Here is a 56,689-nt window from a genome sequence, read left to right on the forward strand (position 1 = left end):
GGGCGAGGAACGCGCCGTAGCTGACGCCGAACAGGGCCGGTGGCTCCAGGCCGAGGGCGGCGCGCTGGCCCGCGATGCCGTCCAGCAGGTACAGGACATCGTCGAGGTCCGGCCCGCCCCAGGCGCCGCGGATGGCCAGCGCGTGCGCCACCCCGTAGCCGGTGGAGCCGCGCTGGTTCGGCGCGATCACGGCCAGGCCGCCGGCCGCCATCCGCTGCAGGGCGGGGTCGAACTCCAGCCGCCAGGCGTCGGCCGGGCCGCCGTGCAGGGCGAGGACCAGGTGCGGGCTGCTCAGCCAGGCGTCCCCGCCGTACACCACGGCCTCCAGCGGACCGGCCGGTCCGGCCAGTTCGATGCTCTGCGCGGAGTGCCAGCGCCCGCCGTCGCCCGGCGGGGTGCTGCCGTCCAGCTGCCAGCCGGCGGGTGAGCCGCGGGAGGCCCGCGATCCGCCGGCCTGCCACGGCAGGGCGGCGTCCCGCCAGGGGCCGGGCAGACCGGAGCCGAGTGGCGCCAACTGCAGGGGCAGCGGCACCGGTCCGGGCGCCGCCGCGATCGGACCGTGCGCCAGCAGTGTGTCCACGTCCAGGGTGGCCAGGGCGGCCGGGTGTTCGGGCGAGGAGTACGGCATGCGCAGCCCCGCGTCCGACCAGTGCCCGACCGCGCCGAGCCGCCCGGGCGGCACCGGCAGCGGGTCCAGCCGCCCGGCGGCCGGCCGCCACACGGCCAGCGCGGAGCCGGCGCCGTGGTCGATCTGGACGACCACCCGGGCCCCGTCCGGGGTGGTGCGCAGTGCCACCGGCCGCAGGAACATGCCCGCCACGTACAGGCATTCGGGGAACCGCAGCGGCTCGCCGCCGCCGAGCAGGCCCCAGCCCAGCCGGTCGGTGCCGGGGGCGTCGCTGCGCACCATCGCGAAGCGGGTCTCCGGGTCGTACAGGACCAGCCGGTCGTTGCTGCGCTCGCCGATCTCCAGCAGCGGGGTGACCGTGCCGGTGCGCAGGTCCAGTACGACGGTGCGCACGACGCCCGCGTCGACCCGGTCGAGCGCCAGCAGGGCTCCGGTGCGGTCCAGCCAGACGCCGCCGCCGTGCAGGCCGGGGATCTCGGCGACCTGCCGGGGCTCGGCGCCGTCGGCGTACACCAGCCAGACGGTGGTGCCGGGCCGGGTGTCGGTGCCGAGCGCCAGCGCGACCGGGGTGCGGGTGCCGTCGGGCGGTGTGGCCGCGGGGAGCGGCAGCAGCCGCATCCCGGGCCGCCTGAGGGTGGCCAACGGCCTTTCCACGGTGACCGGTTCGCTGCCCGGCGCGGCGGCGGAGAGCGTCACCAGGTCGTGCCGCTCGCCGTCGTGCCGGCAGACCAGCACCGAACCGTCCGGCAGGGCGACCAGCTGGCAGCGCAGGCTCTCGGCGCGGTTGCCGGGCAGGGTCAGGGCGGTCGGTGCGGCCGGACCGGAGGCCGGCAGGGACCAGCTCTCGGCGTACCAGCCGCCGTCGGCCGCAGAGGCCAGGCAGGCGGCGTGGCTGCCGTCGGTGGCGAAGGTGAAGCTGAGGCGGCGCAGGGCCTGCGTCGCGGAGCGGACGGCCACGTTCACGAGGTGCTCACCCCGTCGGATCCGGGGGGCGGTCCGCCGGCCCGGGTGGGCGGCACCGGGTCCACCCAGAGCCGGGGGCCGCCGTGCCGCAGGCGCAGCAGGAAGGCCAGCGCGCCCGCCGTCCCGGTGCCGTACGCGGCCGCGCAGCCGGTGCCGGTCTCGTCGGGCAGCACCAGCAGCCCGTCGCGGAGCGCTGATCTGGCGGCGATCAGCTGGGCCAACTCCTCAGCCCCGGAGCGGAATTCCGGCTCGCCGGTGGCGGCGGCCAGGTCCAGCAGGTACTCGCCGTTGCCGGCCAGGCCGTGGCAGGCGCTGACGCCGCAGTGCCAGCGCCCGGCCAGCACGGCCCGGCCGGCGGCGAGCGCGAGTTCGTGCGCGGTCTCGTCACCGGTGGCCTGCCAGAGCCGGAGCAGGAACGTCCCCGCGCCGGAGGATCCGCTGCACCAGTGCGCCAGCCGGACGTGCTCCGGGTCGCCCGCGCCCTGTGGCCACCAGGCCGTCGGGCGGATGTCGGCCCGGTCACCGTTCCCGGCCACCGCCGCCTCGCCGTACCACCCGTCGTTCGGTCCGTCGAACGGCCCGCGGTGCTGTCCGCCGTACTGTCCGCCGTGCTCCCGCCGGACGGTGGCGGCGAGCGTGCGCCCGGCCTCGGCCGCGCCGTCGAGCAGAGCCCGGTCGCCGGTGGCCCCGGCGGCGGCCAGCAGGAAGGCGCCGACGCCCGCGACCCCGTGGGCGAACCCGAGGTGGGTGATCCCGGCGAGCGCCGAGTCGAACTCCTTCGGCACCGGCCAGACCACCCCCTCCGGCGTGGGCCGGGCGGCGGCCAGCAGGCCGTGCCCGCAGCGGGCGGCCCGGGCGAGGAACTCCCCGGCCACCCCGGGTGCGGCCGTCCGGGGGTCGGCGGCGAAGCGCAGCTGGAGGAAGCCCGCGCCGGCCGCGCCGTGGCACACGTCCGGGTTCGGCCACTCGACGGCTATCCGGCGGGCGAGCCCGGCGGCGCGTCCGGCGAGGGCGTCGTCGGCCAGCGCCTCGGCGGCGTCCAGCAGGGCCCAGGCGGCGCCCGAGCGCCCGAAGTGCAGACCCGGCAGCACGACCGGCTCGGCGGCGCACCGGCGCTCGATCCACTCGACGGCCGTCCGCGCCGTCCGGCGGGACTCCTCGCTGACCTCGGCGGGCAGGCCGTCCGCCACGGCGGCCCGGGCGAGCAGGGCGAGGACGCCGGCGGCGCCGTGCTGCACGTTGCACGGGTCGGACCACTGCCCGGCGGGTACGGCGGGCCAGAGCCGGTCCCGCCGCAGCGGGGTGGCGGTGAGGGCGAGGTGGCGCAGCCCGTCGTGCAGCACCCGGTCGACCAGGGCGGTGGGGCCGGTGCGGCCGTCCGCCGGGCCGTCCGCCGGGCCGTCCGCCGGGCCGTCCGCCGGGCCGTCCGCCGAGGCTGCGGCGCCCCGGTCCGCCGGCGCGTCGGCCGCACCCGTCACGTCGGCCGTGCCCGCCGGTCCCGCAGCGGCCGTGCTCCCCGCGCCCGGGTCGTCCGGGGCGCCCGTCAGGGCGTACCGCACCCGGGAGAGGCTCCAGCGCCGCTCCGGCTCCTGCGCCCGCAGCCCGAGCACCACCGGCGCGAGCCGCCGCGCGGTGGCGCCCGAGCGGGCGGCGAGGGCCAGCCAGCGGCCGAGACGGTCGGCGACCGGCCGGGCCCGCGGCAGGTCCTCGGGCAGCAGCGGGTCGTGACCGGTGGCGAGCAGGAAGAACAGCCCGCCGAGCGCGTACAGGTCGACCGCCGGCTCGGCCACGCAGGTGCCCTCCCGGACGGTGCGGCCGGCGCCCAGGGCGTCCCTGCCGAGCGAGTCCCTGCTGAGCGAGTCCCTGCCGAGCGAGTCCCGCCCCGACCGGCCCGCGCCCGCCGGGTCGAAGGAGTCCGGGACCAGGGCGAGGCGCCCCGGCCCCTGTTCGGGGGCCCGGTAGCCGGGGGTGCCGGCCGAGCCCGCCGCCCGGCCCGCCTCGGCGGCGAGCTCCAGGTCGACCAGCCGCAGCGACCCGTCCGGCCGTACCAGTACGTTGCCGGGGGAGAGGTCGCGCAGGACCAGCCCCAGCCCGTGCACCCGCTCGACCAGGTCGAGCAGGGCGTGCGCCAGCGGTCCGGCCTCGGCCCAGTCCACGTCGGGGCTGCCGTCCCGGCGCAGCCGGGCCGCCACCCAGCTGCCGAGCGGCTGCCCGGTGATGCGTTCCTGCACCAGGAACAGCGAGTCGTCCTGCTCGATCAGCTCGACCGGTCGCGGCGCCAGGCCCTGCCCCTCCAGCCGCGTCAGCAGCGCGGCCTCGTGCCGCAGCGCCGCCCGGGCGTCGGTGCCGGCCCGGTCCACCTCGATGTGCGCGCGGGCCTGCTTGACCACCACCTCGGCGCCGCCGTCGGTGTCCCGGCCCAGGAAGACGCCGCCCTTGGCGCTGTGCCGGATCGCCCCGGTGACGGCGTACCGTCCGGCCAGCAGCACCCCGCCGGTGCCGCGCCGGGGCGCCGCCGGCCGGGTCGCCCCGGGTCCGCGCCCCGGCGCCGTGTCGTCCCGCGGGGGAGCCGCCGGCCCCTCGGCCAGCGGGTCGCGCGCCCACGGCGGGCAGCCGTACGAGGCTCCGCGCACGTCCTCGACCCGCTCGCCGCCCGGCCCGCGCAGCATCGACCGGTAGCCGCCGTCGTTCCCCAGCTCGGCGCGGGCCGCGAAGGCGCCGTAGCGGTAGTGCACCCGGCTGCCCGGCCGGTAGGGGCGGTCGGAGAGCACCACCGGCCCGGGCAGGCCTGCGGTGGCCCGGTGCAGCGCTGCTGCCAGCCGCCGGAACTGCTCCGCGTCCGCCGGATAGACGGTGATGAACTTGCCCGCCGAACCCCGGTCGCTGTTGCGCGAGTTGATCTCGTGCAGCTGTTCCGGTCCGGCGGCGAACTTGAAGGTGCACGGGTCACCGGCCAGTACCCCGGTGACGGCGGTCAGGACGGCGCGGCCGACCGCCGACGCCGCGCTGACATGGATCTTCCAGCCCTCGTCGGCCAGTTCCGCCGCGGCCGGCCCGGCCGTGCACCAGAAGCCCTCGACGGTGACCTCCCAGTCCCCGTCGCCTCCCCGGCCCCCGGCGCCGGCCAGTGCCGCCCGCGCCACCTCCGGCCACCCGCCGGCCGCATCCGGCCGGTGGCCCGCCGATCCGTTCCCTCCGGCCGTACGCAGCGATGTGCCCGCCCCCATCCGCATTCACATCCCTTCGTCTCGGCCGGCGCCCGCCGGTGCCCACTGCTCCGGCACCGCGCGACGCACGCCGGCGGCCTGATCGGTCTCTCGGAAGTACGGGAGCGCGGCCGTGCCGCGTCCGCCGCGGGCCGGTCCGACCTGGCCCGCATCCCGGCCGAGTGCCCTTCCGGATCCCTGGCCGAGGCAACTCCCGTTCGCAGAAGTGAAGTTACTTTCGGTTTCCGGACGGGCTCAACGCGTAGCGGGTCACTTCACTCGTAAGGGTGATCTGGGCGTGGTTTCGAATATGTGCGAGCCGGCCGATGTGTGCGGTGCCCCCGCGTGGCCGAGCGGCCACGGCGCCCGCACGGCCCGTGTCCCGGCCCGCGACCGCGCCCGCGGGCGCCCCGAGCGCTCCGAACGAGCCCCCCGGCGGCGCCCCGGCGGCCGCTCGAACGCCCGGAACCGCAGGTTGACGCCGGGCCGCGGACCCCCGGGCCGGGCCCCGGGCGGCCCGGGCGCCCCCGCGCGCACGGTAGTCTCGACAGGTGCCGAAACTGTCCGACGTCATCACCGCGCTCGAAGAGATCTATCCGCCGCAGTGGGCGGAGTCCTGGGACGCCGTCGGCCTGGTCTGCGGAGACCCTCGGGCCGAGGTCCGCCGCGTGCTCTTCGCCGTCGACCCCGTGCAGACGGTGGTCGACGAGGCCGTCGAGTGGGGCGCCGACCTCGTGGTCACGCACCATCCCCTCTACCTGCGCGGCACCACCGGCGTCGCGGCCACCACGCCCAAGGGCCGGGTGGTGCACACGCTGATCCGCGCCGGCATCGCCCTGCACGTGGCGCACACCAACGCCGATCACGCCGACCCGGGCGTCTCGGACGCGCTGGCCGAGGCCGTCGGCCTGCGCGTCACCGGCCCGCTGGTGCCGGACCCGACGGACCCGCTGGGCCGGCGCGGCAGCGGGCGGATCGGCCTGCTGGAGCCGCCGCTGACCCTCGCCGCGTTCGCCGCCAAGGTCGCCGGGGGCCTGCCGGCCACCGCCGCCGGCGTCCGCGTCGCCGGTGACCCGGACCGCCTGATCGGCCGGGTCGCGGTGTGCGGCGGCGCCGGCGACAGCTTCCTCGCGCAGGCGCGCGAGGCCGGTGTCGACGCGTACGTCACCGCCGACCTGCGCCACCACCCGGCGTCCGAGGCCGCCGAGGCGGCGCCGGTCGCACTGGTCGACGCCGCGCACTGGGCCACCGAGTGGCCCTGGCTCACCCTGGCCGAGCGGGCGCTGCACGGCGCCGCCGAGCAGCGGGGCTGGGCCGTGGAGACGAAGGTCTCCCACCGGGTCACCGACCCGTGGACCGCGCACGCCCCCATGTCCTTCACCGCCTGACCCGATTCACAGGAGCTCTCCGCTTGAACGCCGCGCCCGCCGACCAGATCCGCCTGCTCGACCTCCAGGCCATCGACTCGAAGCTCGACCAGCTGGCCCACCGGCGTCGCAGCCTGCCCGAGCACGCCGAGATCGACAAGGCCACCGCCGACCACACCGCGCTCAAGGACCTCGTGGTGGCCGCCCAGGCCCAGCAGGGCGACACCACCCGCGAGCTGACCAAGGCCGAGCAGGACGTCGAGCAGGTCCGCAGCCGCTCCGCCCGCAACCAGCAGCGCCTGGACTCCGGCGCGATCACCTCGCCGAAGGACCTGGAGAACCTCCAGCACGAGATCGGCTCGCTCGCCAAGCGCCAGGGGGACCTGGAGGACGTCGTCCTGGAGATCATGGAGCGCCTGGAGTCCGCCCAGACCCGGGTCACCGAGCTGACCGCGCGCCTGGAGCACTCCACCGTCGTGCTGACCGAGGCCGAGGCCCGCCGGGACGCCGCCTTCGCCGAGATCGACGCCGAGGCCGACAAGGTCAAGCGCGACCGCGAGGCCGTCGTCGCCGTCGTTCCGGCCGACCTGCTGAAGCTCTACACCCGGCTGCGCGAGCAGCAGGGCGGCGTCGGCGCGGCCCGTCTCTACCAGCGCCGCTGCGAGGGCTGCCGGGTCGAGTTCGCCGTCTCCGACCTGAACGCCATCAAGGCCGAGCCCAAGGACGCGGTCGTCCGCTGCGACAACTGCGGCCGCATCCTGGTGCGCACCGCCGATTCGGGCATCTGAGCCGATGGCGGGGCGCAGGTTCGTCGTCGAGGCCGACGGAGGCTCCCGGGGCAACCCGGGGCCGGCCGGCTACGGCGCGGTGGTCCGGGACGGCGACACCGGCCTGATCATCGCCGAGGCTGCCGAGTTCATCGGCCACGCGACCAACAACGTGGCCGAGTACAAGGGCCTGATCGCCGGTCTGAAGGCGGCCCGGGAGCTGGACCCGGACGCCTCGGTGGACGTCCGGATGGACTCCAAGCTGGTGGTCGAGCAGATGTCCGGGCGCTGGAAGATCAAGCACCCCGACATGCAGCCGCTCGCCGCCGAGGCCCGGGCGGTGCTGCCGCGCGGCCAGGTCAAGTACACCTGGATCCCGCGCGAGCGGAACAAGGACGCCGACCGGCTGGCCAACGAGGCGATGGACGCGGGCAAGGCCGGCCGGCAGTGGGAGCCCAGGGCGGCCGGCGCCGAGCGGCCCGCCGTCGCCGACGAGCCCCCGCTGGAGACCGCCGCGCCCAAGGCCGGCTGGGCGGCCGCCGCCGACCTCGGCACGCCGACCACCTTCGTCCTGCTCCGCCACGGCGAGACCCACCTCACTCCGGAGAAGCGCTTCTCCGGCAGCGGCGGCAGCGATCCGGAGCTCTCCGAGAAGGGCCGCTGGCAGGCCGAGCGGGCGGCCGAGGCGCTGGCCTCCCGCGGTTCGGTCCAGGCCGTGGTCAGCTCGCCGATGCTCCGTACCCGGCAGACCGCCGAGACCGTCGCCGCCCGCCTCGGCCTGGAGGTCCGCTACGAGGACGGCCTGCGCGAGGTGGACTTCGGCGCCTGGGAGGGGCTGACCTTCGCCGAGGTGCAGGAACGCCACCCGGAGGACCTCAACGCCTGGCTCGGCTCGGCGAAGGCCAAGCCGACCGGCGGCGGCGAGAGCTTCACCGCGCTCACCCACCGGATCGGCGTCGCCCGGGACAAGATCCTGGCCCGCCACCACGGCCGGACCGTCCTGGTGGTGTCGCACGTCAGCCCGATCAAGACCCTGGTGCGGCTGGCGCTCGGCGCCCCGCCGGACTCGCTCTACCGGATGGAGCTGTCCGCCGCCTCGCTCTGCGCCGTCCAGTACTACGCGGACGGCAACGCCTCGGTGCGGCTGCTCAACGACACCGGGCACCTGCGCTGACGCCCCGGCGGCGGGCCCACCGGGGCCCGCCGCCGGCGCCGTTCGGCGCGGCTCAGTGCACCTCGGTGACCACCACGTCCAGCTGCCAGGGCTTGCGGGCGGTGCCCTCGGCCGCGACCTCCACCCGGTGCCCCAGTCCGAGCAGCGCGTCCACCAGTTCGCCGGGCGTCTTCGGCTCGGCCCCCGCCACCAGCAGGTCACGGACCAGCCGGCCCTTGGTGGCCTTGTTGAAGTGGCTCACCACCGAGCGCTTGCCGTCGCGCTCCTGGAGCACCCGCACGGTGGCCGTCCGGGTCACCAGCTCACCGGCCGGCTTCCAGGCCGCCGCGTACGCGGAACTGCGCAGGTCCAGCACCAGGCCGTCGGCCACCTCCGGCAGCACGGACGCCGTCGCGGCGCGCCAGTACGGGCCGAGGGCGCCCGGGCCGGGCAGCTTCACACCCATCGAGCAGCGGTAGGGCGGGATCCGGTCCCCGATCCGGACGGCGCCCCAGAGGCCGGAGAAGACCAGCAGCGAGCGCGCGGCCCGGTCGTACGCGGCCTCGTCCAGGGTGGCCAGACCGAGGTTGTCGAAGAGCACGCCGGTGTACACCTCGCCGGCGGGCCGCGCACCGGCCGTCGGCAGCCCCGCGTTCCGGGCCACCTCGCCGCGCAGCCCGGGGCTCAGGCCGAGCACCCCGGCGGCGGCCTCCTCGTCCCCCCGGCAGAGGCCGACCAGGGCCTCCAGCACCCGCGCTCGCGCCGCCGTCAGCCCGGGCAGCGACAGCGCGTCGAGCGCCACCGGAACGCCGTCCCCGGACGCGGCCTTGCCCTCCGAGGGCGGCAACAGCACCAGCACAGCGGACTCCTCAACATTTTGTGGCGGGCGAACCCCGCCACCCTACGCAAGCCGGCCCGGCCGCGGGTAACCCCGCTACCGCCCGGGCCGCGGGGCCGCCGCCGCGACCAGCGCCGCCCCGGCGCCGAGCGCCAGGCAGAGCGGCGAGTAGTAGCGCGCGTTCAGCCGCCTGAAGCGCTCCGTCCGTTCGTTCAGCACGCCGAAGACCAGCGGCCCGGCCGCCCCGCGCGCCAGCAGGACCCCCGCGACCGTCCGGACGCCGGCCCGGCGCACCCCGCGCGGCCCGACCGCCGGCAGCGCCCCGGCCTCCGCGCCGACCAGGTAGGCCGCCGTGCCCAGCAGCCCCGCCACCGCCAGACAGGCCGCCGCCGGCGGTACGCCCTCGCCGGTGCCGATCACGGTGTCCGCGAACTCCTGCCGCGACCGCGCCGGCCACGGCGTCACCGTCCAGAGCGCGTGCAGCGCCCCCGTCACCGCCAGCCCCCCGGCCACCGCCGCCCCCGTCACCCGTACCGCGTCCATCCGCCGGGCCCCCTTCCGCGTCCGATCGATGAGGCCACCCTACGAGCGCTTACGGAGAACCCGTTGGGCCGCCGCCCGGCCGCGGCATACGGTGGCACCGAAGGAGAGTGACGAGATGACCATGCGCCCCCTGGACCTGGTGCCCGGCGACGACGACGCGGTGGAGGAGTCCCTGCCGGTCCGGCTGCCCGCGGACCTGCCGCCGCGGACCCGGCAGGCCCTGGAGTTCGCGCTCCGGGCGGCGGCCCAGGCGGTGCTGGCCGGCCGGGTGCGGGTGACCGGGGCGTCCGGCCCGGACCGCGCGGAGCTGGCCTTCGACGTGCGGCAGTCCGAGCTGCCCGAGGCGCTGGCCGAGCGGCCGGCCGCCGGCCGGGAGGAGCGCCGGGCCGCCATGGTCGCCCGGATCCGCGCGGCCAACGCGGAGACGCTTGAGCGGCTGAAGGACCTGTGACCGGGCAGCGGCCCGGCGACGACGTCGAGTACCTCGACCTGGCGGACATCAGCTACCTCGCCGGCGGCCCGGAGAACATCCGCGACGAGGGCGCGCTGCTCTCGGCGCTCGGCCGCCCGCGGGCGACCGTGTTCGGCGCGGACGCCTACCCCGACCTCTGGACCAAGGCGGCCGCGCTCGGCCAGAGCCTCGCCCGCAACCACCCGCTGATCGACCGGAACAAGCGCACCGCCTTCGAGGCGATGCTGCTCTTCCTCGACTACAACGCCGAGCCCTACACCGACCCGCACCCGGACGACGCCGTCGCCTTCGTGCTCCGCCTGGCCACCGGCGGCTACGACGACGCGGTGGCCCTCGCCGCCAAGGACCTCAGGGCCCTGCTCGGCCGCTGAGCGGGGGCGGGCCCGGCGACCCGGGCGCGGACGTCGGCGCGCCCTGCCGCCGACGTCCGCCCGGAATCACCCGATTCGCCCTACGCTGCCTGCATGCCACGCCGAAAACTGCGCGTCAAAGCCGCCGACTCGGCCCGGATCAACGCCGAACTGGCCGAGCTGCGCGCCCGCCTGGAGATCCGTACCGAGTGGCCGGAGGCCGTGCTCGCGGAGGCCGAGCGGGCCGCCGAGTCGCCGCGGCTGCCGGAGTACGACGCGACCGACCTCCCGCTCTTCACCGTCGACCCGCCCGGCTCCCGCGACCTCGACCAGGCCATGCACCTGGCCCACCGGCCCGGCGGCGGCTACCGGGTGCACTACGCGATCGCCGACGTCGCCGCCTTCGTCCGCCCCGGCGGCGCGATCGACGCCGAGGCCCGCCGCCGCGTCCAGACCCTCTACTTCCCCGACCATCGCGTCCCGCTGCACCCGGCCCGGCTCAGCGAGGACGCCGCCAGCCTGCTGCCCGGCGAGACCCGCCCGGCCCTGCTCTGGCAGCTCGACCTGGACACCGACGGCGCCGTCGTCCTCGCCGACCTGCGCCGCGCGCTGGTCCGCTCGCACCGCCGGCTCGACTACGACGACGTCCAGCGGGCCGTGGACGCCGGCGGCGCCGACGAGCAGCTCGCCCTGCTCGCCGCCGTCGGCCGGCTCCGCGAGGAGCAGGAGCGGGCGCGCGGCGGGATCAGCCTGCCCGTCCCCGAGCAGGAGATCGAGGAAACCCTGCACGGGTACGTCCTCGGCTACCGCGCGCTCGGTCCCGCCGACGGCTGGAACGCCCAGATCTCCCTGCTCACCGGGACCGCCGCGGCGGACCTGATGTTGGACGCCGGCGTCGGCCTGCTGCGCACCCTGCCCGCCGCGCCCGCCGCCGCGTACGAGCGGCTGCGCCGCACCGCCCGCGCGCTCGACATCACCTGGCCGGACGACCTCCCCTACCCGGACCTCGTCCGCTCGCTCGACCCCGGGGCCCCGCTGCACGCGGCCTTCCTCAACGAGTGCACCGGACTGCTGCGCGGGGCCGGCTACCGGGCCTTCGACGAGGCCCGGGGCCTGCCCGCCCCGGCCGACCCGGTGCACGCCGCGCTGGCCGCCCCGTACGCGCACTGCACCGCGCCGCTGCGCCGGCTCGGCGACCGCTTCGCCCAGGAGGTCTGCGCCGCCGTGGCCGCCGGCGAGGAGGTCCCGGACTGGGTCCGGGAGGCACTGCCCGGCGTCCCCGCCCTGATGGCGGCCGGGGACCGCCGCTCGGCCGAGGTCGAACGGGCCTGCGTGGACCTGGTCGAGGCGGAGCTGCTGGCCGGCCGGGAGGGCGAGGACTTCCCCGCGGTGGTCATCGACGTGGACGAGCAGCGGCCCGCGCGCGGCACCGTCCAGCTGCGCGAACCCGCCGTCCGGGCGCGCTGCGAGGCGGCGGGCGGGGCGGTGCTCCCGCTCGGCGGCCGGATCGTCGCCCGCCTGACGCAGGCCGACCCGGCCACCCGCACCGTCCGCTTCGCCGCGCTCTGAGGCGTTCTGACGCGCGTTCCGACGCCCCCCGCGCCGGCCCCCCGCGCCGGCCCCCCGCGCCCGGGCCTCCGCCCGGACCGCCCGGACCGCCCGGACCGCCCGGCCCGTCCGGGGCCGCGCCACCCGGACGGGCCGATCCACCGCCGCCCCGGGGCGCCCGGGTGGGAGGATCGACCCGTGGCCGAACCGACCTCCCTCCCCGCGCCGTCCGCCGACCCGGGCCGGCGCCGCAGGCTGCTGATCCTCGGGATCTGCTGCCTGAGCCTGTTCATCGTCGGGCTCGACAACACCGTGGTGAACATCGCCCTCCCGGCGATCCAGCAGGACTTCGACGCCCCGGCCTCCGGCCTGCAGTGGATCATCGATGCCTACACCCTGGTGCTGGCCTCGCTGCTGATGCTGTTCGGCTCGGTGGCCGACCGCTTCGGCCGCCGCCGGGTGTTCCAGACCGGTCTGCTGCTCTTCGTGCTCGGCTCGCTGCTCTGCAGCCTGGCACCCAGCCTGGAGTGGCTGGTGGTGTTCCGGGCGGTGCAGGCCGTCGGCGGCTCGATGCTGAACCCGGTGGCGATGTCGATCATCACCAACACCTTCACCGAACCGCGCGAGCGGGCCCGGGCGATCGGCGTCTGGGGCGGGGTGGTCGGCATCTCGATGGCGCTCGGCCCGCTGCTCGGCGGGTTCCTGGTGGACATCGCCGGCTGGCCGGCGATCTTCCTGATCAACGTCCCGGTCGGGCTGGTCGCCTGCCTGCTGACCGCCCGTTACGTCCCCGAGTCGCGCTCGCCCCGGCCCCGCCGGCTGGACCCGGTCGGCCAGGTGCTGATGGTGGTGCTGCTCGGCTGCGGCACCGCCGCGATCATCGAGGGCCCCGAGCACGGCTGGACGTCCCCGCTGATCCTCGGGCTCGGCGCGGCCGCGCTGGCCGCGCTGGTGGCCTTCCCGTTCTGGGAGCTGCGGGTGACCGAGCCGCTGGTCGACCCGCGGTTCTTCCGCAGTGCGCCGTTCACCGGAGCCACCGTCACCGCGGTCTGCGCCTTCGCCGCGCTCGGCGGCTTCCTCTTCCTCAACACCCTGTACCTGCAGAACGTCCGGCACTACAGCCCGGTCGAGGCGGGCCTGTGGACGCTGCCGATGGCCGGGATGATGCTGGTCTGCGCGCCGCTCTCGGGCCGGATCGTCGGCGGCCGGGGGCCGCGCGGCCCGCTGGTCGCGGCGGGTCTCGGCCTCGCCGCCAGCGGGCTGCTGCTCACCCGGCTCACCGCCGACTCCCCGCCGGGCCTGCTGCTGGCCGCCTACGCGCTGTTCGGCTTCGGCTTCGGCATGGTCAACGCGCCGATCACCAATGCCGCCGTCTCCGGGATGCCGCGCGCCCAGGCGGGGGTGGCGGCGGCGGTCGCCTCGACCAGCCGGCAGGTCGGTCAGTCGCTCGGTGTCGCCGTGATCGGCACGGTGGTCACCTCGGCCGTCGTGGGCCCGGTCGCCACCGGCTTCGCCCCGGCCAGCCACGCCGGCTGGTGGATCGTGACCGGGCTGGGCCTCGCGATCCTCCTCCTCGGGCTGGTCACCACCACGGCCTGGGCCACCGGCACCGCCACCCGGGTGGCCGCCCGCCTCGGCGGCGACCCGCCCCTCGTCCGGGCCGGGGTACGGGACGCCCCGCCCGAGCGGTTACGATGACCACTACGGCGGAAGAGCCGGCCGGGCGGTCGCGACGGGTCCTCAGGGCCCGCCGAGGAACGTCCGGGCTCCACAGAGCAGGGTGGTGGGTAACGCCCACCCGGGGTGACCCGCGGGACAGTGCCACAGAAAACAGACCGCCCACCGCTTCGGCGGCGGGTAAGGGTGAAACGGTGGTGTAAGAGACCACCAGCGACCGGGGTGACTCGGCCGGCTCGGTAAACCCCACCTGGAGCAAGGTCAAGATCGGTGCCCCCGGGCACCGTGCGCGGATGTTCGAGGGCTGCTCGCCCGAGTCCGCGGGTAGACCGCACGAGGCTGTCGGCAACGGCAGTCCTAGATGGATGACCGCCTCCCCGGGCCGCGCGAGCAGCCCAGGAGACAGAACCCGGCGTACAGGCCGACTCTTCCGCCCCTCTCCGCTCCTGCCCGCCCCGGCACGGGCGCGGGCAGCGCCCGCCCGTGCCGGGAGCGACCGGTCCGTGCGCCGCTCAGGCCGGGTGGGCCCCGACCGCGTCGCGGATCTGTTCGCCCAGGCCGCCGTTGACCCGGGCGCAGTGCGCGCAGCAGAAGAACCGGCCGGCGACCTCGACGCCGTGGCCGACGATCCGGACCTGGCAGTGCTCACAGCGCGGGGCGAGCTTCTCCATCGCGCACTCGAAGCTGTCGAAGGTGTACACGTCGCCGGTGATCGTCTTGATCTCGAAGGACAGCCAGTAGTCGTTGGAGCAGACGTCGCAGACCGCCATGGGGCCGTCTCCCTTCCTGTCGGGGGGCTGACCGACCTGGCGGGCGCTCAGCCCTCCCAGTCTCGGAGCCCCCGGGGGGAGCGGCCACTCGGCGCACCCGGTCAGGCGGACCGGGCGGACAGCTCCTCCAGGGCGCGCACCGCGCGGTCGGCGTCGTCGGCGCCGACGAACAGGTGGTCGTGGTGGAAGCCGGCCACCACGTTGCAGCTGATCCCCTCCTCGGCGAGCCGCACCGCCACGGCGGCGGTCAGGCCGACGGCCTCCAGCGCCGAGTGGATGTGCAGGGTGATCCAGGCCGCCACGTACTCGTAACGCAGGCCGAGCGCGTCGGCCTCCTCCTGCGCGACCACCACCGTCACCCCCTCGGGTTCGGCGACCGTCACCACCGGCCGCATCCCGGCGGGCACCTTCGCGGGCAGCGTGCAGTACACGTAGCGCCCCGGGTTGAGCCGCGGGCGCATGCCGCGCAGCAGGGTCGCAAGATCTCGTTCTCCGGCCATGCCCGCCACCGTAACGGCTGGGGGGCGGGCACCGGCCCGCCGTCGCGGCGTGTCGGTGCCCGGGCCCGGCCCCCGGTCAGCCCTGCGTCTTGTGGCGCCGGCTCTTGAGCATCAGGGCGCGCGAGAACTGGTCGTCCGCCGTGGTGGTCCGCTTGGGGAAGTTGGCGTTCATCAGCTTCTGGTAGGCGTCGGGCCGGAACTCGGCCATCAGCAGCCAGCCGCTGCGGACGTAGTCGGTGGGCGCGCTGTTCCCGGCGCCGTCGGTGCCGTCGATCTTGCCCGCGTAGTGGTGCGGCGGCTTGCTCATCACGTCCACGAAGGTGTTCGCGAGCGGGGCCAGCATGGCCGGGGTGATCTTGTAGCGGCCGGACAGGTAGGCCCGGTACAGGCCCGCGCAGTCCAGGCTGCCGTGGTTGTTGTCCTCCTTGCCGTTGGTCGCCGGAGCGTACCCCCAGTCGTAGGCGGGCCTGCCGGCGTGGTCGGTGTAGGTGCGCACCGAGGAGAAGAACCAGTCGACGCTGCTCTGCACCAGGGCGTCGTACCGCTTGACCCGCTTCGGGTCGTCGCCGAGGAGCTGGTGGGCGATCGCCAGGTTCTGGAAGGCGTAGTCGAACATCATCTGCTGGTTCCACGGCACCGGCTGGCCGCCCTTGTAGGGCGAGTCCGCGGCGAAGTACTGGCGGTTGCCCTTGGAGACGTCCAGCAGCCGGGCGAGGATGTGCCGGTCGACGGCGGTGTCCGCCTCGGCGACGAACCGCTTGGCCCGGTCGAGGTAGGTGGCGCCGTACCCGTGCGGGTCGCCGGTGGTCACCGGCGTCTGCCAGAGCGCCGGCGTCCGCAGGATCAGCCGGGCGCAGTTGGCGAGGTGGCCCACCGGGTCGCCCTGCTCGCCGCCGGTGCCGACGGGCTTGGTGGTGACGTCGTTGGGCCAGGCGGGGTCGACCTTGCCGGTCCAGAGCACGTGCTGCCCGACCGGGCGCTTGGCCAGGTCGTTGCGCTCGGAGAGGACGGCGTCGCAGAAGACGATCATCCGGTCGAGGATCGCGCGGTCGGCGGAGACCTCGTACACCAGGCCCATCGCCTTGGTGTCCTCGCCGCTGTGGCCCTGGGCCCACTGGTTGCCGATGTTGTCGGCGGCCGGCGTGAGCGTCTTGATGTACGCGGTGAAGGACTTGATCTCGTCCGGGGTGACGGGGCCGTCCAGGCTGCTGAACGTCAGGGCCGGGCGGGCCTTGCCGACCGCCGCGACGGAGGCGGTCGCCCCCGTCCCCTCCGTCCCGGACGCCACGCCGGCGACCGCGATCACGCCGGCGCTGAGACAGGCCAGCGTCGTGCTTCCGAGCAGGACCTTCACGGGTTTCTTCGGCGCCATGCGCGGACCTCCTGGGCATCGGTCAGCCGTCTGACCGGGGTGAGCCGTCGTCCGGCCCCGCGCGCCCACGGCGAGCGGGGCCGAACCGGCCGGCCCGGAGGGCCGACACCACGGTTGACGGCCCCCGCACCGGCCCGGGTTCACCACCGGCGGGCCGCCCGCGACCGGCACCGGCCGCCCCGACTCCCGTGACAGTGCCGTCCGTTCACCGGCCCGTTCACCGGCCCGGTCCGGCCCGGCCCCACGGTGACCGGTCGGCAGCGCGCCGGGGGACGCCCCGGCGGCGGTGGCCCGTCCCCGCCGGCCGCACACGCGGGTGGCCCAGTCGTCAACGATTGACGAGCGACAGTCAGCGATATATCGTCGAGCTATTGAGACAGTGACGTGAACACTGTCCGGTCCACCAGGAGGTGAGCGCGATGCGCTCCGGAACGCGATACGGGAAAGAGGGTCCGCGCGGCGGTCGGCGCCGCGGGCGGGGCCCGGAGTTCGGGGAGTTCCCCGGTGAGGGCGGAGAGGGCCGTGGGGCGTTCGGCGCGTTCGGGCCGCCGTTCGGCGGCGGTCCCGGGCGGCCGCCGGGCGGGCCGTTCGGCCACGGCTTCGGCGGGCACGGCGGGCGCGGGCACGGTCCGCGCGGCCGGCGCGGCGGGCGGGCCCGGCGCGGGGACGTGCGGGCCTCGCTGCTCGCGCTGCTCAAGGAACGGCCGATGCACGGCTACGAGATGATCGCGGAGATCGCCGAGCGGACGGGCGGGGCCTGGCGGCCGAGCCCGGGCTCGATCTACCCCAACCTCCAACTGCTGGAGGAGGAGGGCCTGATCACCGCCGAGGAGGTGGGCGGCAAGCGACTGGTCTCGCTGACCGAGTCCGGCCGGGCCGAGGCCGAGGCCGGGCCCGCCGAGCCGTGGGCGGAGGCCGGCCGGGAGGTCGACTGGGAGGCCGTCCACGAGGTGGGCCAGGCGCTCGGTGCGGTCGACCAGGCGATCCGGCAGGTGATGGCGACGGGGACGGAGGCGCAGCGCGCCAAGGGCCTCGCGGTGCTCAACGAGGCCCGCAAGAAGCTCTACCTGATCCTCGCCGAGGATGCCTGACCGCCCGAGGGGGGCGGGGACGGCGGACGGTGCCGCCGCTCAGCCGCGGACGGCGAACAGTGCCACGCAGGCGAGCAGCAGCACCGTCCAGCCGAACCAGAGCCAGGCGTTCGGCCCGAGCGCCGCGCTGTAGAGGCTGACCACCACCAGCAGGGCGGCGGTGACCACCGCGACCTGCCGGTTGTGCTGCGTCACGGCCTGCGGCCGGCGCCGGGTGCGGGTCCGTACGGTCTTCGCCATCGCCGTCCTCCCGGGGGGGAGCGGCCGTCACCCGGAGGTGCGGGCGGTGGCCGTCTCGTCGTACTCGTAGCGCCAGAACCAGCGGAGGCCCCGCTGCTCCTTGACCCGGACGTACACCAGTGTGCGCGCGGGAGTCTCCCCGTGCGCGGGGACCGGCACCTTGTAGGTCTTGGGCACGCCGTACATCGGCCCCAACGGGATCGGGAGGATCCGGCCGTCCAGGGGGCCGCCGACGAATTCGGTGTCCGCGCTCTTCACCCCACCAGGGTCTCACCCCGCCGCGGCGGACCGGCGGCCGACCGGTGGCCGACCGCGGGCGGGGCGGTACGGCGGCGCGGGGAGGCACTGTGAGGGCCGGGTGCCGGGAGTGTGACCGGAGAGGCACCGCCCCCGGTCATCCGAAGGGCCCGCGCACCCTTATCCTTCCTGTTACGCCCTCGGGGTTCACCCGGGTCAGCGGGCCCCGTACGGGCCGGGTGAGGCGCACAGCGGTGTGCCCGCCGGGCCGCCGAGCCGCAGTCTCTGTACTGCCGCGACTCCGTGCCGTGACCCGGGCGTCGGCCGTCCGGCAACCCCGGCTCCGGCCGACGGGGCGCGGACAGCAGGGCCGAGCACCGTCCCGGGAAGCAGCGGGGGGCGCTGTGCGTTGCGTCGGAGTGGTACGTCGAATGCTGTGTCACACCAGGCACGGCAATGCGCGGAAGGGGCCCGATGGAAGCCGGCAGCAGGTGGACGACCTGGTGGCAGAAGCGTGAACGTCAGCGGGCCCGGTCGGCCGACGCGGACAGCCCCGCCGCCAGACTGGATCAGCTGCTGGGCGCCGTGCGCGCCGGCTTCCCGCTCGCACCCGCCGCCCATCCGGCCGGCTACCGCTGTTCCTGCGACCGGGTGGCCTGTCCGGCCCCCGCGCAGCACCCGGTCTCCTTCGCCTGGCAGAGCCAGGCGACCACCGAGCCGGAGCAGGTCGCCCGCTGGCTCTCGCGGGACCCACTGGCCAACTTCATCACCGCCACCGGCCGCGCCCACGACGTCCTGGACGTCCCGGCCGAGGCCGGCCGGCTGGCGCTGGAGCGGCTCGCGGCGCAGGGCGTCGAGGGTCCGGTGGCCGCCGTCGGCGAGGACCGCTACCTCTTCTTCACCGCCACCAGGGGCACCCCGGTGGACGAGGACGAGTGGTGGCCGAGCGCGCTGGACTCCACGCCGGACACCATGTCCGAGCACCCCGGTCTGCGCTGGCACTGCCGCGGCTCGTACACCCTGCTGCCGCCGGCCGCGCTGCCGGACGGCTCGCAGGTGCGCTGGCTCCGCGGGCCCGAGCAGCCGCTGCCGGATCCGCTGCGCGTCCTGGACGTGCTCACCGACGCCTGCACCGAGGTGGGCGCGGTCGCCGAGGAGCAGTGGCTGATCGGCTAGCGCGCCCACCCGGGGGAGCGGGCTACGGCAGGGTGAGGACCTCGGCGCCGTCGGCGGTGACGACCAGCGTGTGCTCGAACTGGGCGGTCCGCTTGCGGTCCTTGGTGACGACCGTCCAGCCGTCGGCCCAGATCTCGTAGTCGTAGGTGCCCAGGGTCAGCATCGGCTCGATGGTGAAGGTCATCCCCGGCTTGATCACCTCGGTGGCCCGCTCGCTGTCGTAGTGCGGGACGATCAGGCCGGAGTGGAACGACGTGTTGATGCCGTGCCCGGTGAAGTCCCGCACCACGCCGTAGTCGAAGCGCTTCGCGTAGGACTCGATGACCCGGCCGATCACGTTGATCTGCCGGCCGGGCTTGACCGCCTTGATCGCCCGGGCGAGCGACTCCCGGGTGCGCTCCACCAGCAGCCGGGACTCCTCGTCCACGTCGCCGCAGAGGTAGGTGGCGTTGAGGTCGCCGTGCACCCCGTGGATGTACGCGGTGGCGTCGATGTTGACGATGTCCCCGTCCTGCAGCACGGTCGAGTCGGGGATGCCGTGGCAGATCACCTCGTTGATCGAGGTGCAGATCGACTTGGGGAAGCCCCGGTAGCCGAGGTCGGACGGGTAGGCCCCGTGGTCGCACATGTAGGTGTGGGCGACGGCGTCCAGCGCGTCGGTGGTGACGCCCGGCGCGATCAGCTTGGCGGCCTCCGCCATCGCCCGGGCGGCGATCCGGCTCGCGATCCGCATCTTCTCGATGGTCTCGGCGGTCTGCACCTCGGGCCCGGTGTACGGCGCCGGCGCGGGCCGTCCGACGTACTCGGGGCGAGCGATGTGCGCCGGGACCTTGCGGGTGGGGGACTGGATGCCGGGTACGAGAGCCATGGTCGCGAGTCTATCCGCCGGTCCCCGGCCCTCCGGGGGTGTGCGGGACGGGCGGCCGCGCGCGATGATCAGTGACGACAGGCCCATCGAACGGGAGTGACCGCCATGCCCCTGGGATTCCACCGCAAGCCGACCGGACTGCCGGGCGAGTGGTTCTACTGCATCAAGCACGCCAAGGTGGAGGAGGGGCCGGAGTGCCCCGCCAAGGACCGTCTCGGCCCGTACGCCAGCCGTGAGGAGGCGGCCCACGCGCTGGAGACCGCCGAGGAGCGCAACCGGGAGTGGAAGAACGACGACGAGCGCTTCGACGGACGGCCGACCGAGGGCTGACCCCGCGACCGGCGCTGCCCCGCCCCTGGCCCGCCACCGCGGCGGGCCAGGGGCGGCGCAGTGTCAGGCGCCCCGCGGGCCGACGTACTTGGCGCTGGTCAGCGGGGCGAGGACCCGCCAGCCCAGCGTGCGGTACAGCGCGCGCCCGTCCGGCGTCCCGGCCAGCACCCCGGTCTGGGCGCCCCGGTCGTGCGCCGCGCCCGCCAGCGCCCGCATGACCAGCGAGCCGAGGCCCTTGCGGCGGTGCTCGGCGGAGGTCTCGATCTGGTCCGCGACGGCGGTCGCGCCGCAGACGCCGATCTGGCCGCGGGCCGCCAGTGCGCCGTCCTCGGCGGTGACCAGGGCGCGGACGACCTCGCCGCGGGCCCAGGTGCGCAGGCGGTAGCCCGCGGGGGCGGTGAGCGCGGGGGCGGGGGCCAGCCGGACGGTCATCAGGTAGGCCGGCTCGTCGTCGACCCACCAGTCGGGTCCGAGCCAGGGGGCGATGACGGCGGGCTCCGCGAAGACCTTGAGCCACGTCCCCCGGGCGCGCACCGCGCCGGCGACCTTGCGGACGTCGGCCTCCCGTACGGCGGCCCCGGTGGCGTCCAGGACGTGCCGAGTCACGTGGTCGGTGAGGCCGACGTCGACGGTGTAGCCCCAGGGCTCCACGATCGGCGGCGCGGCCGACCGCGACACGACCCAGCCGTCCACCCAGCTCCGTACGACGTTCTCCGCCGTGGTCTCCAGCATGGCCACCCTCCGCTCGCCGGACGTCAACGGAGCCCAGGGTAATAGTCTCAAGCCATCGGTGTCACTTACTTTCTCGAAGCATGGCACCGGACCGGGCCGGTCAGACCGCCGCCCGCGCCCGTGCCTCCTCGGCCTTCGCGTGCTCGGCGCGCACCGCCGCCGCGTGCGGGTCGGTGCGGTCGTCGTACGAGAGCAGCCGGGGCAGCGCGGCGGCGAGCGCCAGCACGCCGACCACGCAGGCCACACCGCCCGCCCAGACCGAGGCCCGGACGCCGACCAGACCGGCCATCCCGCCCGCCCGGACCTGGCCGAGCTGCGGGCCGACCGAGTAGCTGAGCAGCTCGACACCGGCCATCCGGCCGCGCACCTCGTCGGGGATGGACTGGTTCCACATGGTCGAGCGGGCGATCCCGCTGATCTGGTCGGCCCCGCCGGCCAGGGCGAGGCAGAGCAGCACCGGCCAGACGGCGCCGCAGAGACCGGCCAGGGCCATCGCCGCGCCCCAGCCGAGCGCGGCCACCACCAGCAGCCGGCCGTGCCGGTGGACCCGGGACGTCCAGCCGCTGGTCGCCGAGACCGCCAGCGCGCCCACCGCCGAGGCCGCGTACATCGGGCCGAGCGCCCAGTCGGCGCCCAGCTCCGAGGCCAGGAAGGGGAAGATCGCCACCGGGAAGGCGAACAGCATCGCGCAGACGTCGATCGCGTAGGTGCCCAGCAGGTCCTTGCGGCTCCAGGCGTAGCGGACCCCGGTCAGGACGGCCCGCACGGACGGCTTCTCGGCGCCGGTGGGCGGCGGCACCGCGCGGATCCGGGCGAGCAGCAGCAGCGAGGCGCCGAAGGTGAGCACGTCCAGCGCGTAGGCGGTCTGGACCCCGGCGAAGGCCACGATGATCCCGGCCAGCGCCGGGCCGGCCACCGAACCGGCGTTGCGGTAGAGCGAGTTGAGCGCGAAAGCGGCGGTCAGCTGGTCGTGCGGGACGATCCGCGGGGTCAGCGAGTCCAGGGCCGGGCGCTGCAGGCCGTCGGTCGCGGCGACCAGGGCGGCCACCAGGTAGACCGGCCAGAGCACCGGTGTCGGCAGCAGCGCGTTGATCAGCAGCAGACCGGTGAGCAGGCCGAGCCCGGCCTCCGAGAACAGCACCAGCTTGCGCCGGTCCAGCGCGTCGGCCAGGGCGCCGCCCCAGAGGCCGAAGACGATCAGCGGCACCAGCTCGAAGGCGCCGACCAGGCCGACCGCGAAGGAGGAGCCGGTGAGGTCCTTGATCTGCATCGGCACGGCGACGTAGGTGAGGAAGCTGCCGAGGCTGGTGATGCAGCCCGAGAGCCAGAGCAGCCGGAAGTCCCGGGAGGAGTGCCAGGGTGCCAGGTCGGGGCGCAGGGAGGTCAGCAGTGTCCGGACTCGCCCGGACGGAGGTGGTTCGGCGTCGTTCACGAACGACCATCCTCGGCGCCGCCCCCTCGGGGCCGCAACGGATTTTCGCCCGTCCCACCGCCTCGGGTGCCGTCTGCCCCCGCCCGCCGCTACCAGCGGCTGAGCCCCGGCCCCGAGCCGAGCCGCCCGGCCAGCGCCGCCAGCCGGCCGAGCGCGCCGCGCCGGGCCGGCGCCTGCCCGGCGGCGGCGCTGACCAGGTGCTGCGCGAGGTCGAACGGCTCCTCCTCGCCGGTGCCGACCGCCAGCCGCTCGTGCGCCAGCCCCGCCAGCTCGCCCCGCTCGGCGGGGCCGTCCAGGGCGAGCACGGTCGCCCCGCCCCGTCGCGCGTCGTGGACCCGTTCGAGCAGTGGCGCCCCGGCCGCCGTGGGCGCCACCACCAGCACCGTCGCCCCGCGCCCGGCCTCGGTCAGCCGCCGCAGGCCGTGCGCCAGATGGGCCGGCGCCCGAGCGGGCACCCGGTGCCGCAGCAGGGTCGGCGCCAGCCGGGGGACGTCGGACCAGGCCGCCTCGTCGTCCAGATGGGCGGCCAGGTGCCAGGGCTCGTACTCCTCGGTGCCGACCAGCAGCAGCGCGCCCGCCCCGCGCCGGGAGACGGCGTGGCGCAGCGAGCCGGCGAATCCGCCGACCGCCTCCAGCCAGCCCGTGCCGGTCAGCCGCTCGCGGAGTGCCGAAACTCTCACCTCGTCCATGGGCCACAGAATGTCGCGGCGGGCCGGGCGTTTGGCAGGATCGGCCCATGACTTCCCTCGATTCAGCGACAAACCCGGCCCACGAGCTGCCGGACGTCTCGCAGCTGGTGGTCGGTGTCCTCGGTGGCACCGGCGACCAGGGGCGGGGGCTCGCCCACCGGCTCGCCAAGGCCGGCCAGCAGGTGATCATCGGTTCCCGCGACGCGGCTCGCGCCGAGGCCTCGGCGGCCGAACTCGGCCTCGGCGTGCGCGGCGCCGACAACGCGACCACCGCGCGCGAGAGCGACATCGTGATCGTCGCGGTGCCCTGGGACGGGCACGCCGCCACCCTCACCGCCCTCCGCGAGGAGCTGGCCGGGAAGATCGTGGTGGACTGCGTCAACCCGCTCGGCTTCGACAAGCAGGGCGCGTACGCGCTGGTGCCGGAGGAGGGCAGTGCCGCCCAGCAGGCCGCCGCGCTGCTGCCGGACTCCCGGGTCACCGCCGCCTTCCACCACCTCTCGGCGGTGCTGCTCCAGGACGAGTCGGTCGAGCGGATCGACACCGACGTGATGGTGCTGGGCGACGAGCGGGCCGCCACCGACCTGGTCCAGGCGCTGGCCGCCCGGATCCCCGGGATGCGCGGCATCTTCGCCGGCCGGCTGCGCAACGCCCACCAGGTGGAGTCCCTGGTCGCCAACCTGATCTCGGTCAACCGCCGCTACAAGGCCCACGCGGGCCTGCGGATCACCGACGTCTGACCGGCGCCGGGGCGCGCCGATCTCACCCCCGGGCCGGGCCCGGGGGTGAGATCGGCGAGAATGGGGGCCGTCCGTCACCCGGCCCTAGGAGCCCCCCGCCATGCCCCGCACATCCCTCTTCGCCTCGATCGTCGTCGTCCTCGCGCTGGCCGCAGCCGTGGTCTCCCTGGTGCGGGGCGACTGGGTGGGCCTGGTCTGGATCCCGCTGGCCGGCGTGGCCAGCAACGTCCTCTGGCTGAACCTGCGCCGGGCGAAGCTGGCGAAGGCCGCGGCCGAGCGCGCCGCGGCCTCCTGAAGCCGGCCGGCTAGTTCTTCCAGAAGGTGAACAGGTCGTGGCCGACCTGGGCGTACAGCCGGTCGACGCCGAGCAGGTCCATCACGCCGTAGACGGCCTCGAAGAAGTAGTGGTTCACCTCGGGCTGCCAGAGCAGCGCGAAGATCGCCAGCATCCCGTACGGGGCGAACGGCTCGACCGCCCGGCGGGCCTTGTGGGACAGCCAGGGCTCGATGATCCCGTAGCCGTCCAGACCCGGCACCGGCAGCAGGTTCAGCAGGGTCGCGCTGAGCTGCAGCATGCCGAGGAAGCCCAGGGCCAGCGCCAGCGGCGACACGCTCGGCTCGTAGCCGTTCCAGGCCGCGTGCACCTCGGTGCCGTCCAGCCAGCCGGCGCCCACCGGGACCAGGATCAGCACCGCGGCGGCCAGGTTCACCAGCGGGCCGGCCGCCGAGATCAGGCTGTGCTTGAGCCGCCCGTTGATCCGGTGCCGCTCGATCCAGACCGCCCCGCCGGGCAGGCCGATGCCGCCGAGCAGCACGAAGACGATCGGCAGCACGAAGCTGAGCAGCGCGTTGGCGTACTTGAGCGGGTTGAGCGTGAGGTAGCCCTTGGCACCGACGGTGATGTCGCCGCCGTGCAGGGCGGTGCGGGCGTGCGCGTACTCGTGCAGGCAGAGCGAGACCATCCAGCCCGCCACCACGAACAGGAAGATCCCGAACCGGGCGTTGCCGTAGCCCGCGTAGACCGCCCAGCCGGAGGTCGCGAGGGTGGCCAGCATGGCCCAGAACACCGGGCTGATCCGTCGGTCCTCGCGGCGCGAGCGCTGCGTTGCGGCGAAGGTCATGACGTGGTCGCTCCGGGGGTCTGGGGTGCGGGCAGGGGACCGATCATGCCCGGCGGGCCCGTTGCCGGACAAGCCGTCCCCGGTGAACGTCCGGAGCAGCGGTCCCGGTTCCGGTCTCCGGGGCCGGCCCGGAAATGCGTGCGTGGCACGACCCTTCATCGACCAGAATGGGCGGGTGCACTACGGCATCCTCGGTACCACCACCGCCCACCACGACGACGGCACGCCGGTCCCGCTCGGCGGTGCCCGGCTGCGGGCGCTGCTCGCCGCGCTGGTCCTGCGGCAGGGACGGCCGGTGCCGGCCGACCTCCTGGTGGACGAGGTGTGGGACACCGAGCCACCGCAGGACTCCTCCGCCGCGCTGCAGACCCTGGTGGGCCGGCTGCGCCGCACCGTCGGCCGCGACCAGGTCGGCTCCGGCCCGGCCGGCTACTGGCTGACCGAGCCGCGGACGGACCTCGGCGACTTCCAGCGGCTGGCCGGCGAGGGCCGCCGGGCACTGGAGGAGGCCGACCACGCGCTGGCCGCCGAGCGGCTGCGCGCCGCCCTGGCGCTCTGGCGCGGACCGGCCCTCGCCGACCTCCCCGACCGTGGCGGCCCCGCCACCCGGCTGGAGGCCCAGCGGGACGAGGCCCGCCGGCACCGGATCACCGCCGACCTCGGCCTCGGCCGGGCCGCCGAACTCACCGCCGAACTCGCCGAGCTCTGCGAGCGGCAGCCGCTGGACGAGCCCCTGCAGTACCTGATGATCCGGTCCCTGCACGAGAGCGGGCGCACCGCCGAGGCGCTGCGTCACTACGAGCGGACCAGGCACGCCCTGGCGGACGAGCTCGGCGTCGATCCGGGCCGCCGCCTCCAGGACCTGCACGCCGAACTGCTGGCCCCGGTCGGGGCGCCAAGGCCGTCCGGGCCGCCGCCGGCTCCCGAGCAGGCACCGCCGGCGGCGCCGACCCGCGGCGCGGGCAATCTGCGCGGCCGGCTCACCAGCTTCGTCGGCCGGGAGGACGACCTCGGCGCACTGCGCACCGCCCTCGCCGGCAGCCGGTTGGTCACCCTGACCGGCCCCGGCGGCTCCGGCAAGACCAGGCTCTCGATCGAGGCCGGCCGCGTCGAGCAGGCCGCCGGCCACTGGCCGGACGGCGTCTGGCTGGCCGAACTCGCCCCGCTGGAGAGCCCGCTCGCCGTCCCGGCCGCGGTGGTCTCCGCGCTCGGGCTGCGCGAGACGCTGCTGCACACCGGCAGCCTGGTCGCCGAGGCGCTGGAGAGCCGCGCGGAGGATCCGCTCCGCCGGCTGGTCGAGTACTGCGGACACCGCCGGATGCTGCTCGTGCTGGACAACTGCGAGCACCTGATCCAGGCCGCCGCCGACCTCACCGACCAGCTGCTCGCCGAGTGCCCCGGCCTCACCGTCCTCGCCACCAGCCGCGAACCGCTCGGTGTCCCCGGGGAGAGCGTCCTGCCGGTCGAGCCGCTGCCCGACCCGGTCGCGCTGCGGCTGCTCGTCGAGCGCGCCGCCGCCGCCCGCCCGGGCTTCGACCCGCAGAGCGATCCGGCCGCCTGCGCCGAGATCTGCCGCCGGCTGGACGGCCTGCCGCTCGCCATCGAACTGGCCGCCGCCCGGCTGCGGGTGATGACGGCCCGCCAGATCGCCGACCGGCTGGACGGCCGCTTCGCGCTGCTCACCGGCGGCAGCCGCACCCTGCTGCCCCGTCAGCAGACCCTGCGCGCGGTGGTCGACTGGAGCTGGGACCTGCTGGGCAAGCAGGAGCGGGCGGTGCTGCGCCGGCTCTCGGTCTTCGCCGGCGGCTGGCGGCTGGAGGACGCCGAGGCGATCTGCGCCGACGAGGCCGAGGTGCCCCGCGAGGAGGTCGCGGACGCCCTGCTCTCGCTGGTCGACAAGTCGCTGCTGGTGGCCGACCTGGGCGGCGAGGGACTGCCCCGTTACCGGATGCTGGAGACCATCCACGAGTACGCCACCGAGCGGCTGGCCGAGGCGGCCGAGCGGAGCGAGACCGGGCGCCGGCACCTCGAGCACTTCCGCGAGCTGGTCCGGACCGCCGAACTGCGCCTGCACGGACCGGAGCAGCTGACCTGGCTGGCGGTGCTGGAGCGGGAGCAGGAGAACATCCGGGCGGCGCTGCGGCGGGCGGTCGACCGCGGCGACGAGCACGAGGCACTGGTCCTCGTGCTCGGCATGAGCTGGTACTGGTCGCTGCGCGGCTTCGGGCTGGAGGCCCGGGAGTGGTACGAGGCGGTGGCCGCGCTCGGCCCGGACCCGTTCGACCCGGCCACCCTGCCGCTGCGGCCGCTGGAGCGGCCGGTGCTGGAGTACGGCATGCCGCTGCCGCCGAGGGTGGCCGAGGAGGCCCGCCGCGAGGTGGTGATGTACCGGCTGGTCGGGCTCTTCGAGGGCAACCTGGAGGTGCTCGGCGACCCGGAGGCGCTGCGGCTCTCCCGGAACCTGCTCGACGCGTACACCCCGGACCTCCCGCAGGCCTACCGGTTCCCGGGCCTGATGCGGGTGTTCGGGGCGTTCCTGGCCGGCAAGCTGGAGCTGCTGCGCGACCTGCTGAACGACGCGGTGGACGGCTGCCGCGTGCACGGCAGCGACAACGACCTGGCGTTCATCCTGCAGATCCGGGCCAAGATGATGAACGACTGGCCCGGCGGGATGGAGCAGTCCCTGCGCGACGGCGAGGAGTCGCTGGAGCTGTTCCGGCGCTGCGGCGACCGGTGGGGGATGTCCCAGGCCTACGCGGCCCGCGGCGAGTCGATGTCCAACGAGGGCCGGTCCGAGGAGGCCGTCGTCGCGTACGAGCGCGCCATCGAGCTGGCCGAACTGCTGGGCGCCCCGCAGGAGGTGCCGATGCTTCAGGTGCAGCTGGGCGGTGCGATGCTCGGCATCGACCTCGACGCCGGCGAGCGGCACATCCGGGAGGCCCTGGCCTCGGTCGAGCCGGGCGAGAGCCACGCGGCCAACGGCGCGCTGCTCTTCGGGCACCTGATGCTCTGCGCGGTGCACGCCCAGCGCGGTGAGTTCGACGCCGCGCTGCGCGAGCTGGACCAGCTGAGCGGGACCAAGGTGGGCGGCTTCGCCCCCGGCCTGGTCGGCGGGCTGCTGACGGTCACCCGGGGCTGGATGGTGGCCCGTTCCGGGGATCCGGACCGCGGGATGGAACTCCTGCGGGAGGGGCGACGGTTGCTGCGCGAGCTGACGGACACCACGAGCGGTTTCGCGGAGCAGATGTCCGTGATGATGGTGCTCCCGGCGGTCGGTGTCCTGTGGGCGTACGCCGAGCGGGACGACGACGACGAGGCGGCCCGCCGGGCGGCGGTCCTGCTCGGCGCGCACGTCGGTCTGACCGGGCCCAAGGGCGGCTACCTGGAGCGGGTGGAGAGCGAGCGGACCGAGGAGGGTCTGCGGGCCCGGCTGGGTGAGGACGCCTTCGCCGAGGCCCGCGCGCTGGGCGCCTGCCGCTCGATCGCCGAGGCGAACGCGTTGCTGGAGCGGATGATCGACTGGCCGGCCGGCTGACCCCCCGTCCCAGGGGTCGGCCGGCCGGCGGACCAGGTGGTGCGGGCCCTCAGGTCCGCTTGCGGAACCGGGCCACCGCGAGCGGCGCGAAGACCGCGGTGATGCCGATCGACCAGCCGAGCACGATGAGCACCGGGTGGGCCACCGCGCCCTCGCCGTTGAGCAGCGCGCGGCAGGCGTCGGCGAGCGCCGAGAGCGGGTTCACCTTGGTGAAGGACTGCAGCCAGCCCGGCATGGTGTCGGTCGGCGCGAAGATCGAGCTGCCGAACTGCATCGGCATCAGGACGAGCATGGACACTCCCTGGACGGCCTGGGCGCTCTTCATCGCCATGCCGAGCAGCATCGAGATCCAGACGATCGACATGCCGAAGACCAGCGAGAGGCCGACCGCGGCCAGCGCCTCCAGCGGTCCGGTCTTCACCTCGAAGCCGAGGATCAGCGCGAAGCCGATCAGGATGGCGAAGGAGACCAGCGCCCGGCAGGTCTCCGCGGCGATCTTGGAGAGCAGGACGGCGGAGCGTCCGATCGGCAGGGTGCGGAAGCGGTCCATCACCCCGGTCTGGAAGTCGCTGTTCAGACCGGTGCCGACGGCCATCGCCAGGGTGAGGCCGGTCTGCCCGAGCAGACCGGGGATCATGTACTGCTTGTACGCGTCCTGGCCGCCGGAGATCGCCCCGCCGAAGACGTAGACGAAGAGCACGGTGAAGATGATCGGCATCAGCACCGCGTCGAACATCGACTCCGGGTCCGCCTTGATCCGCATCAGGTTGCGGCGGGTCAGCGCCCCGATGTGCCGGAAGGTGCCGGCCAGGCCGATCCGGGTGTCCTCCACCCGGGCGGGGGCGAGCGTTGCGGTGGTCATGCGACGGGCTCCTTGGCGAGGCTCGGGGCGGCGGCCGCGACGGTCGCGGGCTTGCCGGTGATGGTGAGGAAGACCTCGTCCAGGCTGGGGACCAGGGTGTCGATGCCGGCGATGGCGAAACCGCGGGTCCCGAGCACCCCGACCACGGCGGTCAGCTGCGCCTCGGCGGTGATCGGGACCGACAGCAGGCCGGTGTCGGCCGAGACGGTGGCCCCGGCGATGCCGCTCTCGCGCAGGCAGCGGGCCATCTCGGAGAGCTCGCCCGGGTGCGCCGGGCGGACCTGCAGGGTCTGGCCGCCGACCTGGGCCTTGAGCTCGGCCACCCCGCCGGAGGCGATCACCCGGCCGCGGTCGATCACGGTCAGCTCGTTCGCGAGCTGCTCGGCCTCCTCCATGTACTGGGTGGTGAGCAGCACGGTGGTGCCCTCGCCGACCATCCGCTGCACCTCGTCCCAGACCTCGTTGCGGGTGCGCGGGTCCAGGCCGGTGGTGGGCTCGTCCAAGTAGAGGACCCGGGGCCGGCCGATCATGCTGGCGGCCAGGTCGAGGCGGCGGCGCATGCCGCCGGAGTAGGTCTTGGCGACGCGCTTGGCGGCCTCGGTGAGCGAGAAGCGCTCCAGCAGCTCGGTGGCGCGGGCCTTGGCGTCCTTGCGGGAGAGGTCCAGCAGCCGGCCGATCAGGTAGAGGTTCTCGTAGCCGGAGAGCATCTCGTCGACGGAGGCGTACTGGCCGGTCAGGCCTATCGTGCGGCGCAGTTGCTTGGGCTGGCGCAGCACGTCGTAGCCGCCGACGAAGGCCGTGCCGGCGTCCGGCTTGATCAGCGTGGAGAGGACCCGGACGAGCGTGGTCTTGCCGGCGCCGTTCGGGCCGAGCACGCCGAGCACGGTGCCCTCGCGGACGGTGAGGTCGACACCGTCGAGTGCCTTGGTCGCGCCGTAGTGCTTGACGATGCCGCGCACCTCTACGGCATTGCCCGCGGCGGGCCCCCGGTCGTTCGGGGCAGTGGCGATTCGTGTCATGCCCCCCAGACTGTCCGCCCCCACTGACAGTCTGCTGTCACGGTGTGCCCGAGCCCGGGCGGCCCGCTGTCATCCCGCTGTCGCGGCGCTCCCGGTGCGGCGTCCCGGGCACGGGTGGGGCCCCGCTCCGAGCGGAGCGGGGCCCGTACCGGCCGGTCAGTGGAAGGTGTGCTCCGGGGCCGGGAAGGCGCCGGACTGCACGTCGGCGGCGAACTCGCGGGCGGCCTCGCCGAGGACGGCCCGCAGGTCGGCGTACTGCTTGACGAACTTCGGGACCCGGCCCGCCGTCATGCCGGCCATGTCCGTCCAGACCAGCACCTGCGCGTCGGTGTCCACCCCGGCGCCGATGCCGACGGTCGGGATCGCCAGCTGCTCGGTGACCTGGGCGGCCAGCTCGGCGGGGACGGCCTCCAGGACGACGGCGAAGGCGCCGGCCTGCTGGACGGCCTTGGCGTCGCGCAGCATCCGGTGCGCCGCCTCGTCGCCGCGGCCCTGGACGGGGTAGCCGCCGAAGGCGTGCACGGACTGCGGGGTGAGGCCGATGTGGGCCATCACCGGGATGCCGGCCTCGACCAGCAGCTCGATCGACCGGGCGCTGCGCTCGCCGCCCTCCAGCTTGACCGCGCCGACCCCGGCGTCCTTCATCAGCCGGACGGCGTTGTGCATGGCCTGCGCGGGGGACTCCTGGTAGGAGCCGAAGGGCAGGTCGGCGACGATCATGGCGCGCTTGGTGCCGCGGACGACGGCGGCGGAGAGCATCACCATCTGATCCATGGTCACCGGCACGGTGGTCTCGTAGCCGAGGTGGCAGTTGGCCGCCGAGTCGCCGACCAGCAGGACGGGGGTGCCGGCCTCGTCGAAGACGCCCGCGGTGAGCGCGTCGTAGGCGGTGAGCATCGACCACTTCTCGCCGCGCTGCTTGGCGGCGGCGAGGTCGCGGACGGTGACGCGGCGGTTGGTGACCCCGCCGTAGAGGGTCGCGGTCGACGCCTGGTTCTGGGCAGGCGAAGGCGAAGAAGCGTTCATCGAACAGGCTCCTGAAGGGTTGTCGTCTCGTGGCGCCGTGTGGCGTCCCCGGATCCCCTCCATGCTTGCACGCCCCGGCGCGGGCGCAAAGAGGCGTGCCCGGACCGCGCTGCGATCTAGGGCACACCGGCCGGCCCGGTGCGGCACCCGGCCCGGCCGACCGACGCGGCCCAGCTCGGTGCGGCTCGCCGCGCCGGCCCGGCGCCGAGCCTTTGCCCGAGCTTTACGAAACGGATTCGTCTCGTATCGAAAGTCGCGCTAGGGTGATCGCGGGGGTTACGAGACGCACACGACTCGCAAATGCCCGCCAGTGACACGCCACCACGGACGGGAAGACCGCAATGACCACCGCAGCCGCGCCACCTCGGGTGCCGGAAGCCATCCACCGCCGACGCTGGGCGATCCTGTGCACCCTGGTGCTCGCCCTCCTCGTCGTCGTCCTCGACAACTCGATCCTGAACGTCGCGATGAAGACCATCGCGTCACCCGCGCCCACCGGGCTCGGCGCCAGCCAGAGCGACCTGGAATGGTCGATCAACTCGTACACCCTGGTCTTCGCCGGGCTGCTGTTCACGGCGGGCCTGCTCGGTGACCGGTTCGGCCGCAAGCGCGCCCTGCTGGCCGGCATGGTGGTCTTCGGGATCGCCTCGCTGCTCTCCGCGATGGCCGCCTCGCCGGGTGAACTCATCGGCTACCGCGCGCTGATGGGGGTCGGCGGCGCGCTGGCGATGCCCGCCACGCTCGCCATCATCATGAACGTCTTCGAGCGCGCCGAGCAGCCCAAGGCGATCGGCATCTGGGCGGGCGCGGTCGGCCTGGCCATCGCGATCGGCCCGATCACCGGCGGCCTGCTGATCGAGCACTTCTGGTGGGGCTCGGTCTTCCTGATCAACGTCCCGATCGTGGTGGTCGCCGTGATCGCGATGGTGCTGCTGGTGCCCGAGTCCAAGGACCCGAACCCGGGCCGGCTCGACCCGATCGGCGTGCTGCTCTCGATCATCGGCCTGGTCGCGCTGATCTTCGGCATCATCAAGGGCGGCGAACTGGCCGACTTCACCTCCCCGGAGGCCTGGGGGCCGGTGCTGGTCGGCGTGGTCGCGCTGGTCGCCTTCGTCTGGTTCGAGCGCCGCACCGCGTACCCGGCGCTGGACATCAGCTGGTTCCGCAACAAGGTGTTCAGCGCCTCCGTGGTCGTCGTCGGCGTGGTCTTCTTCGCGCTGATGGGCGTCTCCTTCTTCGGCGTCTTCTACACCCAGAGCGTGCGCGGCTACAGCGCCCTGCAGGCCGGCATGCTGATGCTGCCGCTGGCCGCCGCCCAGCTGCTGTTCGCCCCGCGGGCCCGGCTGGTGGTGGACCGCTTCGGCGTCCGCGCCACCTGCGCCGGCGGCATGGCCCTGATCGCGATCGGCTTCCTCGGCTACCTGCTGCTCGACGTCGACACGCCGATCTGGGTGCTGGTGGTCCTCGGCCTGCTGATGGGCAGCGGCATGGCGCACGTGATGCCGCCGGTCACCGTCGCGATCATGGGCTCGCTGCCGCGCGAGAAGGCCGGTGCCGGTTCGGCGATCAACAACACCTTCCGCCAGGTCGGCGGCTCGCTCGGGGTGGCCGTGCTCGGCGCGGTGCTCTCCACCGTCTACCGCAACGGGATGTCCGACCAGCTGGACAAGCTGCCGGCCGGCGCGCTGCGGGAGAAGGCCGGTGAGTCCCTGGAGGCCACCATGGCCGTGGCCGGCCGGCTCGGGCCGCAGGGCGCCGAGCTGATCGGCCCGGCGAACGCCTCCTTCATCGACGCCATGCACGTGGTGGCCGGCCTCTCGGCCGGAGTCACCGCGGTCGGCGCACTGCTCGCCTGGTTCCTGCTCCCCGGCCGGATCACGGCGGGCGGCCCCGGCGGCGCGCCGGGGGACGCACCCGCCCCGGCGAAGGCGGCCGGCCCCGTGCGGGAGACCGAAGCGGCCGACGCCTGACCGGTCGCGGCCGGCCGGACCCCGGCTGAGCTGCGGCCGAGCTGAGCGCCTGACCGGTCGCGGCCGGCCGGACCCCGGCTGAGCTGCGGCCGACTGAGCGAGAATGGGCCCCTGGCCGCCCGGACCCGTCCGGGCGGCCGGGGCCATGTGCGTACGGCGGCTTCCACCGGGCCGGAGTGCGGACGACAATCGGTACTGGAACGGCGCCGCGCGCCCGCGACCATCGAGGGAGACCAGCGGGGATGAAGACGGACACCACGGTCGCGCCGGACTGCACGAGCCCGCGGCGGGGCCGCCCGCGCAGCGAGGCGGCCGAGCAGGCCATTTTCACCGCCGTCGAGGAGCTCATGGCGGCCGGCAGCAGTCTGGCCGAGCTGACCATCGAGGGCATCGCCACCGCCGCCGGCGTCGGCAAGGCCACCATCTACCGGCGCTGGCCCAACAAGGAGGCCCTACTGGTCGACATGGTCAGCCGGCTGGAGGCGCCCGTCCCGGAGAGCACCGGCGGCGCCGTCCGGGACGACCTGATCGCGATGGTCGAGTACATGCGCATCCGCGGCCTCGCCAAGCGCTCCCGCTGGGTGCTCAAGGCCGCGCTCAGCCAGATGCACAGCTGGCCCGAGCTGCACGCGGCCTACCGGGAACGGGTGATCGGGCCGCGCCGGGTGATGGCGCGCGACCTGATCCGCCGGGGCGTCGCCGAGGGCGTGCTCCGGGGCGACCTCGGCGAGGAACTCCTCGCCGACCTGCTGATCGGTCCGATCCTCACCCGCAGCATCCTGTGGGAGGAGTCCGACCTCGACGATCCCGAGCTCGCCACCACGATGATCGACGCGCTGCTCCAGGGCCTGGCCGGCCCGGCCGCCCGCGACTGACCCGTTCCGCCCCGCCGCGCTCCGTCGCGACCGGCCTGCCGCGACCGACCTGCCGCGGGGGCCTCCGTGCGGCTCCCCGGCGTGGCCTGGCTCACCAAACCGGGCCACGCCGGAACCCGCTCCCCGGAGCCCGCGTCTGTCCCGGCATAGGCTGAGCCGGGAATCCGATCAAACCGGCACCAGTCCGGCACCGTGCCCGCCCTCCGGCGGGGTCGCGCGTCGGACCGGCAGACGGCACGAACGAACGGGAGCCACGGGATGGCGCAGGCGGACTGGACGGACCGGACGGCACCGGCGGCGGGAGGCGGGGCCCCGGCGACCGTCGGGAGCACCGGCACCGGCACCGGCCCGGACGGCGCCGGTAGCCCCTGTAGCCCCGGTGGCGCCGGTGACCTCGGCGGACCCGGGCCCGGCCCCGGCCTCGGCGGTCCCGGTGGCCTCGGCGGTCCCGGGCCCGGTGGTCCGGGGGGTGCGGGCCGGTCCGGTTCCGGCGCCGGGTTCCTCGGCCTGCGCGGCTGGGGCCGGGACGCCCGGGGCAGCAACCCCTGGCGGCGCGGCCTGCTCCTCGCCGCCCTCGCCCTGCTCGCCGCCGCCCTGCTGGCCTTCCACGCCGAGGTGCCCAACACCGTCGGCAATCTCGGCAGCCTGCTGGAGACCTTCCTGCCCTGGGTCGGCCTGGCCGTACCCGTCCTGCTGGTGCCGGCCCTGCTGCGCCGCTCCGCCACCGCGCTGATCGCGCTGCTGCTGCCGGTGGTGATCTGGTTCAACATGTTCGGCGGGCTACTCAGCGACAAGAGCGGCGGCGCCGGGGACTGGACGGTGGTCAGCCACAACGTGGCCGCCGCCAACACCGATCCGCAGCGCACGGTGCAGCTGCTCAAGGACTCGGGCGCCCAGATCGTCGCGCTCCAGGAGCTGGCCGGCCGGCCGCTGCGCGCCTACGAGACCGGGCTGGCCGACAGCTACCCGTACCACGCGGTGGAGGGCACGGTCGGGCTCTGGTCGAAGTACCCGATCAGCGGCGTCTCGGTGGTGGACATCAAGATGGGCTGGACCAGGGCCTTCCGCGCCCAGGTCGGCACCCCGCAGGGCCCGGTCGCGGTGTACGTCGCGCACCTGCCGTCCGTCCGGCTGAAGGCCGAGGGCGGCTTCACCGTCAACCAGCGGGACGCCAGTGCCCAGGCCCTGGGTGACGCGATCGAGGCCGAGTCGCTGAAGAAGGTGCTGCTGCTCGGTGACCTCAACGGCACCATGAACGACCGCAGCCTGGCGCCGGTCACCTCGCAGATGCGCTCGGCCCAGGGCGCGGCCGGTGACGGCTTCGGCTTCAGCTGGCCGGCGTCCTTCCCGATGGCCCGGATCGACCAGATCATGAGCAAGGGCGGTCTGAAGCCCACCGACTCCCGCACCCTGGGCCACGACGGCAGCGACCACCTCGCGATCGCGGCCACCTACCGCTACCAGGGGTGACCACCGGCGGCCGGGACCGGGGCTGATCGCCGGCGGTTGGTGATCAGCCCCGGCGCCAGCGGTTGGTGATCGGCAGCCGGCGGTCCCGGCCGAAGCCCTTGGCGGAGATCTTCGGGCCCGGCGGGTACTGCCGGCGCTTGTACTCGGCGGTGTCGACCAGCCGCACCACCCGGTCGACCACCGCCGGGTCGAAGCCCGCCGCCACGATCGAGTCCCGGCCCTCGTCGCCCTCGATGTAGCGGCTGAGCACGGTGTCCAGCAGGTCGTAGTCGGGCAGCGAGTCGGTGTCCACCTGGTCCGGCCGCAGCTCGGCGGACGGCGGCTTGTCGATGGTGTGCTCCGGGATCGGCGCCGGTTCGCCGCGCCGCGCGGCCTCCTCGTTGCGCCAGCGGGCGAGCCGGAAGACCAGCGACTTGTAGACGTCCTTGATCGGACCGAACGCGCCGACCGAGTCGCCGTACAGCGTGGAGTAGCCGACCGCCAGCTCGCTCTTGTTGCCCGGCGCGAGCACCAGGTGGCCCTCCTGGTTGGAGATCGCCATCAGCAGCGTGCCGCGCAGTCGGGACTGCAGGTTCTCCTCGGCCAGGCCGGTCAGCTCGGTGGCCGCCAGGTAGGCGTCGACCATCGGGGCGATCGACACCGTCCGCAAGTGCAGCCCGGTCCGGCGGGCCAGCTCGGCGGCGTCGTCCCGGGAGTGCTGGGAGGAGTACCGGCTCGGCATCGAGACGCAGTGCACGTTCCCGGCCCCCAGCGCGTCCACCGCGATGGCCGCCACCAGCGCGGAGTCGATGCCACCGGAGAGGCCGAGCAGCACCGAGCGGAAGCCGTTCTTGCGCACGTACGCCTCGGTGCCGGAGACCAGCGCGGCCCAGATCTCGGCCTCGTCCGAGATCCTGGGCGCCACCTCGGCCCGGAGCGGCGCGGCGGGCGCGGGCAGCGGCTCGCCGCCCAGTTCGCGGCGGACCAGGTGCAGGCCGTCGGTGAGCAGCAGCCCGTCGGTGTGGTCGCTGCTCGCGGCCGGCAGGTCGAGGTCGAGGACGAGCAGGTGCTCCGCGAACTGCGGCGAGCGGCCCAGCACCCCGCCATCCGCGCCGACCACGATCGAGTCGCCGTCGAAGACCAGCTCGTCCTGGCCGCCGACCATGTTGACGTAGGCCAGCGCGCAGCCCGCCTCGGCGGCGCGCCGCCGGACCAGTTCCAGCCGGGCGTCGTCCTTGTTCCGCTCGTAGGGCGAGCCGTTGAGCACCAGCAGCAGGCCGGCCCCGGCCTCGCGGGCGGCGCTCACCCGGCCGCCGTCCTGCCAGATGTCCTCGCAGATCGCGAGCGCCACGTCCACCCCGTGCAGCCGCAGCACCGGCAGCTGGTCGCCGGGGACGAACCAGCGGTACTCGTCGAACACCCCGTAGTTGGGCAGGTGGTGCTTGGCGAACCGGGTGACCACCCCGCCGCGGTGCAGCACCGCGGCGCAGTTCTGTGGCGACCCGGCCGGGCGGCCGAACCGCGGCGAGGCCTGGTCGGACCGGCCCAGGTAGCCGACCACGACCGGCACCTCGCCAAGCCCCTCGCCGGCCAGCCGCGCGGCCAGGGCGACCAGCGCGGACCGGGAGGCCTCGACGAAGGAGCGGCGCAGGGCGAGGTCCTCCACCGGGTACCCGGTCAGGGCCATCTCGGGGAAGGCGATCAGCCGGGCACCGGCCTCGACGGCCTGGGCCGTCCGGCGTACCACCTCGTCCGCGTTGCGGTCGAGATCACCGACCCAGGGGTCGGTCTGGCACAGGGCGAGACGGAGATTGGGCATGCCGCGAGTCTAATCGTCGATCTGACGCGATGTCGCGTCCGAGGGTTGCCACTGCCCTCGGCGGCCGCGATCCGCCATGATGGGGACAGTCGCTTTCGGGTGGTTTCCGGGCGTAACACGAACGTAAAGAGCAGAGGTGAGACTGTCCCCATGGGCAAGCAGCAGGAGTTCGTGCTCCGGACGCTCGAAGAGCGTGACATCCGTTTCGTCCGACTGTGGTTCACCGACGTGCTCGGGTTCCTGAAGTCGGTCGCGGTGGCGCCGGCGGAGTTGGAGCAGGCCTTCGAGGAGGGCATCGGCTTCGACGGGTCGGCGATCGAGGGCTTCGCCCGCGTCTACGAGTCCGACATGATCGCCAAGCCGGACCCGACCACTTTCCAGATCCTGCCCTGGCGCTCGGAGACGCCCGGGACGGCCCGGATGTTCTGCGACATCCTGATGCCGGACGGCTCCCCGTCCTTCGCCGACCCGCGGTTCGTGCTCAAGCGCACCCTGGAGAAGGCCTCCGAGCTCGGGTTCACCTTCTACACCCACCCCGAGATCGAGTTCTTCCTGCTGAAGAACCTGCCCGGCGACGGCACCGCGCCGATCCCCGCCGACCAGTCCGGCTACTTCGACCACACCCCGCGCGGGGTGGGGCACGACTTCCGCCGCCAGGCGATCACGATGCTGGAGTCGATGGGCATCTCGGTGGAGTTCTCCCACCACGAGGGCGCGCCCGGGCAGCAGGAGATCGACCTGCGCTACGCCGACGCGCTCTCCACCGCCGACAACATCATGACCTTCCGTCTGGTCATGAAGGAGGTCGCGCTGGAGCAGGGCGTGCACGCCAGCTTCATGCCGAAGCCGTTCTCCGACCACCCCGGCTCGGGGATGCACACCCACCTCTCGCTCTTCGAGGGGGACCGCAACGCGTTCCACGAGTCCGGCGCGGAGTACCAGCTCTCCAAGGTCGGCCGCTCCTTCATCGCCGGACTGCTCAAGTACGCCGCCGAGACGGCCGCCGTCACCAACCAGTGGGTCAACTCCTACAAGCGGATCTGGGGCGGCTCGCAGCGCACCGCGGGCGCCGGCGGCGAGGCGCCGTCGTACATCTGCTGGGGCCACAACAACCGCTCGGCCCTGATCCGTGTCCCGATGTACAAGCCCGGCAAGCAGGGTTCCACCCGGATCGAGGTCCGCTCGCTGGACACCGGCTGCAACCCCTACCTCGCCTACGCCGTCACTCTCGCGGCCGGCCTCAAGGGCATCGAGGAGGGCCTCGAACTCCCGCCCGGCGCGGACGACGACGTCTGGGCGCTCACCGACGCGGAGCGCCGCGCCCTCGGCATCCAGCCGATGCCGCAGAACCTCGGCGAGGCCATCGACCTGATGCAGCGCAGCGAGCTGGTCGCCGAGACCCTCGGCGAGCACGTGTTCGACTTCTTCCTCCGCAACAAGCGCCAGGAGTGGGAGGAGTACCGCTCCGAGGTCACCCCCTTCGAGCTGCGGAAGAACCTCCAGGTTCTGTAAGCCCAGGTCAGCGACTTATCGCGGACATGCGAAGGCCCCGATTCGGCGGATCATCTCCGCTGGCTCGGGGCCTTTGTGATCTCTCTGGGCCGTCTATGGGCCGTCAGGTGTGGGACCGGCGGCCCAGCCGAGCGACTCGTACAGCTTGTCCACGGCCCGGCGGGTGCGGCCGTCGCTGCTCGGCATCAGGTGTGTGTAGACCCGGAGCGTGAAACCGGGGTCGCTGTGCCCGAGGTAGCCACTCAGAGCCTTGATGCTCTCGCCGGCGTCCAGGAGCACAGAGGCGTAGAAGTGCCGAAGGGCGTGCATGCCATCCTCGCGGGACGCCTGGTGTCGCTTGCCCTTCTCGGGCACGGGGATGACTCCGGCGGCGACGAGAGCAGGCTTCCATGCGTAGGTGTTGAAGTCGCTGCGACGGACCGGCCCGCCTTCCTCGCGGGAGAACAGCAGCAGCTTGGTCACCGGCGGCCCGTCGGGCGTCAGCCAGGGCAAGGTGACCTCGGCGGGCGGGAACTCCTCCATGTGGACCTTGAAGATGTGGCCGACCTGTTCGGGGAGCGGCACGTCCCGGACCTTGCCGCGCTTCGGTGGGGCGAAGACGAGGTGGCCGCCGATGTCCTTCACCTGGTAGCCGATGTGGAGCCACCCCGTGTCGAAGCCGATCTCATCCACGGGCAGGCCGAAGACCTCACCTTGGCGGAGACCACAGCCGCCGGCGGCGTCGGTCATGGCTTGGTAGCGCTCGGGAAGACCGGCCCGCACGCCGGATACCCGCTCGGGAGTCCACGGCCGTACGCGGCCCGGAGCACGGCCAGGTGCTGTGACCGTGCGCGAGCGGCACGGGTTGTCGGTTCGCAGCTTGTCGTCCATAGCGGCTGCGAAGATGCCGGAGACGTTGCCGAAGATGACACGGCGGTACGACGACGCGGGCACGGCCTTCTCCAGCTCCGCCAGCCATTCCCGGATGTGCGACGGCAGGAAGGAGTCCATCGGGCGCGGCCCGAGGTACGGGATCGCGTGCCGTCGGATCTGGGCATCGACGGATGCGCGTGTGTTGGGGTCGGTCGTCTGGGAGCTGAGCCACCTCTCGGCGTACTGCTTGAAGGTCGCCCGAGCGGCCTTCGGGTCGATGTACTGGCCGCGCGACATGTCGGCTTCGATGTCGGTCAGCCACTGGTCGGCCTTGCGCTTCTGGCGGTCGGGGAAGGACTTGGACTTCTCGGTGCCGTCGGGGCCGACGTAGCGGGCGCGGTAGCGCATGCCGGTGCCGTGCCGGTCGGTCTTCACCTTGCGGGGCTTGCCGTCGGGGCCGGGTTCGGTTTTGTACCAGCGGTCTTGGATGTGTCCGGCCATCAGGCGGCCTCCCCGCTCAGGGTCTCGATCCAGGCGTGGACCTTGGCGGGGTCGAAGCGCAGGTGTCGGCCGATGCGGAAGCCGGGCGGGCCGGTGCGCTTGCGACGCCACTGGTAGACGGTCTCGACCGGGATGCCGAGCAGCGCAGCCAGGTCGATCGGGGTCAGGTAGCGATCGGGCAGTGCCCCCCTCACAGCCATACGAAGTCCCTTTCCTCTGAGGCGAGTTGTGCTTTGAGTTCCTGTCGGTCGGTGGTGTGTCGTGCGTGCAGGTCCCGGGCGATGGTGGCGGCGAGCATGGATTCGCCCGGGGAGTTCCCGGCGCCGGCGAAGGCCCAGTGGGCGAGGACCAGGGTTTCGGCGTCGGGCAGGTCGTCCAGGTCCGGGAGGCCGGCGGCGAGGAGCCGGTCCCGCAGGTCGGTGTGGGCTTGTTCGGCGCGGTAGTCGGCGCGGACCTGGCGCAGGGCGCCGAGGGTGGTCGAGTACGTGGGGGACTTGGAGGAGAAGTGGCCCCGGAAGCCGAGCATGTGGGACCAGTGCGCGAGGAGGCGGCCGGGGTAGTCCTTGTCGAGGTCCCAGCAGGCTTCGATCAGGCGCCGGGTGTGGGCGGGCAGGTCGTGGCGGTCGAGTTCGTGGCGCTCCAGGATGCGGCGGTCCACGGTCTCGGTGGTCTCCGCGCTCTTGGTGGCGTACTTGGCGACGTAGGAGGCCACCGCCTGTTCCGTGATCTCGCCGGAGCCGAAGGCGCCGATCGGGCGGACGTCGACCTGGGTGCCCCACTGGAGGATGCGGGCCGGGTGCTGGCCGGCGGCGGCGACCGGGACGCCGGCACGGCGGGCGGCCTCCCGGATCGCGGCGTCCAGGAGAGCGACGGTGGCCCAGTCGGGTGGGGGTGTGTCGGGTCCTTTGGGGCCGTCGATGCGGATGACGGCGTGGAAGTGGACGGCGCCGCGTCGCTGGTACTCGGCGACCTTGCCGAAGGAGATCTTCGCTTCCTCCTTGAACTCGTACTGGTAGAGCCCGGCCATCTTGGCCATGGTGCGGAACAGGTAGATGGTGAAGCGGCGCCACAGGTCGGGGGCGTGGTTGTTCCACAGCACGGCGTGCGCGTAGTCGTACCGGTCCGGGTCGAGTGGCGTGCCCAGGAGGGGTGAGTCCTTGGGGTGGGCGTGGCCGCAGCGGCAGGCGCCGGTGTCGGGTCGGTTGTGGACCGGCCCGAACGACGGCGCGGTGAGGGTGGCGAAGACGCGGGGGTGGGAACGGACCGTGTCCGGGACGCCCTTGGAGTCGTCGCCGGCGAGTCCGGCGCGGATCAGGTGGAAGGTGTCGGCGGAGTAGGTCCGGGCGCAGGACGGGCAGCGGGAGGCCCGCCGGTTCCCACACGCGACCTTGAGCCGCCCACCGGGTTCGTGGTCGGTGGAGTACCGGTTCCAGACGGCGCCGGTGGGGGCGTGGACCAGGGTGCGGAAGCCCTTGAGGTGGATCGGGTGGGCGCAGCCGCCGGTGCGGCGTAACTGGTCCTGGAGGCGGGGGAGGTCGCCCCGGGAGGCGAGCCGGGCCAGGTCCGCGACCGCGAGCCGGGACGCCTCACCGGGGAGAGCGGCAGCGTGGGTCACGCGGCCACCGCCAGGACGCGGGCCAGGTTGGGGGTGTGCTCGGGGCAGGGGCGGAAGAACGGGCCGTCGTCGGTGAACTCCTCCAGGGGGATGGGCTCCCAGCCGGTGTGGCCGTCGTTGTCGTCCCAGACGTCGACGTGGCACGGGCAGGCGCCGTACTGGCCATACAGGTGGCCTACGCAGTCGCACGGCACCAGGACACCGGCGACGCCGGACAGGGCGCCGTCCGAGTCCACGACCCGCAGCGTTCCCGAGCAGGCCGGGCACGCGTCGGCGGCCGGTGCGGGGATGGAGTGGAGCGAGCAGGACACGAAGTCGCCCAGCGCGGCCCGGTACTTCGCGGGGACCGGGATGCGACCGGTTCCGCCACACAGGCACTGAACGAGCGCGACGGCGAGACCGGCGAGGGTGGCAGCAGGCATGATGGAGGCTCCCTTGGAAGAGGGGCGAAGGGGACGGCGCGTCGGCTTGGCGGTTGAGCGTCGTCCCCGCTGCATGTGCTGGCGGCGTGTTCGGCAGCCCCAAGGAGACGGGGGCGACCGGGGATCGAGCAGGCGGCGTGTTCGGCGGTTCCTCCCCGTCAGGAGAAGGTGACCGCCGGGGGCGAGGCTGACCAGCTTGGCTAGCCTGGTTGGCCACATCTCGAAGGTAGGGGACATGGCTAGCCATGTCAACAGCCTGACTAGCCTGGCTGTCCCGATGTGGGAGTGGGGGCATATCGTTGCGATATGCCCTTCGCCCCGGAACCCCTTGACCCGGACGACAACCGACCGCCCTATGAGCAGGTGGCGAGCAGTCTCGGCGCGGCCATCCGTACGAGGAAGCTCGCTCCAGGCGAGAAGTTGCCGTCACACAAAGACCTGACCGAGATGTACGGGTTCGCCCGAGCGACGATCCAGCGCGCCTTGCGCGATCTCGAAGACGAAGGGCTCGTGGTGTCCCGTAAGGGCAGCGGAGTCTTCGTCCGGAATCGGACCGAGCGCCCCGCAGGCCTGCGCCCATACGTTGAGCAGGCGTTCGCCAGCCAGCACGTCACGATCGACTTCGCCGGATTCTCAAGCGAGACGCTTCATGGAGCGCTTCAGGAGCCGCTCGACAAAATCCGCGTCGGCCGGCTGACGCCCGCGAGCATCACGGTCCGGATACTCGTGCCGGACATGGCTGTACCGCAGGCCGCCCCAGTCAGGCGCGCGGACTGCGCCGACGACCCGCGACTGCGTGACCGGATGCACGGCATCATGGTCGGCTATGCGCGCAGCATCCGTGATTCCGTGGCGGAGCTAAGTCACCTTGGCTTGGTGCCGGAGGCGCGGGTTGATGTGAGGGTCCACAGCGGAACGCAGTTCTTCAAGCTGTACGTCGTCAACCAGACCGATGCCTTCTTCGGGTACTACCCGATCAAGCCCAACAAGGTAGTGGCCCAGGGCGAAGCCATCGAGATCTTTGACCTGGTTGGCAAGGACACCGTGCTGTTTCATCACTCGGTCAATGACAGCGAGTCGTCCAGCGGCTTGCAGCAGGTCGAGCAGGCGCGCATGTGGTTTGACAGCGTCTGGGAGACCATCGGAAGGGACTTCGACCTCGATGCCTAGTGACGAGCTGATCCGCACGCTGGCTGTGCCGGGCTTCCTCTTCGACTTCGATGGACCCTTGTGCAACGTCTTTGCTGGCCTGCCCGCTCCTCAGGTGGCACAGGATCTTGGACGCCTAGTCCTATCTCGCGAACCTTCGTTGAGGAGTCGGGTGCAGGCCACGAACGACCCGCTTGTGGTGATGAGCTTGGCCTATGAGGCCGATGGCCAGTTGGGCGAGGATGCCGAACGGGCTCTTACCGCAGCCGAAGTCGCCGCCGTTGCAGTGGCCGGAGACCCCACGAGGGGAGCCGTCGAAGCGCTCCACGAGGCTCGTGCAGCAGGCCGCCGCATCGCTGTCGTGAGCAATAACTCGGCGGACTGTGTTTGCGCATTCCTTGAGCGCCACGCACTTGCGCAGTACGTCGAAGACATTGTGGGTCGGCCAACTGGTCGGCCCGACCTCATGAAGCCCAGTCCGCACTCGCTGTTGAGGGCCGCCGAGAATCTTGGAGTCGAGATTGCCAAGTGCACTCTGATCGGTGACTCCCTGACCGATATCGAGGCAGCCCACGTGGCCGGAGCAACCGCCGTCGGCTATGCAAACAAGCCACACAAGCGTCTGGCGTTCGACAGAGCGGGTGCCGACTCGATCATCGACGGCATGGGAGAGATTGCCGGGGCACTGCGCCTGTAGCCGGTCGGCGGGTCGGAGTGGAGTGGGAAGAGAAGAAGAGAGAGGGGGTGGGGTGGGAGTGGGTGTTATGAGTTTCGCTACTGAGTCAAGGGCGCGCACGGCGCGCCAGCGCGCGGCCCTGGCCGCTCGCCTGCGCTCCTGTCTTCGCCCCACGCCGGCGGCGGCCCAGCCGCGCACGCGAGCATGCGGCCAGGGGTGCCGAGGTTAGAACCCGCCGGGGCTGGGGGCGGGCGGTTCCACGGTTTTACCCACCTGTCAGGACCGGGACCCGCACCGAGCAAGACCGGGGGGCCACTCGGCCAAATTGCGGTCAGGCCCAGAAGCCCTGACCGAGTCGCAGCAGCTTACGGCCCCCCGATCATGCTCGGACCCAGACCAGACAGGACACCGGCCAAAACCGCTCCACCGCCCGCTTGAGTGCTGATCCTCGCCGTGTCTACCCCCAGGCGTACAGGCGCGTAGCCTCTGCCCGGTGGGAACTGCAACCCCGAGATGGCTGGAGGCCAAGCGTGGACGTTCTGAGCTCTCGATTCTCGATCAGGCTGACGGATCAGCTTGCGTGTTACCCGCGCGAAGTCTGGACGCTGGAGTTTCCTGAGGTCGAGCTACCAGCGGAGCAGGCAGAGAGTGATCTATCGGAGATAGCGACTCTGAGCGGCCAGCTGCCCCACCCGGTGTCGCACCGCCTCCGTGTCACGCGGGTTCGTACGGCATGGGGGGCGGCAGGGTCGTACGGTGACTTCATCATCGAGGTGTCTGCCGGCATTCTCGGAGGTGCCGGTACAGCCGGGCTTACTGCTGGCGTCAGGACTGTCATAGACAAGATCAAGAGCCGGGCGCTAGATGGCTTGAACGCCGTCCCGTTGACACGCGACCAAGCAGCGGAGCTTGTTCGGACGCACATCGAGCTGCACTACTCGGAGCCCGCCGCGACCCTAGTTGAGGCTGAGTCGGTTCTCGCTATCGAAACCGGGGGCTTTGAGTTCTCGTTCAAGGCTTCGACTGGGCTTACGTACGGTGGAACGGTCGGTGAGATCGCTGGCACTCCGAGCTGTACGCGGGTCTGGTGCAAGGACGAGGGAGATCGGCCAAGGGGTCGGGCGTGACTTTGGGGAGCCGGGAGGCGTGGGCCGTCCAGGGGCCGTGCGAGGCGAGCCAAGGGTAGTCAAGGCTGACAGTCGTCGACGGCTCCGCAGCAGCTCAGAAGCGCTTGACGGGACTTTCCCGCAGGTGGGTCGAATGGGGCATCAGTTCCTCCGCAACAAGCGCCAGGAGTGGGAGGAGTACCGCTCCGAGGTCACGCCGTTCGAGCTGCGCAAGAACCTCCAGGTGCTCTGACAGGCCGTCAACCGCGCGAGTGGGCCTGCTCCGGTCGGAGCAGGCCCGTTCCGTTGTGCGGGTCCGCCCGCTCCCGTCGGTCTCCGGCGGGAGCGGGCGGAGCGGGCGTCCGGGCAGGGGTCCCCCGCGCACGCTAATTCGTTGGGCCAATGCGGTTACCCTGCAGCGGTGCGAGCCGTGACCAGGTGACGCGGGAGCGTATTCAGAAGATCCGTTTTGCGGATCATCCTGGAGTGTCATGCGTACTCGAATCACCACCCTGGTCCTGTCCGGACTGGCCTCGGCCGCCCTCGCCCTGGGCGCCGGCGGCACGGCCTACGCCTCGCCCCTCGTCGACCACACCGTTGCCTCCGAATCGCCGGAGGCCCAGGGCGAGTGGGTCGACAGCCTCCTGCGTCTGGCCGAGGAGGACACCGGCTCCGCCGCCCGCGCCTGGGCCTTCCCCGGTCGCAGCACCGTCTACTCCTCGCCGGTGGTCCGCCCGGCCCACCGGGCGGACGACGGCGACGGTGAGGACAGCGAGGCCGGCGAGGCCTCGGACGCCGACCTCTCGGAGGTGGCCGAGGGCGACGCCGTCGAGCAGGGCGACGCGGCTCGGCGGGCCGAGGGCGAACGAGCTCCGACGGCCCAGTCGTCGGAGCTCGTCCGCTCCGAGGGCTCGTCAGCCGGTGGCGGCGAGCACTGCGACGAGAACGCGCCGGGCCACCCCGGCGACCACGGGCCCGCCGGCTGCGACTGCGAGCACGGAGAGCACGGGGAGCACGGGGAGCATGGAGAGCACGGGGAGCACGAGGGTCATGGCGGCCACGAGGGCCATGAGGGTCACGGTGGCCACGAGGGCCACGGCAGCCAGGGCCAGGGCCAGGGGCAGGGGCAGGGCCAGAGCAACGAGCAGGGTCAGGGGCAGGGCCAGGCCCAGGGTCAGGACCAGGGGCAGAGCCAGAGCGGCTCGCAGAACCAGGGTCAGGACCAGCACGTCCAGGTGACCGTCAACGTGCAGAACGTCGTCACGAACAACCTCAACAACAGTGCGAACAACAGCGCCGCCAGCAACTCGAACAACTCCGCGCAGAACAGCGCGCAGAACAGCGCGCAGAACTCGGCGCAGAACAACCAGTCGGCCTCGCAGGCCAACAACCTCTCCAACCAGCAGAGCCAGTCCAACCACCAGGCCTCGCACAACCTGAACAAGGCGACCCTCGTCGCCAAGGGCCAGGCGCCGGGCAAGTCGGCTCACCACGGTGGCGGAGAGCACGGAGAGCACGGAGAGCACGGCGAGCACGGCGAGCAGACCGGGCACGGCGGGGGCGGGCACTACGGTTCGGGCGGGGGGTACGCGTCCGGCCAGCACGGTGCGGGCGAGCACCACTCGGCCGAACACCCCCACGGGGAGCTGGCCGAGACGGGCTCCCGGGGGACGCCGATCCTGATCGGCCTCTCGGCCGCATTCCTCGCGGCGGGTGTGGCGGCGATGCGGCTCGGCCGACGGCGCGCATGATCGGGTCCGTCCCCCCGGGCTGCCGGACAACGCGCCGGGGCCGGACAGCGTGACCGTCCGGCGGGGCACCCGGTCGGGCGTTGCGGGCGACAGGGCGGTGCGCCGTGAGCGGCCGCCCGGCGCTCTGCGTCCGGCCTTCACCCGTTCGACGTACAGGAAGCCGATGCCGCCGTCCGCCTCCAAGGAGGAGAGGACGGCGGTGTCCGTGCTGCCGGCCGGAGGGGCTGCCGGCGCCGGGGGCGACCGGCGCCGGTGAAGGTGCTCGGCGGCGGGGCCCGTCCGCCGGGCGACCGTGAGGCTCCCGGTCGTGGCCGGGCGGGACCGGTCCGCGGTCGCGCCCGGCGCGGCGCCGTGCGGGCGCGTAACCTGCTGAACGGGCGGATGGAGGGGTCATGGAGGAGCAGCGGGCCGGGAGCCGGGTGAGCCGGCCGGAGATCAGGCTGGTCCGGCGCGGGTTCACCGACCCGGCGCAGGCCGTCCGGCTGCTCGCCGGGCCCGGTCTGGAGGGACTGGCCGACGACCCGGTGCTGCTGGACGCGCTCGGCGCCACGGCCGATCCGGACCTCGCCCTGCTCGGCCTGGCCCGGCTGCTGGAGGGCGCCGACGAGACCGAGCGGCACACCCTGCGCGACACCCTCACCACCTCCAAGCCGCTGCGCGACCGGCTGCTCGGCGTGCTCGGCGCGTCCACCGCGCTCGCCGACCACCTGGCCCGGCACCCGCACGACTGGCACGTCCTGGTCACCTTCGAACTGCGCGACATGCACCCCGGCCCGGAGGACTTCCGGCGCGCGCTGCGCGAGGGCCTGCGGGCGGACGCCGCCGTCAGCCCGGCGGACGCGCTGCGGATCGCCTACCGCCGCTGCCTGCTGGCCATCGCCGCCCGCGACCTCACCGGCACCACCGACCTCGCGCAGACCGCCGCCGAACTGGCCGACCTGGCCGGCGCCACCCTGCAGACCGCCCTGGAGATCGCCGCCGAGGAGGACCCGGAGGCCGCCGGCGCCTGCCGCCTCGCCGTCATCGGCATGGGCAAGTGCGGCGGGCGCGAGCTCAACTACGTCTCCGACGTGGACGTCATCTTCGTCGCCGAACCGCGGGAGGGCGTCGAGGAGCAGGAGGCGATCAAGGCCGCCACCCGGCTGGCCGCCGCGCTCACCCGGCTCTGCGCGGACACCACCGGCGAGGGCACCATCTGGCCGGTGGACGCCAACCTGCGCCCCGAGGGCCGCAACGGCCCGCTGGTCCGCACCCTGGCCAGCCACCAGGCCTACTACCAGCGATGGGCCAAGACCTGGGAGTTCCAGGCGCTGCTCAAGGCCCGTCCGGTCGCCGGGGACGCCGAGCTCGGGGCCGCCTACCTGGCGGCGCTGGAACCGATGGTCTGGCAGGCCGCCGCCCGGGAGAACTTCGTCACCGACGTGCAGCAGATGCGCCGCCGGGTGATCGACTCGATCCCCGTCACCGAGCTCGACCGCCAGCTCAAGCTGGGCCCGGGCGGCCTGCGCGACGTCGAGTTCTCCGTCCAGCTGCTCCAGCTGGTGCACGGCCGCACCGACCCGGCGCTGCGCAGCGGCAACACCCTGGAGGCACTCGGCGCGCTCTCCCGGGGCGGGTACGTGGGCCGGGCCGACGCCGCCTCGCTGGACACCGCCTACCGCTTCCTGCGCTCGCTGGAGCACCGGATCCAGCTCCACCGGCTGCGCCGCACCCATCTGATGCCCACCGGCGAGGAGGACCAGCGCAGGCTGGCCCGCTCGCTCGCGCCGCTGATCAACGACGACACCCGGGCCGACCCGGTCGCCGCCCTCCAGCGGGAGTGGAAGCGGCACGCCGTCGAGGTCCGCCGGCTGCACGAGAAGCTGTTCTACCGGCCGCTGCTGGACGCCGTCGCCGAGCTGCCGACCGGTGCGACCGGGCTGAGCCCGGACGCCGCCCGGGCCCGGCTGGAGGCGCTCGGCTACGCCGACCCGGCCGCCGCGCTGCGCCACCTGACCGCGCTGGCCTCCGGCGTCAGCCGCAAGGCCGCCATCCAGCGGACCCTGCTGCCGGTGCTGCTGGGCTGGTTCGCCGACTCGGCCGACCCGGACGCCGGGCTGCTCAACTTCCGCCAGGTCTCCGACGCGCTCGGCCGCACCCCCTGGTACCTGCGGCTGCTGCGCGACGAGAGCGCCGCCGCCGAGCAGCTGGCCCGGGTCCTCTCGGCCGGCCGGCTCGCCCCCGACCTGCTGCTGCGGGCCCCCGAGGCGGTCGCCATGCTGGGCGACCCGCAGGGCCTGGCGCCGCGCGGCCGGCCCGCCCTGGAGCAGGAGATACTGGCCGCCGTCGGCCGCGCCGACTCCGCCCCCGCGGCCGTCGCCGCCGCCCGTTCGGTGCGGCGCCGGGAGCTGTTCCGGACCGCCGCCGCCGATGTCCTCGGGCGGCTCGGTGACGACCCGGCCGAGGCCCTGGACGTCGCGGGCGAGGCGCTCACCGCGCTCAACGCGGCCACCCTCCAGGGCGCGCTGCGCGCCTGCACGGCCGGCTGGGAGGCCCGGCACGGGGAGCTGCCGACCCGGATCGCGGTGATCGCGATGGGCCGGTTCGGCGGGCACGAACTCGGCTACGGCTCCGACGCGGACGTCCTCTTCGTCCACGAGCCGCTGCTCGGTTCGCTCGACCAGGACGCCGCCCGGGCCGCCCAGGCGGTCTGCCACGAGCTGCGCACGCTGCTCTCCGGGCCGTCCACCGAGCCGCCGCTGGTGGTCGACGCCGATCTGCGCCCGGAGGGCCGCAACGGCCCGCTGGTGCGCACCCTCGCCTCCTACGCGGCGTACTACCGGCGCTGGTCGCACGCCTGGGAGAGCCAGGCACTGCTGCGCGCCGACCCGGTGGCGGGGGACGCGGAGCTGGGGGAGCGGTTCCGGCAGCTGATCGACCCGCTGCGCTACCCGGGCTCCGGGGTGCCGGAGCGGGACGTGGTGGAGATCCGCCGGATCAAGGCCCGGATCGAGGCCGAGCGGCTGCCGCGCGGCGCCGACCCGACCACCCACACCAAGATCGGCCGGGGCGGACTGGCCGACGTGGAGTGGACCGTCCAGCTCCTCCAGCTCCAGCACGGGCACGAGCTGCCGGCGCTGCGGACCACCCGGACCAGGCCCGCGCTGGCCGCCGCCACCGAGGCCGGGCTGGTCGGGGCGGAGGACACGGCGGTGCTGGACGCCGCCTGGGTGCTGGCCTCCCGGGTGCGCTCCGCCGTGATGCTGGTCCGCGGCCGGCCCGGGGACAGCTTCCCCGGGGAGGCCCGGGAGCTGGCCGCGGTGGCCCGCTACCTCGGGTACGGCGCCGGGCACAGCGGCGAGCTGGTGGACGACTACCGGCGCACCACCCGGCGGGCCCGGGCGGTGGTGGAGCGGCTGTTCTACGGCTGATCCCCGACCGGCTGCGCCGCGGCCACCGGAGGATCGCTGCGCCCCGGCCCCCGGAGGTCCGGCGAAGGGGCCCTGGGCAAGGGCCCCGGGGTACGCCGAAGGGCCCGGCGGAAAGCTCCGCGGGCCCTTCGCCGTACCGGTCTCAGCGCCGTCCGGCGCTCACCGCGGGCTCGCTCCACTGCTCGGGCACCGTGATCGGCTCGTCCGCCGCCCCCCGGGCCGGGACCTTCGGCAGGCGGTAGACCCAGACGTGGTAGATCAGCCGGGCCACGACGAAGCCGACCGTGAGGCAGGCGACGCCGCCGACGGCGTCCATCCAGAAGTGGTTGGCGGTCGAGACGATCACCACCAGGGTGGCCACCGGGTAGAGCAGGCCGAGCGCGCGGACCCAGGCCGCGCGGGCCAGGAAGAAGATGGCCAGGCCGCACCAGAGCGACCAGCCGATGTGCATCGAGGGCATCGCCGCGTACTGGTTGGAGACGTGCGTGGCGGGCCCGGAGGCCATCGAACCCCAGGTGTTGTGGACCTTCAGGGTGTCGATGAAGCCGCCGTCCGTCATCAGCCGGGGCGGGGCGAGGGGGAAGAAGTAGAAGCCGACCAGGGCGATGCCGGTGGTGACGAACAGCACCGTGCGGGCCGCGGCGTAGCGGCCCGGGTGGCGCCGGTAGAGCCAGACCAGGACGCCGATGGTGATGATGAAGTGCAGCGTCGCGTAGTAGTAGTTCATCCCGACGATCAGCCACGAGAACTTGTCGACCGCGTGGTTGACCGAGCGCTCGACGGCCACGCCGAGGCTCTGCTCGAAGTCCCAGATCCAGCCCGCGTGCTTCTGGGCTATCGCTTCCTGTTCCGGGACGGCGTTGCGGACGAGGGAGTAGACCCAGTAGCTGATCCCGATCAGCGCCAGCTCGAACCAGATCCGCGGTCGCGCCGGTGAACGGCGCTGGTCACGGATGCGGCCGCGCAGCGCGGCCGCGCGGGACTGGGCGACGCGGGTGGCTCCGTCGGGCACCCGGCCGGAGCCGGCCGGGCCCGCTGCGGAACCGCCACCGTGCGCCGCCGCGGCGCGCTCGGCGCCGGTCTGCTGGATCTCGGTCGGTTCCCCCATGGACGAGAAGTCTGCCAGACGTCCCGTAGCCGTCTGCTCATCCTCTGGAAGTGGATTCTTCACCGACTGTCCCCCTTGAGGGCTAGGGGACTGCTCCCACCGGGGTAGGGGGTGCTGTGGGATCTGGTACGAACCGGCGGGACGGGCATACGTCCTATTCTCACGCCGAGTGCCTCGGGTGGCGCAATCGGGGGCGGGCAGCGGCACGCCGGGGGCCGAAATTTCCGGGACCGAAACCCTTTCTGCATCTTGCTGAAACAGATTGCAGACCGCTAGCGTCCTGGCAACTCGACACCCTTACCCCCGCAAGGGAGCCCTCAGTGGCCGATGTCCCGCCCCGCCGCACACGCCGACGGAGCACCACCCCGATCCGCAGACCCGGCCGCACGGCCGTGCTGCTGGCCGCCGCGCTGACCGCCGCCACCCTGGGCGGCGCGGCTCCCGCGGCCTTCGCCGCGGCCCCGCCCGGCCCGCCCTCGGACGCCGCGCTGGCCGCCACCGCCGGGCGGCACGACCTCTCCCGCGAGCAGTTCTACTTCGTCCTGCCGGACCGTTTCGCCAACGGCGACCCGGGCAACGACACCGGGGGCATCACCGGCAGCCGGCTGGACCACGGCCTCGACCCGGCCGACAAGGGCTTCTACCACGGGGGCGATCTCGCGGGCCTGCTCCAGCGGCTCGACTACATCCAGGACCTCGGCACCACCGCGATCTGGATGGCCCCGATCTTCAAGAACAAGCCCGTCCAGGGCGCCGGCGACCAGGCCTCGGCCGGTTACCACGGCTACTGGATCACCGACTTCACCCAGGTCGACCCGCACTTCGGCACCAACGAGCAGCTCAAGGAGCTGATAGCCAAGGCGCACGCCAAGGGCATCAAGGTCTTCTTCGACGTCATCACCAACCACACCGCCGACGTCATCGACTACGCGCAGCAGCAGTACGGCTACCGCTCCACCGGGGCCTACCCGGTGCTGGACGCCGACGGCCGGCCGGTCGACGAGACCGCCGTCGCCGACGCGGGCGCCGGCTCCCCGGCCTCCTGGCCGAAGCTGACCAAGGACTCGTTCCCCTACAGCCCGGTCTTCCGCAAGCCCGCCGACACCGCCGCCAAGGCCCCGGCCTGGCTCAACGACCCCGCGCTCTACCACAACCGGGGCGACTCGACCTTCGTCGGCGAGTCCGCCACCGAGGGCGACTTCTCCGGCCTGGACGACCTCGACACCCAGAACCCCAAGGTGGTCCAGGGCTTCGAGAAGGTCTACCAGCAGTGGGTCAAGGACGCCGGCGTGGACGGCTTCCGGATCGACACCGTCAAGCACGTCAACATGGCCTTCTGGCAGCAGTGGGCGCCCGCGCTCAAGGACTTCGCCGCCAAGCAGGGCAACAAGAAGTTCTTCATGTTCGGCGAGATCCTCTCCAGCGACCCGGCGGTCACCTCGCCGTACGTCACCAAGGGCCGGCTCCAGGCCACCCTGGACTTCCCGTTCCAGAGCGCCGCCCGCTCCTACGTCTCGCAGGGCGGCTCGGCCCGCGGCCTCGCCGACGTGTACGGGCAGGACTACCGCTACACCACCGCCGACACCGACGCCTACGAGCTGCCGACCTTCCTCGGCAACCACGACATGGGCCGCTTCGGGTCCTTCCTGCTCGGCGACAACCCGGGCGCCGACGACGCCACCCTGCTGAAGAAGGACCGGCTCGCCTCCGAGCTGCAGTTCCTCACCCGGGGCCAGCCGGTCGTCTACTACGGCGACGAGCAGGGCTTCACCGGCGCCGGCGGCGACAAGGACGCCCGGCAGGACCTCTTCGCCTCGCGGACCCCCTCCTACAACACGGACCGGATGCTCGGCGGCCCCTCCGGCTCCGCCGACCGCTACGGGCGCGACGGCGAGCTCTACCGGGGCATCGCCGGGCTGGCCGCGCTGCGCCGGGACCACCCGGCCCTCGCCGACGGCGCCCAGATCGAGCGGTACGCCGCCGACGGCGCGGGCGTCTACGCCTTCTCCCGGATCGACGCCGGGCAGCAGGTCGAGTACCTGGTCGCGGTCAACAACGCGGCCGAGGCGAAGACCGTCACCCTGGACACCTTCTCGGCCGGCCAGGGCTTCGACCGGATCTACCCGGCCGCGGGGGAGCGGCTGACCAGTGGCGCGGACCGCGCGGTCACCGTCACCGTGCCCGCGCTCTCCTCGGTGGTGTTCAAGGCCGCCGGGAAGCTGGCGCCGGTCGCGGCCGCGCCGACGCTCGCGCTGCGGACCCCGGCCGACGGCTCCACCGGCACCGTCACCGTCGGCGCGGACGTCGACGGCGGCGGCTTCGACCGGGTCACCTTCGCCGCGCAGATCGGCGACGCGCCCTGGCGGACCCTCGGCACCGCCGACAACGGGACGTACCGGGTCACCCAGGACCTCGGCGCCGTGCAGCCCGGCACGGTGGTCCGCTACAAGGCCGTGGTTCAGGACTCCAGCGGCCACCTGCGCTCGGCCACCGGCAGCTTCACCACCGGCACCCCCGTCCCCGCCCCGGCGCCCAGCGCCACCGCCCGCCCGTACGCCGTCGTGCACTACCAGCGCGAGGACGGCGACTACGACGGCTGGAACCTCTACGCCTGGGGCGACCTCGCGGACGGCGAGGCCACCCCCTGGCCCGCCGGGCACGGCTTCACCGGCCGGGACGCCTACGGCGCCTTCGCCTACGTGAAGCTGAAGGAGGGGGCCTCGGACGTCGGCTTCGTCGTCGAGAAGGACGGCGTCAAGGACGTCGACACCGACCGCCACCTCGATGTCGGCGCGACCGGCGAGGTCTGGCTCAAGGAGGGTGACCCGACCGTCCGGACGGCGAACCCCGGGCCCGCCAACACCCAGCCCGCCGGCACCGCCGTCATCCACTACAACCGGGCCGACGGCGACTACACCGGCTGGGGCCTGCACGACTGGACCGGCGCCGCCACCCCGACCGACTGGGGCAACCCGCTGCTGCCGGTCCGCCGAGACGCCTTCGGCGCCGTCTTCGAGGTGCCGCTGGCACCCGGAGCCACCAGCCTCAGCTACGTCCTGCACCGGGGCAACGACAAGGACCTGCCGACCGACCAGTCGCTGGACCTCGCCGCCAACGGCCACGAGGTCTGGATCCTGGGCGGGCGGGAGGGCTACCTGCTCCCGCAGAACGCCGCCGCCGCCTCGCAGCTGGACCCCGGCTCCGCCAAGGCCCAGTGGATCGACGCCCGCACGGTCGTGGTGCCCGCCGGGTACGGCGCCAACGACGCCGCACTGGCCGGCGGCACCAGCGCCCAACTGGTGTACGACCCCGAGGGCGGCATCCGCGCCGAGAAGGGCGTGCTGAGCAAGGCCGGGCAGTGGATCCGGCTGACCCCCGCCGCCGGGCTGACCGACGCCCAGAAGGCCGCCTTCCCGCACCTGGCCGGCTACCGGGCCTTCACCGTGGACGCCCGCGACGCGGCCCGGGTGCCCGCCGCGCTCCGCAGCCAGCTGCTCTTCACCGAGCACCTGCCCAGCGGCGCCGCGCTGGCCGCGACCGGGGTGCAGACCCCCGGCGTGCTGGACGACCTGTACGCCCGCCGCACCGGCCGGGTGGACTTCGGACCGGCCTACTACAACGGCAAGGTGGCGCTGTCGGTTTGGGCGCCGACCGCGCGGGAGGTCTCCGTCCAGCTCTTCGACGGACCGGCCGGCGGCACCCCGAAGACCGTCCCGCTGAAGCTGGACGACGAGACCGGTGTCTGGGAACTCGTCCGTGACAAGGCCGAGTTGGACGGCAAGTACTACCTGTACCAGGTGAAGGTCTGGGCGCCGTCCGTCCAGCAGCTGGTGGTCAACACCGTCACCGACCCGTACTCGGTGGCGCTGTCCGCCGACTCCGGGCGGAGCCTGGTCGCCGACCTCGCCGCCAAGGCGCTGAAGCCCAAGGGCTGGGACGACCACACCGTCCCGAAGGCCGTCCCGCCGGCGCAGCAGCAGATCCAGGAGCTGCACGTCCGGGACTTCTCGGTCGAGGACGGCACGGTGCCGGCCGCCGAGCGCGGCACCTACCTGGCCTTCACCGAGTCCCAGTCGGCCGGCATGCGGCACCTGCGGGAGCTGGCCCAGGCCGGCGTCACCACCGTGCACCTGCTGCCGACCTTCGACATCGCCACCATCCGGGAGAACCGGGCCCAGCAGAAGCTGCCGGCCTGCGACCTCAAGGCCCTGGCGGCGGACAGCGAGCGGCAGCAGGAGTGCGTGGCGGCCGTCGCCGCCGAGGACGCCTACAACTGGGGCTACGACCCGCTGCACTACAACGTGCCGGAGGGCTCGTACGCCACCGACCCGGAGGGCACCGCCCGGACGGTGCAGTTCCGGCAGATGGTGCAGGCGATCCACCAGTCCGGGCTGCGCGTGGTGCTGGACGTGGTCTACAACCACACCGCCGCCGCCGGCCAGGCCGAGCACTCGGTGCTGGACCGGGTCGTCCCCGGCTACTACCAGCGGCTCGACGCCAACGGCAAGGTGACGACCGACAGTTGCTGCGCCGACACCGCGCCCGAGCACGCCATGATGAACCGTCTGGTGGTGGACTCGGTGACCACCTGGGCGCGTGAGTACAAGGTCGACGGCTTCCGCTTCGACCTGATGGGCCTGGATCCCAGGTCCACCATGCTGGACGTGCAGGCCGCACTGCGCAGGATGACACCGGATTCGGACGGCGTCGACGGGAAGAACGTCTTCCTCTACGGCGAGGGCTGGAACTTCGGCGTCGTGGCCAATGACGCCCGCTTCGCGCAGGCCACCCAGCTGAACATGGCCGGCACCGGCATCGCCACCTTCGACGACCGGATCCGGGACGCGGCGCGCGGCGGCAACTTCCAGCTCTCCTCGGCCCCGCAGCAGGGCTTCGCCTCGGGCCTGTACTCCGATTCCAACGGTTCGCCGGCCAACGGCACGCCTCAGGAGCAGAAGGACCGGCTGCTCAAGCAGATGGACCAGCTCAAGGTGGCGCTCACCGGCAACCTGGCCGGCTACGCGTTCACCGACAGCGCGGGCCGGGCCGTCACGGGCGCGGGCGTCGACTACAACGGCGCCCCGACCGGGTACGCGGCCGTGCCGGGCGAGGCGGTGGAGTACGTGGACGCGCACGACAACACCGACCTGTTCGACGCGCTGGCCTACAAGCTGCCCGCCACCACCGCGCCCGCCGACCGGGCCCGGATGCAGGCGCTCGCG

At 73.7% G+C, this 56,689-nt stretch carries 46 protein-coding genes, 1 other RNA gene and 1 pseudogene (2 of these 48 only partly in view); 25 read left to right on the forward strand and 23 right to left on the reverse strand.

All coding sequences use genetic code 11. The features are described from left to right. Both ACIF6L_RS07160 and ACIF6L_RS07165 read right to left on the reverse strand, forming a co-directional pair. A protein-coding gene (locus tag ACIF6L_RS07160) for an alpha/beta hydrolase family protein (protein ID WP_396486945.1) crosses the window boundary here: on the reverse strand, positions 1 to 1,591 show its 5' portion. It extends 413 nt beyond the left edge of the window; the window shows 1,591 of its 2,004 coding nt (coding positions 1-1,591); its start codon is at positions 1,589 to 1,591; its stop codon lies beyond the left edge, outside the window. Then, the gene (locus ACIF6L_RS07165; RefSeq protein WP_396486944.1) at positions 1,588 to 4,734 is read right to left on the reverse strand and encodes a lanthionine synthetase LanC family protein; all 3,147 of its coding nucleotides are present in this window, start codon (positions 4,732 to 4,734) and stop codon (positions 1,588 to 1,590) included. The genes ACIF6L_RS07160 and ACIF6L_RS07165 overlap by 4 nt, the downstream gene beginning before the upstream one ends. Positions 4,735 to 5,348: 614 nt before the next feature. On the opposite strand from ACIF6L_RS07165, the gene ACIF6L_RS07170 reads away from it, so the two are divergent. From ACIF6L_RS07170 to ACIF6L_RS07180, 3 genes are read left to right on the forward strand one after another with little or no spacing between them, the layout of a single operon-like run. Continuing rightward, the gene (locus ACIF6L_RS07170; protein WP_396486943.1) at positions 5,349 to 6,185 is read left to right on the forward strand and encodes a Nif3-like dinuclear metal center hexameric protein; all 837 of its coding nucleotides are present in this window, start codon (positions 5,349 to 5,351) and stop codon (positions 6,183 to 6,185) included. Between the two features lie 23 nt (positions 6,186 to 6,208). Further along, positions 6,209 to 6,952: a C4-type zinc ribbon domain-containing protein gene (locus tag ACIF6L_RS07175; protein ID WP_329487403.1), complete on the forward strand. Its 744-nt coding sequence runs from the start codon at positions 6,209 to 6,211 to the stop codon at positions 6,950 to 6,952. Between the two features lie 4 nt (positions 6,953 to 6,956). Next, on the forward strand, positions 6,957 to 8,105 hold the full coding sequence (locus ACIF6L_RS07180) for a bifunctional RNase H/acid phosphatase (protein WP_329487402.1): 1,149 nt from the start codon (positions 6,957 to 6,959) through the stop codon (positions 8,103 to 8,105). Between the two features lie 52 nt (positions 8,106 to 8,157). On the opposite strand, the gene yaaA is transcribed toward ACIF6L_RS07180, so the two are convergent. Further along, positions 8,158 to 8,943, reverse strand: coding sequence for a peroxide stress protein YaaA (gene yaaA, locus ACIF6L_RS07185; protein ID WP_352286912.1), 786 nt, complete (start codon positions 8,941 to 8,943; stop codon positions 8,158 to 8,160). Positions 8,944 to 9,018: 75 nt separating this feature from the next. Further along, the gene (locus ACIF6L_RS07190; RefSeq protein ID WP_359840151.1) at positions 9,019 to 9,465 is read right to left on the reverse strand and encodes a DUF3995 domain-containing protein; all 447 of its coding nucleotides are present in this window, start codon (positions 9,463 to 9,465) and stop codon (positions 9,019 to 9,021) included. A gap of 115 nt (positions 9,466 to 9,580) precedes the next feature. Here ACIF6L_RS07190 and ACIF6L_RS07195 point away from each other — a divergent pair, with 115 nt between their 5' ends. The 5 genes from ACIF6L_RS07195 to rnpB all read left to right on the forward strand — a co-directional run bounded on the left by ACIF6L_RS07195 (position 9,581) and on the right by rnpB (position 13,945). Next, the gene (locus ACIF6L_RS07195; RefSeq protein WP_352286915.1) at positions 9,581 to 9,916 is read left to right on the forward strand and encodes a hypothetical protein; all 336 of its coding nucleotides are present in this window, start codon (positions 9,581 to 9,583) and stop codon (positions 9,914 to 9,916) included. Beyond that, complete coding sequence (locus ACIF6L_RS07200; protein WP_396486942.1) at positions 9,913 to 10,308, forward strand: type II toxin-antitoxin system death-on-curing family toxin; 396 nt, start codon at positions 9,913 to 9,915, stop codon at positions 10,306 to 10,308. The genes ACIF6L_RS07195 and ACIF6L_RS07200 overlap by 4 nt, the downstream gene beginning before the upstream one ends. Positions 10,309 to 10,401: 93 nt before the next feature. Continuing rightward, positions 10,402 to 11,856, forward strand: coding sequence for an RNB domain-containing ribonuclease (locus ACIF6L_RS07205; protein WP_380391607.1), 1,455 nt, complete (start codon positions 10,402 to 10,404; stop codon positions 11,854 to 11,856). A 177-nt stretch (positions 11,857 to 12,033) separates the two neighbouring features. Continuing rightward, positions 12,034 to 13,533 carry a DHA2 family efflux MFS transporter permease subunit gene (locus ACIF6L_RS07210; RefSeq protein ID WP_329487398.1) on the forward strand — a complete coding sequence of 500 codons (1,500 nt, stop codon included), beginning with the start codon at positions 12,034 to 12,036 and terminating at the stop codon, positions 13,531 to 13,533. A 13-nt stretch (positions 13,534 to 13,546) separates the two neighbouring features. Next, an RNA gene (gene rnpB, locus ACIF6L_RS07215) (RNase P RNA component class A) lies at positions 13,547 to 13,945 on the forward strand. Between the two features lie 79 nt (positions 13,946 to 14,024). Here rnpB and ACIF6L_RS07220 read toward each other — a convergent pair. The 3 genes from ACIF6L_RS07220 to ACIF6L_RS07230 form a co-directional block, all read right to left on the reverse strand. Further along, a complete protein-coding gene (locus tag ACIF6L_RS07220) occupies positions 14,025 to 14,282 on the reverse strand; it encodes a Prokaryotic metallothionein (protein WP_329487397.1) in 258 nt (85 codons plus the stop codon). Positions 14,283 to 14,383: 101 nt separating this feature from the next. Then, positions 14,384 to 14,782 (reverse strand): ACT domain-containing protein, encoded by a 399-nt coding sequence (locus ACIF6L_RS07225; RefSeq protein WP_329487396.1) that lies wholly within the window; start codon positions 14,780 to 14,782, stop codon positions 14,384 to 14,386. A gap of 76 nt (positions 14,783 to 14,858) precedes the next feature. Further along, positions 14,859 to 16,154 carry a hypothetical protein gene (locus tag ACIF6L_RS07230; RefSeq protein WP_359802802.1) on the reverse strand — a complete coding sequence of 432 codons (1,296 nt, stop codon included), beginning with the start codon at positions 16,152 to 16,154 and terminating at the stop codon, positions 14,859 to 14,861. Positions 16,155 to 16,573: 419 nt separating this feature from the next. Here ACIF6L_RS07230 and ACIF6L_RS07235 point away from each other — a divergent pair, with 419 nt between their 5' ends. Beyond that, positions 16,574 to 17,245, forward strand: coding sequence for a PadR family transcriptional regulator (locus ACIF6L_RS07235; RefSeq protein ID WP_396486941.1), 672 nt, complete (start codon positions 16,574 to 16,576; stop codon positions 17,243 to 17,245). Between the two features lie 39 nt (positions 17,246 to 17,284). Here the strand turns inward: ACIF6L_RS07235 and ACIF6L_RS07240 are convergent, their stop codons facing one another. Further along, positions 17,285 to 17,485, reverse strand: a complete 201-nt coding sequence (locus ACIF6L_RS07240; RefSeq protein ID WP_329487393.1) for a hypothetical protein — start codon at positions 17,483 to 17,485, stop codon at positions 17,285 to 17,287. Positions 17,486 to 17,512: 27 nt separating this feature from the next. Continuing rightward, positions 17,513 to 17,743 (reverse strand): hypothetical protein, encoded by a 231-nt coding sequence (locus tag ACIF6L_RS07245; protein WP_329487392.1) that lies wholly within the window; start codon positions 17,741 to 17,743, stop codon positions 17,513 to 17,515. A 453-nt stretch (positions 17,744 to 18,196) separates the two neighbouring features. On the opposite strand from ACIF6L_RS07245, the gene ACIF6L_RS07250 reads away from it, so the two are divergent. Then, the gene (locus ACIF6L_RS07250; protein WP_359802798.1) at positions 18,197 to 18,898 is read left to right on the forward strand and encodes a bifunctional DNA primase/polymerase; all 702 of its coding nucleotides are present in this window, start codon (positions 18,197 to 18,199) and stop codon (positions 18,896 to 18,898) included. 22 nt (positions 18,899 to 18,920) lie between these two features. Here the strand turns inward: ACIF6L_RS07250 and map are convergent, their stop codons facing one another. After that, a complete protein-coding gene (gene map, locus ACIF6L_RS07255) occupies positions 18,921 to 19,766 on the reverse strand; it encodes a type I methionyl aminopeptidase (protein ID WP_329487390.1) in 846 nt (281 codons plus the stop codon). Positions 19,767 to 19,871: 105 nt separating this feature from the next. On the opposite strand from map, the gene ACIF6L_RS07260 reads away from it, so the two are divergent. Further along, on the forward strand, positions 19,872 to 20,096 hold the full coding sequence (locus ACIF6L_RS07260) for a hypothetical protein (protein ID WP_329487389.1): 225 nt from the start codon (positions 19,872 to 19,874) through the stop codon (positions 20,094 to 20,096). A 63-nt stretch (positions 20,097 to 20,159) separates the two neighbouring features. Here ACIF6L_RS07260 and ACIF6L_RS07265 read toward each other — a convergent pair whose 3' ends face one another. The 3 genes from ACIF6L_RS07265 to ACIF6L_RS07275 all read right to left on the reverse strand — a co-directional run bounded on the left by ACIF6L_RS07265 (position 20,160) and on the right by ACIF6L_RS07275 (position 22,949). After that, positions 20,160 to 20,828 (reverse strand): GNAT family N-acetyltransferase, encoded by a 669-nt coding sequence (locus tag ACIF6L_RS07265; RefSeq protein ID WP_396486940.1) that lies wholly within the window; start codon positions 20,826 to 20,828, stop codon positions 20,160 to 20,162. 100 nt (positions 20,829 to 20,928) lie between these two features. Further along, on the reverse strand, positions 20,929 to 22,260 hold the full coding sequence (locus ACIF6L_RS07270; RefSeq protein ID WP_329487387.1) for an MFS transporter: 1,332 nt from the start codon (positions 22,258 to 22,260) through the stop codon (positions 20,929 to 20,931). An 89-nt stretch (positions 22,261 to 22,349) separates the two neighbouring features. After that, positions 22,350 to 22,949, reverse strand: coding sequence for a hypothetical protein (locus ACIF6L_RS07275; protein WP_329487386.1), 600 nt, complete (start codon positions 22,947 to 22,949; stop codon positions 22,350 to 22,352). A gap of 47 nt (positions 22,950 to 22,996) precedes the next feature. On the opposite strand from ACIF6L_RS07275, the gene npdG reads away from it, so the two are divergent. Together npdG and ACIF6L_RS07285 are read left to right on the forward strand one after the other, a co-directional pair. Then, the gene (gene npdG / locus ACIF6L_RS07280; protein WP_329487384.1) at positions 22,997 to 23,689 is read left to right on the forward strand and encodes an NADPH-dependent F420 reductase; all 693 of its coding nucleotides are present in this window, start codon (positions 22,997 to 22,999) and stop codon (positions 23,687 to 23,689) included. A gap of 100 nt (positions 23,690 to 23,789) precedes the next feature. Further along, positions 23,790 to 23,984, forward strand: a complete 195-nt coding sequence (locus tag ACIF6L_RS07285) for a hypothetical protein (protein ID WP_329487383.1) — start codon at positions 23,790 to 23,792, stop codon at positions 23,982 to 23,984. Positions 23,985 to 23,994: 10 nt separating this feature from the next. Here the strand turns inward: ACIF6L_RS07285 and ACIF6L_RS07290 are convergent, their stop codons facing one another. After that, positions 23,995 to 24,810 (reverse strand): site-2 protease family protein, encoded by an 816-nt coding sequence (locus ACIF6L_RS07290; protein WP_396486939.1) that lies wholly within the window; start codon positions 24,808 to 24,810, stop codon positions 23,995 to 23,997. Between the two features lie 142 nt (positions 24,811 to 24,952). Between ACIF6L_RS07290 and ACIF6L_RS07295 the strand changes: the two genes are divergently transcribed. Next, a complete protein-coding gene (locus ACIF6L_RS07295) occupies positions 24,953 to 28,345 on the forward strand; it encodes an AfsR/SARP family transcriptional regulator (protein WP_396486938.1) in 3,393 nt (1,130 codons plus the stop codon). Between the two features lie 49 nt (positions 28,346 to 28,394). On the opposite strand, the gene ACIF6L_RS07300 is transcribed toward ACIF6L_RS07295, so the two are convergent. The 3 genes from ACIF6L_RS07300 to panB form a co-directional block, all read right to left on the reverse strand. Beyond that, positions 28,395 to 29,207: an ABC transporter permease gene (locus ACIF6L_RS07300; protein WP_329487379.1), complete on the reverse strand. Its 813-nt coding sequence runs from the start codon at positions 29,205 to 29,207 to the stop codon at positions 28,395 to 28,397. Beyond that, entirely contained in the window at positions 29,204 to 30,226 is a 1,023-nt protein-coding gene (locus ACIF6L_RS07305) for an ATP-binding cassette domain-containing protein (RefSeq protein ID WP_396486937.1), read from the reverse strand. Before ACIF6L_RS07305 ends, ACIF6L_RS07300 begins: the two co-directional genes overlap by 4 nt. Positions 30,227 to 30,382: 156 nt before the next feature. Further along, entirely contained in the window at positions 30,383 to 31,252 is an 870-nt protein-coding gene (panB, locus tag ACIF6L_RS07310; RefSeq protein WP_329487377.1) for a 3-methyl-2-oxobutanoate hydroxymethyltransferase, read from the reverse strand. A 341-nt stretch (positions 31,253 to 31,593) separates the two neighbouring features. Here panB and ACIF6L_RS07315 point away from each other — a divergent pair, with 341 nt between their 5' ends. The 3 genes from ACIF6L_RS07315 (at position 31,594) to ACIF6L_RS07325 (ending at position 35,567) form a co-directional block, all read left to right on the forward strand. Then, on the forward strand, positions 31,594 to 33,222 hold the full coding sequence (locus ACIF6L_RS07315; RefSeq protein ID WP_396486936.1) for an MFS transporter: 1,629 nt from the start codon (positions 31,594 to 31,596) through the stop codon (positions 33,220 to 33,222). Positions 33,223 to 33,464: 242 nt separating this feature from the next. Next, complete coding sequence (locus ACIF6L_RS07320; RefSeq protein WP_396486935.1) at positions 33,465 to 34,097, forward strand: TetR/AcrR family transcriptional regulator; 633 nt, start codon at positions 33,465 to 33,467, stop codon at positions 34,095 to 34,097. A 507-nt stretch (positions 34,098 to 34,604) separates the two neighbouring features. After that, a complete protein-coding gene (locus ACIF6L_RS07325) occupies positions 34,605 to 35,567 on the forward strand; it encodes an endonuclease/exonuclease/phosphatase family protein (RefSeq protein ID WP_396487118.1) in 963 nt (320 codons plus the stop codon). A 43-nt stretch (positions 35,568 to 35,610) separates the two neighbouring features. Here ACIF6L_RS07325 and ACIF6L_RS07330 read toward each other — a convergent pair whose 3' ends face one another. After that, complete coding sequence (locus ACIF6L_RS07330) at positions 35,611 to 37,365, reverse strand: NAD+ synthase (protein WP_396486934.1); 1,755 nt, start codon at positions 37,363 to 37,365, stop codon at positions 35,611 to 35,613. Between the two features lie 150 nt (positions 37,366 to 37,515). On the opposite strand from ACIF6L_RS07330, the gene glnA reads away from it, so the two are divergent. Beyond that, a complete protein-coding gene (glnA, locus tag ACIF6L_RS07335) occupies positions 37,516 to 38,877 on the forward strand; it encodes a type I glutamate--ammonia ligase (RefSeq protein ID WP_329487371.1) in 1,362 nt (453 codons plus the stop codon). A 93-nt stretch (positions 38,878 to 38,970) separates the two neighbouring features. Here the strand turns inward: glnA and ACIF6L_RS07340 are convergent, their stop codons facing one another. The 4 genes from ACIF6L_RS07340 to ACIF6L_RS07355 are packed head-to-tail and all read right to left on the reverse strand — an operon-like array spanning position 38,971 to position 42,267. After that, the gene (locus tag ACIF6L_RS07340) at positions 38,971 to 40,230 is read right to left on the reverse strand and encodes a tyrosine-type recombinase/integrase (protein ID WP_396486933.1); all 1,260 of its coding nucleotides are present in this window, start codon (positions 40,228 to 40,230) and stop codon (positions 38,971 to 38,973) included. Continuing rightward, positions 40,230 to 40,430 carry a helix-turn-helix transcriptional regulator gene (locus ACIF6L_RS07345; RefSeq protein ID WP_396486932.1) on the reverse strand — a complete coding sequence of 67 codons (201 nt, stop codon included), beginning with the start codon at positions 40,428 to 40,430 and terminating at the stop codon, positions 40,230 to 40,232. Before ACIF6L_RS07345 ends, ACIF6L_RS07340 begins: the two co-directional genes overlap by 1 nt. Then, a complete protein-coding gene (gene repSA / locus ACIF6L_RS07350; protein WP_396486931.1) occupies positions 40,421 to 41,845 on the reverse strand; it encodes a replication initiator protein RepSA in 1,425 nt (474 codons plus the stop codon). Before repSA ends, ACIF6L_RS07345 begins: the two co-directional genes overlap by 10 nt. Beyond that, entirely contained in the window at positions 41,842 to 42,267 is a 426-nt protein-coding gene (locus tag ACIF6L_RS07355; protein WP_396486930.1) for a hypothetical protein, read from the reverse strand. The genes repSA and ACIF6L_RS07355 overlap by 4 nt, the downstream gene beginning before the upstream one ends. Positions 42,268 to 42,573: 306 nt before the next feature. On the opposite strand from ACIF6L_RS07355, the gene ACIF6L_RS07360 reads away from it, so the two are divergent. From ACIF6L_RS07360 to ACIF6L_RS07385, 6 genes and pseudogenes are all read left to right on the forward strand, one after another. Then, positions 42,574 to 43,437, forward strand: a complete 864-nt coding sequence (locus tag ACIF6L_RS07360) for a GntR family transcriptional regulator (RefSeq protein ID WP_396486929.1) — start codon at positions 42,574 to 42,576, stop codon at positions 43,435 to 43,437. Beyond that, positions 43,430 to 44,113 (forward strand): HAD family hydrolase, encoded by a 684-nt coding sequence (locus ACIF6L_RS07365; RefSeq protein ID WP_396486928.1) that lies wholly within the window; start codon positions 43,430 to 43,432, stop codon positions 44,111 to 44,113. Before ACIF6L_RS07360 ends, ACIF6L_RS07365 begins: the two co-directional genes overlap by 8 nt. Before the next feature lie 509 nt (positions 44,114 to 44,622). Further along, positions 44,623 to 45,219, forward strand: a complete 597-nt coding sequence (locus ACIF6L_RS07370; RefSeq protein WP_396486927.1) for a hypothetical protein — start codon at positions 44,623 to 44,625, stop codon at positions 45,217 to 45,219. A gap of 145 nt (positions 45,220 to 45,364) precedes the next feature. Next, positions 45,365 to 45,451 (forward strand): annotated as a pseudogene (locus ACIF6L_RS07375) (glutamine synthetase); the annotation flags it as partial. 238 nt (positions 45,452 to 45,689) lie between these two features. Then, the gene (locus ACIF6L_RS07380) at positions 45,690 to 46,949 is read left to right on the forward strand and encodes a hypothetical protein (RefSeq protein ID WP_396486926.1); all 1,260 of its coding nucleotides are present in this window, start codon (positions 45,690 to 45,692) and stop codon (positions 46,947 to 46,949) included. Between the two features lie 392 nt (positions 46,950 to 47,341). Then, positions 47,342 to 50,359, forward strand: a complete 3,018-nt coding sequence (locus ACIF6L_RS07385; RefSeq protein WP_396486925.1) for a bifunctional [glutamine synthetase] adenylyltransferase/[glutamine synthetase]-adenylyl-L-tyrosine phosphorylase — start codon at positions 47,342 to 47,344, stop codon at positions 50,357 to 50,359. 142 nt (positions 50,360 to 50,501) lie between these two features. Here the strand turns inward: ACIF6L_RS07385 and ACIF6L_RS07390 are convergent, their stop codons facing one another. Then, a complete protein-coding gene (locus ACIF6L_RS07390) occupies positions 50,502 to 51,467 on the reverse strand; it encodes a phosphatase PAP2 family protein (RefSeq protein WP_396486924.1) in 966 nt (321 codons plus the stop codon). Positions 51,468 to 51,787: 320 nt separating this feature from the next. Between ACIF6L_RS07390 and pulA the strand changes: the two genes are divergently transcribed. Beyond that, a protein-coding gene (gene pulA, locus ACIF6L_RS07395; protein WP_396486923.1) for a pullulanase-type alpha-1,6-glucosidase crosses the window boundary here: on the forward strand, positions 51,788 to 56,689 show its 5' portion. It continues 624 nt past the right edge of the window; the window shows 4,902 of its 5,526 coding nt (coding positions 1-4,902); the start codon lies at positions 51,788 to 51,790; the stop codon falls past the right edge of the window.

This window comes from Kitasatospora sp. NPDC086009, from assembly GCF_044540385.1.
In the GTDB taxonomy this organism is placed as follows: domain Bacteria; phylum Actinomycetota; class Actinomycetes; order Streptomycetales; family Streptomycetaceae; genus Kitasatospora.

Coding starts and splice junctions, on each gene's coding strand:
- ACIF6L_RS07205 (WP_380391607.1), top strand. CDS start 10,402: ATGCCACGCCGAAAACTGCGCGTCAAAGCCGCCGACTCGGCCCGGATC.
- ACIF6L_RS07240 (WP_329487393.1), bottom strand. CDS start 17,485: ATGGCGAAGACCGTACGGACCCGCACCCGGCGCCGGCCGCAGGCCGTG.
- ACIF6L_RS07225 (WP_329487396.1), bottom strand. CDS start 14,782: ATGGCCGGAGAACGAGATCTTGCGACCCTGCTGCGCGGCATGCGCCCG.
- glnA (WP_329487371.1), top strand. CDS start 37,516: ATGGGCAAGCAGCAGGAGTTCGTGCTCCGGACGCTCGAAGAGCGTGAC.
- ACIF6L_RS07285 (WP_329487383.1), top strand. CDS start 23,790: ATGCCCCGCACATCCCTCTTCGCCTCGATCGTCGTCGTCCTCGCGCTG.
- panB (WP_329487377.1), bottom strand. CDS start 31,252: ATGAACGCTTCTTCGCCTTCGCCTGCCCAGAACCAGGCGTCGACCGCG.
- ACIF6L_RS07265 (WP_396486940.1), bottom strand. CDS start 20,828: ATGCTGGAGACCACGGCGGAGAACGTCGTACGGAGCTGGGTGGACGGC.
- npdG (WP_329487384.1), top strand. CDS start 22,997: ATGACTTCCCTCGATTCAGCGACAAACCCGGCCCACGAGCTGCCGGAC.
- ACIF6L_RS07355 (WP_396486930.1), bottom strand. CDS start 42,267: ATGCCTGCTGCCACCCTCGCCGGTCTCGCCGTCGCGCTCGTTCAGTGC.
- ACIF6L_RS07220 (WP_329487397.1), bottom strand. CDS start 14,282: ATGGCGGTCTGCGACGTCTGCTCCAACGACTACTGGCTGTCCTTCGAG.
- ACIF6L_RS07315 (WP_396486936.1), top strand. CDS start 31,594: ATGACCACCGCAGCCGCGCCACCTCGGGTGCCGGAAGCCATCCACCGC.
- ACIF6L_RS07360 (WP_396486929.1), top strand. CDS start 42,574: ATGCCCTTCGCCCCGGAACCCCTTGACCCGGACGACAACCGACCGCCC.
- ACIF6L_RS07390 (WP_396486924.1), bottom strand. CDS start 51,467: ATGGGGGAACCGACCGAGATCCAGCAGACCGGCGCCGAGCGCGCCGCG.
- ACIF6L_RS07380 (WP_396486926.1), top strand. CDS start 45,690: ATGCGTACTCGAATCACCACCCTGGTCCTGTCCGGACTGGCCTCGGCC.
- ACIF6L_RS07180 (WP_329487402.1), top strand. CDS start 6,957: ATGGCGGGGCGCAGGTTCGTCGTCGAGGCCGACGGAGGCTCCCGGGGC.
- ACIF6L_RS07195 (WP_352286915.1), top strand. CDS start 9,581: ATGACCATGCGCCCCCTGGACCTGGTGCCCGGCGACGACGACGCGGTG.
- ACIF6L_RS07235 (WP_396486941.1), top strand. CDS start 16,574: ATGCGCTCCGGAACGCGATACGGGAAAGAGGGTCCGCGCGGCGGTCGG.
- ACIF6L_RS07305 (WP_396486937.1), bottom strand. CDS start 30,226: ATGACACGAATCGCCACTGCCCCGAACGACCGGGGGCCCGCCGCGGGC.
- ACIF6L_RS07340 (WP_396486933.1), bottom strand. CDS start 40,230: ATGGCCGGACACATCCAAGACCGCTGGTACAAAACCGAACCCGGCCCC.
- ACIF6L_RS07365 (WP_396486928.1), top strand. CDS start 43,430: ATGCCTAGTGACGAGCTGATCCGCACGCTGGCTGTGCCGGGCTTCCTC.
- ACIF6L_RS07345 (WP_396486932.1), bottom strand. CDS start 40,430: ATGGCTGTGAGGGGGGCACTGCCCGATCGCTACCTGACCCCGATCGAC.
- ACIF6L_RS07330 (WP_396486934.1), bottom strand. CDS start 37,365: ATGCCCAATCTCCGTCTCGCCCTGTGCCAGACCGACCCCTGGGTCGGT.
- ACIF6L_RS07320 (WP_396486935.1), top strand. CDS start 33,465: ATGAAGACGGACACCACGGTCGCGCCGGACTGCACGAGCCCGCGGCGG.
- map (WP_329487390.1), bottom strand. CDS start 19,766: ATGGCTCTCGTACCCGGCATCCAGTCCCCCACCCGCAAGGTCCCGGCG.
- ACIF6L_RS07260 (WP_329487389.1), top strand. CDS start 19,872: ATGCCCCTGGGATTCCACCGCAAGCCGACCGGACTGCCGGGCGAGTGG.
- ACIF6L_RS07300 (WP_329487379.1), bottom strand. CDS start 29,207: ATGACCACCGCAACGCTCGCCCCCGCCCGGGTGGAGGACACCCGGATC.
- ACIF6L_RS07230 (WP_359802802.1), bottom strand. CDS start 16,154: ATGGCGCCGAAGAAACCCGTGAAGGTCCTGCTCGGAAGCACGACGCTG.
- ACIF6L_RS07385 (WP_396486925.1), top strand. CDS start 47,342: ATGGAGGAGCAGCGGGCCGGGAGCCGGGTGAGCCGGCCGGAGATCAGG.
- ACIF6L_RS07190 (WP_359840151.1), bottom strand. CDS start 9,465: ATGGACGCGGTACGGGTGACGGGGGCGGCGGTGGCCGGGGGGCTGGCG.
- ACIF6L_RS07250 (WP_359802798.1), top strand. CDS start 18,197: ATGGAAGCCGGCAGCAGGTGGACGACCTGGTGGCAGAAGCGTGAACGT.
- ACIF6L_RS07290 (WP_396486939.1), bottom strand. CDS start 24,810: ATGACCTTCGCCGCAACGCAGCGCTCGCGCCGCGAGGACCGACGGATC.
- ACIF6L_RS07275 (WP_329487386.1), bottom strand. CDS start 22,949: ATGGACGAGGTGAGAGTTTCGGCACTCCGCGAGCGGCTGACCGGCACG.